The 57,671-nt window shown below is 47.0% G+C and carries 48 protein-coding genes and 2 rRNA genes (1 of these 50 running past the window's edge); 7 read left to right on the top strand and 43 right to left on the bottom strand.

All coding sequences use genetic code 11. The features are described from left to right. The 11 genes from FYJ84_RS02130 to FYJ84_RS02080 form a co-directional block, all read right to left on the bottom strand. On the bottom strand, positions 1 to 509 hold the beginning of the coding sequence (locus FYJ84_RS02130) for a glycosyltransferase family 2 protein (RefSeq protein WP_154405676.1). It extends 823 nt beyond the left edge of the window; only the first 509 of its 1,332 coding nucleotides appear in the window; the start codon lies at positions 507 to 509; its stop codon lies off the left edge, out of view. Between the two features lie 101 nt (positions 510 to 610). Further along, positions 611 to 1,834 (bottom strand): nucleotide sugar dehydrogenase, encoded by a 1,224-nt coding sequence (locus FYJ84_RS02125; RefSeq protein WP_154405674.1) that lies wholly within the window; start codon positions 1,832 to 1,834, stop codon positions 611 to 613. A gap of 20 nt (positions 1,835 to 1,854) precedes the next feature. Then, positions 1,855 to 2,955, bottom strand: coding sequence for an FRG domain-containing protein (locus FYJ84_RS02120; RefSeq protein ID WP_154405672.1), 1,101 nt, complete (start codon positions 2,953 to 2,955; stop codon positions 1,855 to 1,857). A 289-nt stretch (positions 2,956 to 3,244) separates the two neighbouring features. Then, a complete protein-coding gene (locus tag FYJ84_RS14995; protein ID WP_154405670.1) occupies positions 3,245 to 3,403 on the bottom strand; it encodes a class I SAM-dependent methyltransferase in 159 nt (52 codons plus the stop codon). A 264-nt stretch (positions 3,404 to 3,667) separates the two neighbouring features. Then, positions 3,668 to 3,901, bottom strand: a complete 234-nt coding sequence (locus FYJ84_RS02110) for a hypothetical protein (protein WP_154405668.1) — start codon at positions 3,899 to 3,901, stop codon at positions 3,668 to 3,670. Between the two features lie 140 nt (positions 3,902 to 4,041). Then, positions 4,042 to 5,088 (bottom strand): FkbM family methyltransferase, encoded by a 1,047-nt coding sequence (locus FYJ84_RS02105; RefSeq protein ID WP_154405666.1) that lies wholly within the window; start codon positions 5,086 to 5,088, stop codon positions 4,042 to 4,044. 175 nt (positions 5,089 to 5,263) lie between these two features. Further along, positions 5,264 to 6,061, bottom strand: coding sequence for a hypothetical protein (locus FYJ84_RS02100; RefSeq protein WP_154405664.1), 798 nt, complete (start codon positions 6,059 to 6,061; stop codon positions 5,264 to 5,266). 28 nt (positions 6,062 to 6,089) lie between these two features. Further along, positions 6,090 to 7,568: an AAA family ATPase gene (locus FYJ84_RS02095; protein ID WP_205764055.1), complete on the bottom strand. Its 1,479-nt coding sequence runs from the start codon at positions 7,566 to 7,568 to the stop codon at positions 6,090 to 6,092. Positions 7,569 to 7,724: 156 nt separating this feature from the next. Continuing rightward, entirely contained in the window at positions 7,725 to 8,831 is a 1,107-nt protein-coding gene (locus FYJ84_RS02090) for a radical SAM protein (protein ID WP_205764054.1), read from the bottom strand. Positions 8,832 to 8,842: 11 nt separating this feature from the next. After that, on the bottom strand, positions 8,843 to 10,948 hold the full coding sequence (locus FYJ84_RS02085; protein ID WP_154405658.1) for a B12-binding domain-containing radical SAM protein: 2,106 nt from the start codon (positions 10,946 to 10,948) through the stop codon (positions 8,843 to 8,845). Continuing rightward, complete coding sequence (locus tag FYJ84_RS02080) at positions 10,949 to 13,345, bottom strand: hypothetical protein (RefSeq protein WP_154405656.1); 2,397 nt, start codon at positions 13,343 to 13,345, stop codon at positions 10,949 to 10,951. Between the two features lie 177 nt (positions 13,346 to 13,522). Between FYJ84_RS02080 and FYJ84_RS14425 the strand changes: the two genes are divergently transcribed. Together FYJ84_RS14425 and FYJ84_RS02075 are read left to right on the top strand one after the other, a co-directional pair. Next, complete coding sequence (locus FYJ84_RS14425; RefSeq protein WP_205764053.1) at positions 13,523 to 13,681, top strand: hypothetical protein; 159 nt, start codon at positions 13,523 to 13,525, stop codon at positions 13,679 to 13,681. Continuing rightward, complete coding sequence (locus tag FYJ84_RS02075) at positions 13,653 to 14,240, top strand: Rpn family recombination-promoting nuclease/putative transposase (protein ID WP_205764052.1); 588 nt, start codon at positions 13,653 to 13,655, stop codon at positions 14,238 to 14,240. The genes FYJ84_RS14425 and FYJ84_RS02075 overlap by 29 nt, the downstream gene beginning before the upstream one ends. 56 nt (positions 14,241 to 14,296) lie before the next feature. Here the strand turns inward: FYJ84_RS02075 and FYJ84_RS02070 are convergent, their stop codons facing one another. The 3 genes from FYJ84_RS02070 to FYJ84_RS02060 all read right to left on the bottom strand — a co-directional run bounded on the left by FYJ84_RS02070 (position 14,297) and on the right by FYJ84_RS02060 (position 16,452). Further along, the gene (locus FYJ84_RS02070; protein WP_154405654.1) at positions 14,297 to 14,500 is read right to left on the bottom strand and encodes a hypothetical protein; all 204 of its coding nucleotides are present in this window, start codon (positions 14,498 to 14,500) and stop codon (positions 14,297 to 14,299) included. A 102-nt stretch (positions 14,501 to 14,602) separates the two neighbouring features. Further along, a complete protein-coding gene (locus tag FYJ84_RS02065; RefSeq protein ID WP_154405652.1) occupies positions 14,603 to 15,343 on the bottom strand; it encodes a DUF3226 domain-containing protein in 741 nt (246 codons plus the stop codon). Next, on the bottom strand, positions 15,340 to 16,452 hold the full coding sequence (locus tag FYJ84_RS02060; RefSeq protein ID WP_154405650.1) for an AAA family ATPase: 1,113 nt from the start codon (positions 16,450 to 16,452) through the stop codon (positions 15,340 to 15,342). Before FYJ84_RS02060 ends, FYJ84_RS02065 begins: the two co-directional genes overlap by 4 nt. 328 nt (positions 16,453 to 16,780) lie before the next feature. Between FYJ84_RS02060 and FYJ84_RS02055 the strand changes: the two genes are divergently transcribed. Continuing rightward, positions 16,781 to 17,008 (top strand): hypothetical protein, encoded by a 228-nt coding sequence (locus FYJ84_RS02055; RefSeq protein ID WP_154405648.1) that lies wholly within the window; start codon positions 16,781 to 16,783, stop codon positions 17,006 to 17,008. Between the two features lie 118 nt (positions 17,009 to 17,126). On the opposite strand, the gene FYJ84_RS02050 is transcribed toward FYJ84_RS02055, so the two are convergent. The 12 genes from FYJ84_RS02050 to kdpA all read right to left on the bottom strand — a co-directional run bounded on the left by FYJ84_RS02050 (position 17,127) and on the right by kdpA (position 34,061). Continuing rightward, positions 17,127 to 18,848 (bottom strand): AAA family ATPase, encoded by a 1,722-nt coding sequence (locus FYJ84_RS02050; protein ID WP_205764051.1) that lies wholly within the window; start codon positions 18,846 to 18,848, stop codon positions 17,127 to 17,129. 162 nt (positions 18,849 to 19,010) lie between these two features. After that, positions 19,011 to 20,012 (bottom strand): GGGtGRT protein, encoded by a 1,002-nt coding sequence (locus tag FYJ84_RS02045; protein ID WP_154405646.1) that lies wholly within the window; start codon positions 20,010 to 20,012, stop codon positions 19,011 to 19,013. A 31-nt stretch (positions 20,013 to 20,043) separates the two neighbouring features. Beyond that, positions 20,044 to 20,739 carry an iron-sulfur cluster assembly scaffold protein gene (locus tag FYJ84_RS02040; protein WP_154405644.1) on the bottom strand — a complete coding sequence of 232 codons (696 nt, stop codon included), beginning with the start codon at positions 20,737 to 20,739 and terminating at the stop codon, positions 20,044 to 20,046. 111 nt (positions 20,740 to 20,850) lie between these two features. After that, complete coding sequence (gene gpmI, locus FYJ84_RS02035) at positions 20,851 to 22,383, bottom strand: 2,3-bisphosphoglycerate-independent phosphoglycerate mutase (RefSeq protein WP_154405642.1); 1,533 nt, start codon at positions 22,381 to 22,383, stop codon at positions 20,851 to 20,853. Between the two features lie 104 nt (positions 22,384 to 22,487). Beyond that, on the bottom strand, positions 22,488 to 23,240 hold the full coding sequence (gene tpiA / locus FYJ84_RS02030; protein WP_154405640.1) for a triose-phosphate isomerase: 753 nt from the start codon (positions 23,238 to 23,240) through the stop codon (positions 22,488 to 22,490). Between the two features lie 39 nt (positions 23,241 to 23,279). After that, on the bottom strand, positions 23,280 to 24,473 hold the full coding sequence (locus FYJ84_RS02025) for a phosphoglycerate kinase (protein ID WP_154405865.1): 1,194 nt from the start codon (positions 24,471 to 24,473) through the stop codon (positions 23,280 to 23,282). Between the two features lie 151 nt (positions 24,474 to 24,624). Continuing rightward, positions 24,625 to 25,638 carry a type I glyceraldehyde-3-phosphate dehydrogenase gene (gene gap / locus FYJ84_RS02020; RefSeq protein ID WP_154405638.1) on the bottom strand — a complete coding sequence of 338 codons (1,014 nt, stop codon included), beginning with the start codon at positions 25,636 to 25,638 and terminating at the stop codon, positions 24,625 to 24,627. Positions 25,639 to 25,922: 284 nt separating this feature from the next. Then, positions 25,923 to 26,627, bottom strand: coding sequence for a response regulator (locus FYJ84_RS02015; protein WP_154405636.1), 705 nt, complete (start codon positions 26,625 to 26,627; stop codon positions 25,923 to 25,925). A 66-nt stretch (positions 26,628 to 26,693) separates the two neighbouring features. Continuing rightward, positions 26,694 to 29,381, bottom strand: coding sequence for a sensor histidine kinase (locus FYJ84_RS02010; RefSeq protein WP_154405634.1), 2,688 nt, complete (start codon positions 29,379 to 29,381; stop codon positions 26,694 to 26,696). Between the two features lie 99 nt (positions 29,382 to 29,480). Beyond that, positions 29,481 to 30,095, bottom strand: a complete 615-nt coding sequence (locus FYJ84_RS02005) for a potassium-transporting ATPase subunit C (protein WP_154405632.1) — start codon at positions 30,093 to 30,095, stop codon at positions 29,481 to 29,483. 87 nt (positions 30,096 to 30,182) lie between these two features. Further along, entirely contained in the window at positions 30,183 to 32,243 is a 2,061-nt protein-coding gene (gene kdpB / locus FYJ84_RS02000; RefSeq protein ID WP_154405630.1) for a potassium-transporting ATPase subunit KdpB, read from the bottom strand. An 84-nt stretch (positions 32,244 to 32,327) separates the two neighbouring features. After that, the gene (kdpA, locus tag FYJ84_RS01995) at positions 32,328 to 34,061 is read right to left on the bottom strand and encodes a potassium-transporting ATPase subunit KdpA (protein WP_154405628.1); all 1,734 of its coding nucleotides are present in this window, start codon (positions 34,059 to 34,061) and stop codon (positions 32,328 to 32,330) included. Between the two features lie 1,116 nt (positions 34,062 to 35,177). Between kdpA and FYJ84_RS01990 the strand changes: the two genes are divergently transcribed. Continuing rightward, on the top strand, positions 35,178 to 36,128 hold the full coding sequence (locus FYJ84_RS01990; RefSeq protein ID WP_154405626.1) for an Rpn family recombination-promoting nuclease/putative transposase: 951 nt from the start codon (positions 35,178 to 35,180) through the stop codon (positions 36,126 to 36,128). A 391-nt stretch (positions 36,129 to 36,519) separates the two neighbouring features. Here the strand turns inward: FYJ84_RS01990 and scfB are convergent, their stop codons facing one another. From scfB to FYJ84_RS01945, 9 genes are all read right to left on the bottom strand, one after another. Beyond that, entirely contained in the window at positions 36,520 to 37,875 is a 1,356-nt protein-coding gene (gene scfB / locus FYJ84_RS01985; protein WP_154405863.1) for a thioether cross-link-forming SCIFF peptide maturase, read from the bottom strand. Between the two features lie 131 nt (positions 37,876 to 38,006). Next, positions 38,007 to 38,150 (bottom strand): six-cysteine ranthipeptide SCIFF, encoded by a 144-nt coding sequence (gene scfA / locus FYJ84_RS01980; RefSeq protein WP_154405624.1) that lies wholly within the window; start codon positions 38,148 to 38,150, stop codon positions 38,007 to 38,009. Between the two features lie 42 nt (positions 38,151 to 38,192). Next, a complete protein-coding gene (locus FYJ84_RS01975; protein ID WP_154405622.1) occupies positions 38,193 to 39,575 on the bottom strand; it encodes a copper amine oxidase in 1,383 nt (460 codons plus the stop codon). 71 nt (positions 39,576 to 39,646) lie between these two features. Then, a complete protein-coding gene (locus FYJ84_RS01970; RefSeq protein ID WP_328596307.1) occupies positions 39,647 to 40,450 on the bottom strand; it encodes a polysaccharide deacetylase family protein in 804 nt (267 codons plus the stop codon). A gap of 57 nt (positions 40,451 to 40,507) precedes the next feature. Beyond that, entirely contained in the window at positions 40,508 to 41,422 is a 915-nt protein-coding gene (whiA, locus tag FYJ84_RS01965) for a DNA-binding protein WhiA (protein WP_154405620.1), read from the bottom strand. Positions 41,423 to 41,525: 103 nt separating this feature from the next. Then, the gene (locus FYJ84_RS01960) at positions 41,526 to 42,815 is read right to left on the bottom strand and encodes a gluconeogenesis factor YvcK family protein (protein ID WP_154405618.1); all 1,290 of its coding nucleotides are present in this window, start codon (positions 42,813 to 42,815) and stop codon (positions 41,526 to 41,528) included. Between the two features lie 13 nt (positions 42,816 to 42,828). After that, the gene (rapZ, locus tag FYJ84_RS01955) at positions 42,829 to 43,743 is read right to left on the bottom strand and encodes an RNase adapter RapZ (RefSeq protein WP_154405616.1); all 915 of its coding nucleotides are present in this window, start codon (positions 43,741 to 43,743) and stop codon (positions 42,829 to 42,831) included. A gap of 16 nt (positions 43,744 to 43,759) precedes the next feature. Further along, on the bottom strand, positions 43,760 to 44,554 hold the full coding sequence (locus FYJ84_RS01950; protein WP_154405614.1) for a Cof-type HAD-IIB family hydrolase: 795 nt from the start codon (positions 44,552 to 44,554) through the stop codon (positions 43,760 to 43,762). Between the two features lie 71 nt (positions 44,555 to 44,625). Continuing rightward, positions 44,626 to 46,599 carry a penicillin-binding protein gene (locus FYJ84_RS01945; protein WP_154405612.1) on the bottom strand — a complete coding sequence of 658 codons (1,974 nt, stop codon included), beginning with the start codon at positions 46,597 to 46,599 and terminating at the stop codon, positions 44,626 to 44,628. A 121-nt stretch (positions 46,600 to 46,720) separates the two neighbouring features. Here FYJ84_RS01945 and FYJ84_RS01940 point away from each other — a divergent pair, with 121 nt between their 5' ends. Next, complete coding sequence (locus FYJ84_RS01940) at positions 46,721 to 47,194, top strand: Lrp/AsnC family transcriptional regulator (protein ID WP_235901310.1); 474 nt, start codon at positions 46,721 to 46,723, stop codon at positions 47,192 to 47,194. 174 nt (positions 47,195 to 47,368) lie between these two features. On the opposite strand, the gene rlmH is transcribed toward FYJ84_RS01940, so the two are convergent. The 4 genes from rlmH to FYJ84_RS01920 all read right to left on the bottom strand — a co-directional run bounded on the left by rlmH (position 47,369) and on the right by FYJ84_RS01920 (position 50,801). Next, positions 47,369 to 47,848, bottom strand: coding sequence for a 23S rRNA (pseudouridine(1915)-N(3))-methyltransferase RlmH (rlmH, locus tag FYJ84_RS01935; RefSeq protein ID WP_154405610.1), 480 nt, complete (start codon positions 47,846 to 47,848; stop codon positions 47,369 to 47,371). Then, positions 47,845 to 48,939, bottom strand: a complete 1,095-nt coding sequence (locus FYJ84_RS01930; protein ID WP_154405608.1) for a S1C family serine protease — start codon at positions 48,937 to 48,939, stop codon at positions 47,845 to 47,847. Before FYJ84_RS01930 ends, rlmH begins: the two co-directional genes overlap by 4 nt. 72 nt (positions 48,940 to 49,011) lie before the next feature. After that, positions 49,012 to 49,773 (bottom strand): MBL fold metallo-hydrolase, encoded by a 762-nt coding sequence (locus FYJ84_RS01925; protein ID WP_154405606.1) that lies wholly within the window; start codon positions 49,771 to 49,773, stop codon positions 49,012 to 49,014. 584 nt (positions 49,774 to 50,357) lie between these two features. Then, positions 50,358 to 50,801 carry a Fur family transcriptional regulator gene (locus tag FYJ84_RS01920; RefSeq protein ID WP_154405604.1) on the bottom strand — a complete coding sequence of 148 codons (444 nt, stop codon included), beginning with the start codon at positions 50,799 to 50,801 and terminating at the stop codon, positions 50,358 to 50,360. 160 nt (positions 50,802 to 50,961) lie between these two features. Between FYJ84_RS01920 and FYJ84_RS01915 the strand changes: the two genes are divergently transcribed. Together FYJ84_RS01915 and FYJ84_RS01910 are read left to right on the top strand one after the other, a co-directional pair. Continuing rightward, complete coding sequence (locus FYJ84_RS01915) at positions 50,962 to 53,154, top strand: Tex family protein (protein ID WP_154405602.1); 2,193 nt, start codon at positions 50,962 to 50,964, stop codon at positions 53,152 to 53,154. Between the two features lie 105 nt (positions 53,155 to 53,259). After that, positions 53,260 to 55,455: a nicotinate-nucleotide--dimethylbenzimidazole phosphoribosyltransferase gene (locus tag FYJ84_RS01910; RefSeq protein ID WP_154405600.1), complete on the top strand. Its 2,196-nt coding sequence runs from the start codon at positions 53,260 to 53,262 to the stop codon at positions 55,453 to 55,455. A 145-nt stretch (positions 55,456 to 55,600) separates the two neighbouring features. Here FYJ84_RS01910 and FYJ84_RS01905 read toward each other — a convergent pair whose 3' ends face one another. The 4 genes from FYJ84_RS01905 to FYJ84_RS01890 form a co-directional block, all read right to left on the bottom strand. Further along, positions 55,601 to 56,473: a hypothetical protein gene (locus FYJ84_RS01905; protein WP_154405598.1), complete on the bottom strand. Its 873-nt coding sequence runs from the start codon at positions 56,471 to 56,473 to the stop codon at positions 55,601 to 55,603. Positions 56,474 to 56,733: 260 nt separating this feature from the next. Next, complete coding sequence (locus FYJ84_RS01900) at positions 56,734 to 56,889, bottom strand: hypothetical protein (protein WP_154405595.1); 156 nt, start codon at positions 56,887 to 56,889, stop codon at positions 56,734 to 56,736. Positions 56,890 to 57,290: 401 nt separating this feature from the next. Continuing rightward, a 5S ribosomal RNA gene (rrf, locus tag FYJ84_RS01895) occupies positions 57,291 to 57,407 on the bottom strand. A gap of 77 nt (positions 57,408 to 57,484) precedes the next feature. Then, positions 57,485 to 57,671: ribosomal RNA gene (locus FYJ84_RS01890) — 23S ribosomal RNA — on the bottom strand; the annotation flags it as partial.

Here is a 57,671-nt window from a genome sequence, read left to right as displayed (position 1 = left end):
CTATACATTTTTAAGTAAGGAGGAAATTGAAATAACTGAAAAATATATCGTGGTATTTCTTTCCAATTAAATGGCTTATTAATTATTGACTGAAATGTATGTGGTGGCGTAACTAAAATTTCCTTCCCTGCTAATTCATCACGCCGATAAAAATCACATATAGCAATATCTAAATCATTTTCTTTACATGCTGTCCATAGACACTCCAAATAATCAGGCTCAAAATAATCATCAGCATCAAGGATAACCACATACTCCCCCCTAGCCAGCTGGATACCAATATTCCGTGTCCTGGCTGCTCCTATATTGTATGGATTTTGCTGCGGCAACACCCTCGCATCCTGTGCAGCATATTCCTGTAAAACATCCCATGAATTATCAGTAGAACCATCATCTATCGCAATAATGCGAAAATCTTCCATCGTCTGTGCCAAAAGTGAATCCAAGCACGGACACAAATATTTGCCAGGATTATAGACTGGCATTATTATAGTAACCTGTTCACTCATATTTATCTCCACCAACTACCATCGCATCTAATTGTCTGTCCAAACACAGTAAAAATCTCTAATAAAATATCAACAAATTAGTACTATTTTCTTAAGAAATTTTAATCCCGTTTATACAAATCCCGCGTATAAACCTTATCAGATACATCCTCCAAGCACTCATCATATCTATTGGCAACAATGCAATCAGACAAACATTTAAACTCCGATAAATCATTTACCACTTTACTGCCGAAAAAGGTACTGCCATCCTGCAATAACGGCTCATAAATAATTACCTTGGCACCTTTTGCCTTTATACGCTTCATCACTCCCTGAATCGCACTCTGCCTGAAATTATCACTATTACTTTTCATTGTCAGGCGATAAATTCCTATCGTCACCTCATGCTCATCAAGACCATCATATACATTATGACTGCCATAGGCATAATATCCAGCTTTTTTCAAGACCTGATCCGCAATAAAATCTTTGCGTGTCCGATTGGAATTGACAATCGCCTCAATCAGATTTTCCGGCACATCCTCATAATTTGCCAAAAGCTGCTTGGTGTCCTTTGGCAAACAGTATCCACCATAACCAAAGGAAGGATTATTATAGAAATTGCCAATCCGCGGATCAAGGCCTACACCTTCAATAATTTTCCTGCTATCCAGGCCTTTAATCTCTGCGTAAGAATCCAGCTCATTAAAATATGCCACCCGCAAAGCAAGATAGGTATTGGAAAACAGCTTTACGGCCTCGGCTTCCGTAGGACTCATAAAAAGCACTGAAACCTCCTGCTTTTCCGCTGCCTGTCGCAATAACTCCCCCCAAAACCTTGCCTGTTCCATGTCGGCTTCAGCTGCACCTACAATAATGCGCGATGGATAAAGATTATCATGCAGTGCTCTAGACTCACGCAAAAACTCCGGGCTGAACATTATCCTCGCACCACAAAATCTGCTACGAAGTTTTTCTGTATAGCCCACCGGCACTGTAGATTTAATAACGATTACGGCTTGAGGATTGATCTCTAAAACGACACCTACAGCTCCATCCAAAATAGAAGTATCAAAATAATTTTTTTCGCTGTCATAATTAGTCGGCAGGGCAAAAATTACCATGTCGCAATCCTCACATACGCCAATATCCGTATCTGCCTGCACATTCTCAAGGCAATCCGGCATGATCCTCTCAATATCCTCATCTGCAATTGGAGATATCCCCTGCCGTATCTTATTTATTTTTTCTGCTTTAATGTCTATCAATCGTATCGGCCATATCCGTGCCAGCAGTACAGCCAATGACATACCGACATATCCTGCACCTATAACCCCTATCATAAGACTATTTTCCTTTACACTCACAACGACAATTCATTATTTACAACTTTTACAATACTTTCATATCCTGGAAAAATACTAGCTTCATCATAACCATCTGCTTTTAATCGGGATAAAAACTCATCCTTCAAATCTTTTTTTAAAACATATTTGTATAGTATCTTATATTGGCGAGCTCTTATCTTTTCCCTCCTATTTTTGCATTGATCAAAATAATCTAAAAGCAACTTATCTAATGGTTCTGTATCGCGAACTATATCAGCCTCTAAAAACGCGTCCATATGCTCACTAATACTATTTCGCAACTTTTCTATATCAGTAGGAATAGTATCAGAACGAGGTAATTCTGCTATATCATTTCTTTTATCTGAATTTCGGTATATTTCTTTACAAGCCAGATTATATTGCCACATAGACAAAACCCCTCGTTGGGCAGCAATATTATCATTCTTGTAGTACCGAGGCAGAAAAAATCGTATAGGCAGATTTGTATCTTTCAACGCACGAATCAATGCATATTTCTCTGCACGATCTCCATTACCCTTATATGACAAAACATTTGCCAAGGAAATATCTGTAATACTATCGTTATTCCAATCCCCTAAATACATTGCATCAATACACCATATTGCCATGTCCTCTTCATTTTTTATATTATCCGAGCAAGCAAAATATAAAGCCACCCTGATATTCTGAGTCCAATCCAGTAATCTAGTTTTCATGCCATAATGCTGAGCTAATGAAGTTAATTCAATTAAATCATCTGAAAGCCATTTCCACTCTGTATCTTTTAACATTAAAGATACATCAAAATGATTCGCGAGTCCATGCTGAAAAAAAGAGTCCACTTTGGGTACATATAATCCATGCTTATTGGCCTCGGTATAAAACAAAATCAAAGCTCTCAACTCATTGATATAAAACTCCCGTCTCTTTTTAGACGTGTCCTGGAGATTTCGTAATAAACCTGGCTGCAATTTATAACTATCTGATTTACTATGCCCACGATATATATAATGTGGCAGCTCTTTATTGTAAACTATGTTTTTATAAAATTCATCAACTGAATTAATATAAACAGTTTCAACTATTTCTTCATACTTTAAAGCACAATTCACCATAACATTTCCACACAACCTTATTTAGTACCATAAAAAATGCATCCTAATGTACATCTATCGTACAACTACTAAGAAAATACACCGCATCATTATAAAATATACATAATTACATCTATTTCATAACATCTCACAAATCATAATAACATCATCATAAATGAATCCATATCTATCTCCTGCTGACTGCACCTTTCCTGTGGTATATATATCTCCACCTGCCAACCATATTTTTCCATACGTTCTTTATAGTCACGACCATATAGGCGGACATGATCGTCCTGACCATAATACTTTAACCGAGCCTCTGCAATACTAATACTAGTTTCAAGACACGCTGAATTTCTTGCATCGCTGCCTCCTCATCCGAAATATGCTCCATAACATGATTCAAAATTACATAATCGAAAAATTCGCCCCTATAAGGAATATCCAAAATATTAGCAACATGCATAGCACGCCCGGCTTGTATATCTACACTGTAATAATATCACAATTCATATTTGACCTAATCCTCTCCGAAACATTTGGCTCCGGAGCAAAATGCAATACACGTGACTTTCCAAAGAAAATATCGGTATATTTGATCAAAACAAACATAAACCACCGATTTCTATCAACAGAACCACACTGAGGACAAATACTATTATCTCTATATCCGCCACCAATTATATGATGTTGAGAAAATAATTCCTGCTTTATACCGCCTGGCAAAAAATTATCCACATTGCTGCCACACAACAAACAATATCTCCCCCCCCATGTACATTAGATTATTGTTTATAAATTCGCCTGCCTCTATTACATACACTTTATCTAGAAGAATGCTTGTCACTCGAAGCTTTATCTGCTTGCTCACTTTTTTATTTTTTATTGCAATCATCACTAAATATTTTTCAACCAAAATATTTGGCAGATCGCATAACGATACAACCTTGATGCCATCTATCACGCGGTCACCAGAGTATTTTGTTTCACAAAAATAATCTACGTATATGTCACATGAATTCAAAAACGCTTTTACTATTTTCCATATTCGCCAGCACCATAAATAATAATCATGTCTATATTCTCCTTGAAAAAATTACAATCTTATTTCCCTTCTCCAGCATCATAACCATTAACTTTAACAGCTCTAACTACCCCCTGCAATTCATTAATACTTTCATAAAAACATGCATATGAATCATTTTTTAATATATCCAACACGATATCTTGTTTACCATCATGAGTTTCTGCGATAATAACAGAAAATTTTGACAATATCCTCATATCAGCTAATCGTGAAAATATTTTATACTCGCTTCCCTCGCAATCACATTTTAAAACATAGCAATTATCTAACCCCTCTTGTAGCATAATTTTATAAAATTCTTCATATACATCTGCCAATTGAACTTTTTCCAATCTCACATTTTTCATAGAAGAATTCACTATACCATCTGTACGTGAGGCTGTAATCCAGTCAGAACTAAAATTTTCTTCGCATACAATATTAGCATCACTTATTCCAATACACTTAGATATAATCTTGTCTGCACAATCATTAAGGAGAAAATTTTCCTTCGCACTATTATATGGTTCAGAAAATGGTTCATATGAATACACTTTATGCACATTCTTTATATGTGAAAAATACAACGATGCAAATCCAGTATTCATACCTATGTCAAAAACTATAATCTTACTATTCTCATTAGATATATAAAAATTATACTCACCTTTTATAAAAATCTCTTCCAAAAGCATAATATCGCTCTTGTATTTTATTTGAAACAACACCCCCCTTACCGAATAAACTATATTCCCATGCTTATTGACATAGCAAAACTTTTCTACTGAATTCCGGCCTGTCCAAACCTTAATTTTATTTACATCAACCCCCAGCTCAAATAGCTGACTAACAATTTCAAACGTACTATATCTATTGTGCGATACCACCAAAATCTCATCATATTTTAAGTATGGTATTTGTTCAGCACCAATAACGTGCACCACATCATTTTTTAATTTTATAGTTCCATGCTTTTTTATATCATTATCAATCACTGCAACAATATGAATTTGACTAGCTTTATTTTCATCGAAATATCGTTCCGCCCCCCCTAATCCAAACATAATTACGTTTTTATTATTCATATATTAATCCTCCCTAAATTACAGTTAATATCCAAACTCCTTATATACTTATCCCTTATCAAGTTTCAAAACTAAAAAATAATCTTTGCCACAATATGCACTGCAAAATACCATCCAAATGTCCATTAGAAAATACAAAATACATTTCAAAAAATTTCTTATAAAAAATATCCTCCTACAGTATAATCTTATGCGTATTAGGTGCCGGTTTTTTTACTAGCTCACCATCAAAAGAATATTGTCCCCTGTGCTTTGCCGAATGATCAAATAGCTCAAAGCCACCACTTTCATAATCTAAAGACAAATAAAATTGTTTGCTGTCATTTCTGGAAAAAATAACTCTTTTATGAGCATTGCTACTATTCTTTTTAGTTAAATTTATATCTTTAAAAAAATAATTCCGCGTAGCTGCTTCTACTCCAACTTCTGTAATAGCAACCATTCTCTCTCTTGTACTAACCCCGAAAATTGTTTCCTTAAAATATACCTGCAACTTGTCACAAAATTTTGCATTATAAAAAACATCTGACGGCTCCGAGGATAATATTTTATATATTTGATTGCTACAATCCACATATGGATCATATATCGTTTTTATTACATTTTGAGCAATGTCTATATAATCAGTGCATTTTTTAGAAAATACTATAAAATCTATATTGTTGTCTATCAGAAATAACATATATTTTACTGCTAGTGAATCATTTATCTTCATCTTACACAATGACTCGTATTTATCCCCACTATAACCATTAATCTCATAGCTATTATCAGTATTTATCATTTTCATGATATCCCAAATGCACTGTTTTCTGGCAATATCTCCATAATAATTTCTGTCTTCACAGGATTGTCCCTTATCAATATATTTATCAAGCTTAACATCAGCACTTTTTAAAAATTTCACAAGAGCAACAAATTTATCTGTTTCCATCTCAAATATATCTGGAAACAACACCACTTTACATATCATAAAAATCTACCTCGTAAAAAACAGCCTGCTATATATCCTGCCTCATATTTGCAAAGCCTTTTGTGATTATTGCGTCTACCTCCGATGCATATTGTGAAAAAAAATCTCTTGGAGCCTTTTTTATTCCATTCACCATATCTAACTCTATATCTTCAACAGTAGATTTGCCACTGGCAGAATCACGAGTTACATAGTATATGGAAACATTTTCTAATAATGCCTTACTTTCGTCCTCCATCACGCGCCTAATTATTCTATTAATTATATGATCACTATGTGTTTCCAATATTATTTGTTTCCTATCTCGCATCGTTGCTATAAAAAAATCAACCAATTGCATCTGCATTGAAGGATGTAGATGTATTTCCGGTTGCTCCACAACTAAGCACTCTTCCTGTTTTAGTAACAAACCAGATAACAAAATAGGAAAGACTTGACTTATACCATAACCAACATCAATAATATTGCTTTTATCTACCGATAAATTTACAATATCATCATCGTAACCTGCTTCAAAGTCCCCTCCCCCCAAATACTTAAGCCATCTTTTTATAGCACCATTTAGGTTTATTTTTTCCTTTCTTTTGGCTACACTATTACTATCATCTGGCAGATATAGAGATAATTTGTTATTCATTTTTTTGACAAACGAAATTGGTGTATAACTACCGCTAATATCTCCATCAAAAGAATCCATGTCTGCAGTATAATGTCGCAATGGCTGCAGTCTGCTAGGGCCTAAATATCTCACAGTACTATATAACCCTACTGCAACTTTACTTAGTGTATATATTTTGGGTAATAAATCTTGAAGCTTATCAGATGATAAATTATTATCTTTATCTTGTGCTACATAAATACTAGTAATTTGCATAGAATTATAATAAACACTACAATCCTTTAGATGCAAATTTTCTGCTTTCCCTAATACTGGAAAATTTCTAGTGCTTATTTCCCACTTTGAAAAATCTTTATCACCATAATCTCCTGCCACACAACGCGTAATAGAGATTTCATAATTTTTATTACCATCTGAAATCTCTATTTTATATTTTAATATCTGAGCACTGTTAGGTAATATATTACGTTTGCAACTGCCAAATTCTACCAAAAATTTTACATAATATCTATCAGCATTTATACCTTTAGTTGAGAAAATACTATTCAAATCTTTATATCTCGTCACATTAGCTGTCTTTCTGATTAACTTATTTTCATTTTGTCGTAATGGGCTCTCAATACAAAACTTACAACTAACAGCAAACATATCGCTTTTATTTCTAGATATAATATCACGGAAAAAACCACATTTTATATACTTCCCATTCAACAACATCTCACCATAATTGGAAGAATTCTCACAACCTTGTTTTAACAACATTAAACTTTTAAGTATAGAAGACTTTCCACTGCTATTTCTACCACATAATACTGTAATAGGTTTAAGTTCTATGCTATGTTCGTCATAAAAAGATTTATAATTTTTTAAGTCTACACTTGTGATCATACCTACCACCCCACAAACACCATAAACATTATTTAACATTAAAAAATATATCTTAACCTATACTTTAGCAAAACTTTTCATGTTCAGCTCAAGCCACTACATAATCTCGCTTAATATGTTATGATATATACAGAAGCAAATTTCATACTCCCTAAATTACAAAGTCCACTCTTTTATATCAAACATACTTCTCTGCCATGGTATCCGTCCAAATATAGCAACATCATTCCTATTACAAAACCTGCAAAATTCCATAGGCATGTACAATCTCTCTAATAAATCTTCATAATCTTTTACTGCATAGATATCAACACCATCTGTATCCTTTACTGGATTATCCATCTTGAAATACTTCACAAACGGAGCAATCTCTGCTGGTATTATGCATGAATATAACTTCCCATGCTTTAAATCAACACATTCATTTGCTCTATAGCAATTATAATAATTTTGCTTAAAATCTTGTTTTCCTTCCAAATCCAACGGCTGATGCCCCAAAGTTCGTACTGGCTCACGATTAAAATACTTTATATCTACCCCATATGACTTTGCATGTTCTTCAGCCTTATCATAATCAAAACTAATTGGATATTTTGTTATCCACAGTTCGGCTGAACACTCGTTAAAAGCTTTGAAAAATTTTTCAGTCTTCCCTAACAACAAAGTTCCATTTGACAAAACTTTTAATTTTCCTACTTTAAAATATTTCCTAGTAACATACAAAAACTCTTCACATAGAGGATGTAACAAAGGCTCTCCCCCTAACAGAAGAATTTCTTCCATTTTACCATCAAAAAGCTCTGACAAACGTCTAACATCTTTCTCATACTCTTCCAGTGACAAGAATTCTGCTTCTGCTAGTGAAGAAAAATGGTAACACCCTCTACATTTCAAATTACAATGCTCCACTAAATGAGTCTGAAATCTTAGTTTTTTATTTGTGATTTGATCTAATTGATTTAAGCATTTGTTAGTTAAAACGTTAATATTTCCGTACCCATGTTTAATAAGTGCATCCGTAATATTGTTTTTTGCCTCATCATTATATACAGGTACCACAAAATTATGTTCCTTATCCTCTATCACCTCATCAATCGTTTTAGTATTAGTTTGGGGATTCGTGTCTATTATATTCCGAATTTCGATATTATGTGCACGCAAGTATAGTTCTAAATACTTTCCCATTTTTCCATATCCATATATACTAAACGATTCTCCCTCCCTAGTAGATAATTCTTTCAGATTATTAGTAAGTTTTACCATAGCCAAACACCTCATTTGGAAAAATAAACATCGTATCTATTGCACGAAAAAAAGTACTTGCTTATTAACGGTACATATCGTCCTTGAAAACAATTTTTGATGCCATCTTGATCTATGATTTCACCATTATTATGTGAGACAAATCTTTCTTTACATGCATTATCTATAGATAAAATATTGTACTTGGAATAATTATTATACATATCTGTATTCTTTTCCAATCTAAAAATACCAGGAGCCACTGCATCCAAATATTTCATTTGATTCTTCACTTCATCTATATCATCGCATAATTCATCCAATGTCTCTGATGGTAAATTGCATAACATCCACGCATACACTTTTATTTTATTCTCATGAAACAGTTTTATGCAGTATTTCGATGCCTCACTGTTAATACCTTTTTTGATAAAATTCAATAATCTCTGATTAAACGTTTCTATTCCAAACATTACCATACGGCAACCATTTGCATATGCCTTTTTTAGCATATCTTTGTTATACTCCAAGCTTACACGAGAATAATAAATCCAATTTATATGCTTGAATTCAAGATTAGCAGCCATTTCATATACCATCTTCTCAAACTGATCTGGACGTATAGCTTCATCTACAAATTGAATATCAGTAACACCATATTTTTTTTTCAAAAGCACTAGATCTTCTACTATTTTTTTAGCTGTCTTAGGTCTGTAATTATGTCTATATTTTTCATCATGATTACAAAATGCACAATACCCATAATGACATCCCCTAGATGCCTGATATGGAAGAATTAATTTAGGTGACACATACATATCCAAATCTAAATCATCATAATCTGCTACAGACAACCCCTCAACATCTTCCAAAACACTAGTTGTATACTTAACAATGTTATTCGCATCTATAAACGCTAAATTAGGAATATCCATTATATCAAGCTCTATGCCTTTGCTCACATTATTAGAATAATCATATAAACTACATAAAGCCGATTCACCTTCACCCACAATTACATAATCAAAATACCTATGCAAATCAATTTTACAGCAACAATCACTCCTCAAGAAAACGTCTACACAACTTCCACCAATAACAACTTTTGCACCTTTATGAATTCTTTTGATCAACTTTGCTATTTTGCACGCAGGCAAAAACTGACCGACACTAGTTACAGAAATTCCATACAAACATCGTTTTTGCGTTAGCCTTTTCCATATCTTTTCCTGCAATATAGTTTCAAACAGATTTGAACACAGAAAGTTGTCTTCATCGTCAATAATACTTTTAACCGAATCAAAATCTATAAATGATGATTCCATATTTAATATCTCATCATAAAATGCAGTTAATACCCCCAACTGAATTTTATTAAAATCACAACTTCGCTGTTTGATTTCTCTAAATGGAAAGCTGTCTTGGCTAAAGAACCAAACGTCTTTTTTGTAATCTTCATATGTATTATATGGATTATAATGATATTGAGACACAACCATATCATAATATCTTTCACTTATAAAACGTTGTGCTATCTCTCCCCAAAACTCTCTAATAGCCACATGAAAACATTCTATTCCCAAATCAAGCTGTTCTACTTCCACAAATTTTTGCTTCATAGCAGCCACTAAAGACGGCACTGCACTGAAAGGAGCATACACATCCCAATATGGTGGCGTAATTAATAAGACACCGTTTTCTTTAGATGTATCAGTTATTCTTTCTACATTTTTTTGTAATCTATCATTCCAATATTTATATTTTTCTCGTCTTAGCTCTATAGCTATTTCCTTAAAAAAATTATTTTTTAAGCAATATATGCCCCCAAAGTCAAATTTCTGTATAGCATTCAGCATACTTTCATGGTTGTCTTCTGATGTTGCAATTATAACCGAATATTCTCCCCCCAAATACTCTTTAGGTATTGTTGCAAGACTATATACTTTTTTCGCAAATAACTCATAATCATTACTATGTTGTGTTTCTAAAAAACAAGTTAACTCATTATCTATATCATTTGTATGCATAAAACTAAATAAGAGCCTCCCCATCTTTCCTGCCCCATATATTATATATTTAGTCTTTTTAGAGATCTGTTTTTTTAATTCCACATAACTGTTAATATATACTACCATCATCTAAAACACTCCTTGCACACACTTACTATAAACATTCTTACCACATATACTTTTCAATGCCCTAAACACTTCGTGATTTTTTACATTAGCTATAAAGAGCTCGAACGAAATATACTCTTCTACGTAAACTATATTATCAGCATTAGGCATGTCCCATCTTTGTTTAATATCTTGATAATTTATAAAAAATTCTTTTGTTTCTATAGTCTCTTTTTCTAAATCAATAACATACATATATGGTAACGCATAAGGATAAATATAAAAATTATTGCCAACTAGCATTCCACCATACATAATAGAAGCAGACCGCATTGGCATGTTATCACTATCAGTTATCCTATATTGTCTTACCACATTTTTATTTTTATTTATAACTACAATGTTCTTATTGTATCTCGGCAATAATATCAAAAAATCTTTTGTATTATATAATCTTGAATATGGTTCTTTTGCTTCCCCACCAAAATTAATTTTGTTTTCATTATTAGTTAATAAATCTAAATCTACTAAACAATCTTCGTTACAAGTCGTATACCAAACATGACTCGCATCTAAGGATAACGCAAAAATCTCAGCACCTTTTACTTTGTATTTGAAAAAGCATCTTTTTTCCCGTAAATTATATAAAAAAATATTTACCTTATCGAAAGCAATAGCAACCATATCACCATAAGCATCACTTACTGTCAGGACTTTATATTCTATCAATTTATTTTCATGTAAAAACTCAATTTCTGAATATTGTTTTGTGCGTAAATCAAAACAATATGATTTTTTTGAAACTGACATATCAAATAAAAATATACAATCACCATACTTAACAGGATAATAATTATGTCTCATATGTCCATCACGTAAATAACATCTGTATTTCTTGTCATAAATATTATATTCGTAAACAGCTGGAACATTCTGAGCAACAAAATACACTCGCAAATCATGCTCAATGATTCTAATAATGCTCTCATCAAATGATAGCATAGCAAAAAACTCTTCCAGCCCATTATGAAAATTGTAACTACTTAAACACCTGTTATTATTATTATAAAAATATATTTTTTCATCATTCCAAAAAGCATCTAAAAAACTTATACTTTTGTTTGGCAATCTACTACAATGCTTATTTATAAGCCAATAGCACTCTATCATAATAGATTTCCCAGTAACTTTATACAAATCTACAACCGAACTTCTATCCCCATAATAGCAATCACTGTACGCAATCGCCCTATGTAGCTCAGACGTATCATCATATATCCCCCAGCCAGCCTGCTTATACTCCGCCACAATCTGCTCATACTCAGCATAATGTTCCGGGCGCATGGAACGGAATGTAGCCTCCATCAATGGATGCGGGCGCCACCACAGAGCAACATCCTGCCTGTTTTTGAAAACATCAAACACATAACGCAGCTTCTTGCACACCATATCACTGTTATCCAGCGCAGCACCCAGACTTGTATTGTACAGCACAACCTTTTTGCCTTTAACAATGCGCTGCCACGACTCAGGCAAGGTAAAATCTTCTTTTTTGCTTGCAAGCACCTTGTCAAATTTTGGTGAGCCCAGTGCTAAAAATTTCCCCTCTGGTGGCGTTCCATCAGGATAATGCTGCTCAAACTGTGCCTTGATATTCTCATCCTGCACAATCACATAATCCGCATTGACAATACCTGGTGCCTGGCATAAGTGTGAAGACGTCATCTCTCCACAGACATAGTACGGTATATATACCAGCTTATCTGTACACTGCTTCAAGTTATGCGAATAATACTGCGGCTCCACAGAAGTCACCCTGTTGCAGTCATCATAAGGATTGTGAATAAATATTACATCAGGCCGCATGGCATTCAGTTTTTCCAGCGTGTATTCCTGCCAGTCCAGCACTGGCACATAGTCAGGAAACATATCTGCTTCGCAGTGCCATTCCGCAACTGTCATATCCGGCTTGCGGTCAGCATAAGGTATTGGCACTACATAGGCATTGCAATGTTCCTTGTCAGCATAGGCAGCCTGCCAGACACTTTCCAGGCTGTCCCACATGGAAGCCTTATAAGGCAAAAATACTATTTCTTTTTTTATTTCTTTTTCATGCTGCAAGACATCTATGGCGCAGTTCAAGACCTCCAATCCCAGCCTTTTGGATTCTGCCTGCTCATCTGCAGATAAATTCTGCCACACCTGAGGCTCCAGGATATCCATCAGCACCTGAAATAATTCCCGATAAAAAACACAACGAGTAGCGGATAACCCCTCCTTGCAGGCATCATCCGCTACTCGTAAAATCTCTATTATTATGTTGTTTTGTACCGCATCAATGCCGGCAGCAGTCTCCCAAAGCTCCTCTACGCTTTGCAGGCTTGCTACCAGCTCATCACGCTGTTGTCTATTTAGCATGGGTGAATGCACCCTCTCTACCATTGCATTTTGTTGTAAACGTTGTCAGTTATTTTATCGAAACAACATGCGAAAAAATTAAGCATAAGAAACACGGCCTGATAATCCTGAATATTATCTTGTACTTTTCATACAAATGTTTTTATGATATAATATAGTTGAATTGGAGGTGGTGCAATGGGCTACAATGCAAAAATACGTGCTGACGCTATGAAGCTTAATCCAATAGACGATGCACTTTTCATCAAAATGGCAGAAAAACTGGATTTTTGTCAGGAAAAAGTGCCGCCTGGCATCTGGAAAGATTGTGCATATAGAAGTGCAAAAAGCAGATGATGACGACCATCAGAGAAGGGTGCGTTATAATTCATCGCTACTGACAGCCAATATTGTTGATCCAGGAGCAAAATTCCGCGACATCCCTGATGTGATTTCTGTCTTTATTTCCAAGTTTGATGTTTTCAAGCAAGGCAAAGCTATCTATCATGTAGAACGCATTATCAAAGAAACCGGACAAACAGTATATAATGGCACTCAGGAAATTTATATCAATGCAGAAGTCGATGATGCCTCCGATGTTGCCAGACTGATGAAGGTTTTAGTTGACAATAACTATTATGACGATGAATTTCCTGCTACATCGGAACGAAAACGGATATTCAAAACTACCGAAGAAGGGGTGAACGAAATGTGCGAGATAATTGAACGCAACAGGGCGGAAGCACGGGCTATGGGACATGCTGAAGGGCGTGCCGAAGGACGTGCCGAAGGACGTGCCGAGGGACGGCTATCAATACTGACAAAACTGGTAAAACTGAACAAGTTATCTATAAAAGAGGCTGCTGATGAGGCTGACATGACCGAAGCCGATTTTACGAAGCTGGCGTTGCAGTAATACGCTACATGTGACAAAACAGCCCACACTGACAAATAGATTGCCGGTGTGGGCTGTTATTTTTTGCTAATAAAACATGGAACGGAAAGTAGCCTCCATGTAAGCACCTTATCAAACTTCGGAGAGCCAATGGCCAGGAATTTCCCCTCCAGTGGCTTGCCATCAGGATCATGCTGTTCAAACTGTGCCTTGATATTCTCATCCTGCACAATCACATAATCCGCATTGACAATGCCAGGGGTCCGGCACATATTATGCATGTAGTCTCACCACATACATAATAAGGTATGTAAACCAGTTTATCTGTGCACTGCTTTAAATTGGGCAGCACAGCGTAAAGCCCGTAGCCCCTGTTACAACTTCTACAAATCACCCAACAACCTAAAATCCCGTTGTATTTTAGGATAGTCTTCCCAAGGTACATTTATTAATATTTTTTGTCGTTCACCAAATTGCTCTACCGGTGTCCTTATCGAGAAATACACATCAAACTTTGCTTTGGTAATTGTTCGCCTCGCATTTAAGTAACGCCGTTCCTCATCTATTTGCTCCACAAAGCTATTTGTTTGGTTAATAATTTGTTTGTCATATTCATCCTTATCTGCAATGGCTTCCAACAAAAAGGTTTCAATCGCACCTTCAGTTGTAAACGGTATTACCAATAGCAAAATTCTAAATACCACATTTGCACCAATATTACTGATCATATGACAGTCTACCCACCTGTTGCAACACAGATTTGTAAATTCCACCTCATATTTGTCCAGTGCCCTACCAACCGATGCTATGATCTCCGCTTCCGTGCAAGCTTCATCTCTATCAGTTAAAATTACAATATTGTGATACGCATCCTCCTGCCGAGGCGATGTATTAAAATTACGTTCAAGGACAATACCTACAGACGCCTCTATCCGGCTACAGCCTCCCATAGATGCTATAGTCAACTGCTTATTTTCTTTAACAAATAACCTTGACTTTTGACTGTCAAATTTTATTACATTATGCTGTGCTTTCGTATCCTCCCAACAATTTACCTTGCGCATATAATACTGCAACAAAGCAAAGTCTGTAGAACCTTCACACAATATGATACTATTAATCATCGCAAATCCAACCTCAATGTATCAGTGGCATGTATTGCCTCTTCGCCAGCCAATCGCCTGACATAATTAATACCTTCATGCTTATACAATGTATATACATTGATATATTCCTTATACCCGATACGCAATAGCTTATTGATAGCTTCCTCACTATGAGATGTCATGAAAATCTGTACATTCAACCTCAAAGCCGCCTCCGCCATCCAGGCAAAAACCTCATCCATTGCGGATGTATGAATAGCTGTCTCAAATTCATCAACTAACAAAATCCCATCTTTAGCTTGAAGTAAATACGCCGCCAGAATGATAGTCTTTTTCATACCATCACCAAAAGATGATATCGGGATTGCCTCGTTACAATTATCCAACACAAAACCATACTCTACAGGCCGCTCATTAATAATAGTTATATTCTTTATGTTCGCATCAAAAATTTTTAATAAATCCACTAATGACTGATGCATCTCAGCATCTCTTAATATATCTGACAAGGAAAACCTATGCGATACATGAGCTACAGTAGAAAGATACAGCGTTTTAAAAAATACAATCTTTTTTTCAACAATCCGCCTCAAAAGATCACCCTGAAAATCATATATGGTAACTGTATCATTCTGTTTCCCATCTATGCTAGATGTAAGATTCATACATTTTCCGTCTATTATATAGCCACTGTCAGACTCATCTGGAAATATGCCATATTTTTTGTTTATCTGATAAATTTGTTCAGACGAAAATTTTCTTTCTTCAATATCCGCATGCAATTCTATTGAGTGTTCATCTCCACTAGCTTCCATAAATGAATATAATATTTTATATTCCTGAGAGTCTATTGGAAATAGCAATCTAATCCCATCAAATACTTGTGAACTCCTATACCTTGCATTCCAAAATCTGACTCCTGCGTACCATCTATATATATTCTCAGGATCTTCCAATGTCTCTAGCAACTCTAAAATACTGGTTTTCCCGCTATTATTATTGCCTGTCAACACATTTATAACATTCAAATCTCTTAGCTCTATATTTTGTAACCCTTTATACGCTCCAATATTGCAATGCTTAATGTGAATATTTGCAACAGGATTTATTGCGCTTCCCATAGTCATAACAAAATCACCACACTATCCAATTCATTGACAAAGTTTTCTCTAATAATATCCAAACTCATCACTCACTAACACACATACACGAATATTTCCTGTCGCAATTATATCACAATATTCCCATACTTTCCACGGCTCCTCGCTATGCTGCCACCAAATCATCATCTGGATTTTCTCACGCATGGCATTAGCCACTAACGTTACAATTTAGTATAGCATTACACATCTTCTATATACATTTTTTAGCCAATCATGATAATCCTGAATATTATCTTGTACTTTTCATGCAAATGTTTTGTGATATAATATAGTTGAGTTGGAGGTGGTGCAGGTGAACGAAATGTGCGAGATAATTGAACGCAACAGGGCAGAAGCACGGGCTATGGGACATGCTGAAGGACGTGCTGAAGGACGTGCCGAAGGACGTGCTGAAGGACGTGCCGAGGGACGGCTATCAATACTGACAAAACTGGTAAAACTGAACAAGTTATCTATAAAAGAGGCTGCTGATGAGGCTGACATGACCGAGGCTGATTTTAAGAGGCTTGCATTACAATAACTTCACGTGCAGTAAAGCAGCACACACTGACTACTGTTTTGTCAATGTGTGCTGTTATTTTTTTGCAGACAAAATGAATATCTAAAATATACACTTAGCCCTGCTAACTGCAAAATGCTCAGCAGCTGCCAATCAAAACCTTTTTCCCCTCAAAGGCAAAGCCATACTTCCTGATGCGCTCACTGGCAATACCCTTGGCAACTAAAGCTGCGGCGTATTGCTTGTCCTCTATCTGCCGCAGGGCAGAGTGAACTGTTTCCTCCAGGGATTTTTCTCTGCGCGCATTAAACGCTTTAAATTCAATAATAACAGCATTATCTGATGCATTTTTCGGTTCCAGCATAACATCATACCTGCCATAGCCGCTTTCACGATTGGAGCTAATCACATATCTGTCCTTTAAATCTACCATCAGCCCCAGCACAAAACCATGATAAAATCTTTCCGGCTCTTGACGCCTGTTTTTTCCACCTGTATCAAAGCTACTGAAGGTATACAACGCAACACCATTTATATAATCTTCCATAGCATCAATATTATCCTCCAGCAGTGCCCTGATAAACCCATTATAGTCACCTTCGCTATGCCTAAACCACCTGCTCACCATTCTTTCAAACATAATTTTAGTTTCTTTGTTGGTAATCCGCAGCTGGCAGATAAAACGCCCTTCCTCCAGCATTTCAGCCGTGTCCCTGGTGAGATAGCCACTGGCTAAAAGCAGTGACCAGACAGCAATGATGCTGCCGTTTAAATCCCCAAAGACAATCTGGTCCTCCACCTCTGCCTCAAGGCTGCCACCCTGCAGCAGCACCTCAAACTGCGTCTTCAATTCCACCGAGCCGGACTGCAGCAGCTGGCTTACCAAACCATTGCCGCTGCTGTTTGCCCAATAACATTCCAGCCTGCCCTTCCTGTCCAGATAATTGATGATTGACCAGGGATTATATATATCATGGTGTCTGCCAATAGTAAACCCGTCATACCACTGCTTCACAATATCCTTATCCGCCAGCCCGTACTCATCCATGGCAACAAACACTTCCTGCTCCGTAAAGCCAAAGGCATCAGCATAGTCCTCGGACTGCACGGTAACAATCACCAGATGATTTAAATCGGAAAAAATTGATTCCTTTGCCACCCTGGTAATGCCTGTCATCAGGGCACGTTCCAGATTGCGATTTGTCTTGAAGGTAGCATTGAAAAAATGCCGCATAAAGCCTGACAGCTCAGACCAATAGCCCCCGGCAAAGGCCTCATGCATAGGAGTATCATACTCATCCAGCAGAATAATCGCTTTTTTGCCATAATGCTGCTGCAGGCATGTACACAGCAGATTAAGCACCCCTGCGGCAGTAACATTATCCATCCCTTCCTGGATGCGGCGCAAGGCCTGGCGATTATACTCCGAAACCTTTTCACTGGATAGCAAAAATTCAAACTTGGCCGCCGCCTCAGCAAAAATCCGCTTAATCCACTGCATAGTTTCCCCATAATTATCAGCTTTGACCACAGCAAAGCTGATGAAAATCACCGGGTATGTGCCCTGCAGCCTGCGCATATCCTCATCCTGCCAAACCTCAAGACCTCCAAACAATTCCTCACCCATGCCCTGATAGTCCAAGGAAAAAAATGCCTCCATCATGCTCATATTCAAGGTCTTGCCAAAACGCCGTGGCCGCATGATAGCCGTGGTATTGTCCGCACCTTTCCACCAATCGGCAATAAACCTTGTTTTGTCAATATAAAAATAATTGTTTTCCCGTATCTTTACAAAATCCTGCTCGCCAACTGCTATTGCCCTGGTCATGCTGCACCGCCCTTCCTGCAACTGTTTATACATGCCTGCATTGTATACGCTAAATCAACAACACTTCCATTCTAATACCGATTATACTACAAAACAGCCTGCATAGCTAATAATAAAAAACCGCCCCCCGGCAAAGCCGGGGAGCAGCCTTCATTCATATCAAGTCAAATGACCATAACTCAGCCAAGGGCTAAATTATTTTGCCATTGCCTCCTGTACAGCAACTGCAACAGCAACGGACATACCAACCATAGGGTTGTTGCCGGCACCGATGAGGCCCATCATGTCTACATGGGCAGGTACGGAGGAGGAACCAGCGAACTGGGCATCACCATGCATACGGCCGAGAGTATCGGTCATACCATAGGAAGCAGGGCCGGCAGCCATGTTATCCGGATGCAGGGTACGGCCGGTGCCGCCGCCGGAAGCTACGGAGAAGTACTTCTTGCCCTGCTCGATGCGCTCCTTCTTGTAGGTACCAGCTACTGGATGCTGGAAGCGGGTAGGGTTGGTGGAGTTACCGGTAATGGAAATACCAACATCCTCCTTGTGCATGATAGCAACACCCTCTGGCACGGAGTCAGCACCATAGCAGTTTACCTTGGCACGAGGGCCATCGGAGTAAGCTACGCGCTTAACCTCCTCCACCTCGCCGGTCTTGTAGTTGTACTGGGTCTGAACATAGGTAAAGCCGTTGATACGGGAGATAATCTGAGCAGCGTCCTTGCCCAGGCCGTTCAGGATTACGCGGAGAGGCTCCTTGCGAACCTTGTTTGCAGTCTGAGCGATACCGATAGCACCCTCAGCAGCAGCAAAGGACTCGTGGCCAGCCAGGAATGCGAAGCAGGTATTCTCCTCGGAGAGCAGCATTGCAGCCAGGTTGCCGTGACCAAGACCTACCTTGCGGTGGTCAGCAACGGAACCAGGTACGCAGAAAGCCTGCAGGCCTTCGCCGATAGCCTTGGCAGCCTCTACAGCAGTGGTGCAGCCCTTCTTGATAGCGATAGCAGCGCCCAGGGTATAAGCCCACTTTGCGTTCTCGAAGCAGATTGGCTGCAGATCAGTTACGATAGCAGCAGGGTCAAAGCCCTTCTCCTTGCAGATGTCTGCAGCTGCCTCAATAGATGGAATGTCGTATTTCTTACAAACTTCGTTGATACCGTCAATACGGCGCTCATAGCCTTCAAATAATGCCATTTTCTATTTCAGTCCTTCCTATTATCTCAAATTATTCCTTACGAGGATCGATGTAGCGAGCAGCCTCAGCGAAGCGGCCCTTGGTGGAGGTGTTAGCCTTGATTGCCTCATTGGCATCAGTGCCGGCCTTAATAGCCTCCATAGCCTTGCCCAGCTGAACAACTTCATAACCGATTACGCGGTCTTCGCTGTCAATAGCCATCCTAGTAACATAACCCTCTGCCAATTCGAGGTAACGAGGACCCTTGAGCTTGGTGGAATACAGAGTACCAACCTGGCTGCGGAGGCCCTTGCCCAGGTCATCCAGACCTGCGCCTACAGGCAGGCCGTCATCAGAGAATGCAGTCTGGGTACGGCCGTATACAATCTGCAGGAACAGCTCACGCATAGCAGTGTTGATGGCATCGCAAACCAGGTCAGTGTTCAGAGCCTCAAGAATGGTCTTGCCTGGCAGAATCTCAGCAGCCATAGCAGCGGAATGAGTCATGCCGGAGCAGCCGATGGTCTCAACCAGAGCTTCCTCGATGATGCCTTCCTTAACGTTCAGGGTGAGCTTGCAGCCGCCCTGCTGAGGAGCGCACCAGCCGATACCATGAGTCAGGCCGCTGATGTCCTTAATCTCCTTGGACTGAACCCACTTGCCCTCCTCAGGGATTGGGGCAGGACCATGGTTTACTTCTTTTGCAATGCAAGTCATGTCTTCAACATGCTTATCATAATAAATCATTTCGTATTCCTCTCTTCACTAATTTTATAATACACCAGCCCTCAGGACAGGCAGGGAAGAATCCCTGCCCGCCTTGCGGCTATCACCCTGCACAAAACGTAGCAGGGATAATCACTTAACCTTTACCAGGCTCTTGCCGGTCATCTCAGCAGGAATTTCCATGCCTGCCAGAGTCAGCAGAGTCGGTGCAATATCACACAATGCACCATCAGAAGCAATCCAGCCTACACGGTCGGATACCACGATGAATGGAACAGGATTGGTAGTATGAGCTGTAAACGGTGCCCCGGTTTCAGGGTCCACCATCTGGTCAGCGTTGCCGTGGTCAGCAGTGATGCAGACATCGCCGCCCATCTCGCGGATAGCCTCCACGAACCTGCCTACGCAGGTATCCACAGTCTCCACAGCCTTGACAGCTGCCTCGATAACACCGGTATGGCCTACCATGTCACCATTTGCATAGTTCAGGATAATGAAATCATACTTGCCGGACTTGATAGCCTCAACTACCTTGTCAGTTACCTCGATGGCGCTCATCTCAGGCTGCAGGTCATAGGTAGCAACCTTCGGGGATGGAACCAGGATGCGATCCTCGCCCTCATAAGGCTCCTCCACGCCACCGTTGAAGAAGAAGGTAACATGAGCGTACTTCTCGGTCTCTGCAATGCGCAGCTGGGTCATGCCGTTCTGGGCAATAACCTGGCCGAGGGTATTCTCAATAGTCTCCGGCGGATAAGCCACCTCTACATTCAGGCCTTCCTCATACTGGGTCATGGTAGCAAAGGAAAGCTTTGCCTCCTTGCGAGGGAAGCCTGCAAACTCAGTATCAGTAAAGGCATGGGTCAGCTCACGGGCACGGTCAGGACGGAAGTTGAAGAAAATCACGCCGTCACCCTCATTGATGCCCTTGTAATCGCCTACAACTACAGGCACTACGAACTCATCAGTTACCTCGTTGGCATAGGAAGCCTTCACAGCCTCCACAGCATCAGCTGCTGCAACGCCCTCGCCCTTGGCAATGGCGTCATAAGCCTTCTGCACACGCTCCCAGCGGTTGTCACGGTCCATTGCATAATAACGGCCGGACAGGGAAGCAATCGCACCGCAGCCGATCTCGTCAATCTTTGCCTGCAGCTCAGCTACATACTCTGCTGCAGAAGACGGGTCAACATCACGGCCATCCAAAAAGGCATGTACATATACCTTTTCAAAGCCCTGCTGCTTGGCAAACTGCAAAAGGCCGTAGAGATGCTCGCTGTGGCTGTGTACGCCGCCAGGGGAAACCAGGCCCATGAGATGCAGGGCACCGCCATTTGCCTTGGCAGCACCGGCTACGCTCAGGAGAGCCTTGTTCTCGAAGAAATCCCCGTCCTTGATAGCCTTGGTAATACGGGTGAGAGCCTGATAGATAATCCTGCCTGCACCGATATTGGTATGGCCTACCTCGGAGTTGCCCATCTGACCGTCCGGCAGGCCTACGAACTCGCCGGAAGCCTGAATATGGGTATTCGGAAACTGCTGCTTCAGACCATCAATAACAGGAGTCTTCGCAATCTGAATGGCATTATTCGGGTCAGCAGTGTTGCCGTTGCCGTAGCCATCCATGATAATCAATGCTACTGGAGCATTTTTTAACTTTGCCATTAAATATACCTCAATAAAAGAAAACGCAAATCAGCCAGGTGCCCGATGACGGGCACCTGCCGCCTAAATAACAAACCAAAAAGAAAACTCAAATCAGAAACTGATTAGAACTTTACGATTGCGCTGAAATCAGCAGCCTTCAGGGAAGCGCCGCCAACCAATGCACCATCAACATTTGGCTGAGCCATGAGGTCCTTGATGGTAGCTGGCTTTACAGAACCGCCATACTGGATGCGGATTGCATCAGCAGCTTCCTGGTTGAACTTGGCAGCTACAGCCTCGCGGATAGCCTTGCAAACTTCCTCTGCCTGCTCAAAGGTAGCGGTCTTGCCGGTGCCGATAGCCCAGATTGGCTCATAAGCGATAACCAGCTTGGCAACCTCGTCAGCGGAGAAGCCCTCAAGAGCAGCGTTGATCTGAGCAACAACATGGTCGATGTAGTTGCCAGCCTCGCGAATCTCCAGGGACTCACCGCAGCAGATGATAGGAGTGATGCCGGCAGCGAAAGCAGCCTTTGCACGCTTGTTTACGCCCTCATCAGTCTCACCAAAATAATCACGACGCTCGGAATGACCGAGTACGCAATACTCTACGCCAATTTCGTTCAGCATGCCGGTAGAAATCTCGCCGGTGAAAGCTCCCTTTGGCTCCCAATGAACATTCTGAGCACCTACATGGATTTTGGTGCCCTTTGCAGCCTCGGCAACAGCAGCCAGGGCAGTTGCAGTAGGGCAGGCAACAACGTCAACATCCTCAACGTCTGCAACCAATGGAGCAAGCTCCTTGATCAGGGCAACGCCCTCTGCGATAGTGTTGTTCATCTTCCAGTTACCAGCGATAATAGGTCTACGTGCCATAATTAATTTTTCCCCCTATATTTTTATTTATATGTCAAATTACTTATCAGCGATTGCTGCAATGCCTGGCAGAACCTTGCCCTCAAGGAACTCGAGGGTTGCACCGCCGCCAGTGGAAATGTGGGAAATCTGATCAGCAAGGCCGGTCTTCTTCAATGCTGCAATAGAGTCACCGCCACCTACGATAGAAGTAGCACCGTTCTTGGTAGCCTCGGCAACAGCCTTGGCAACAGCCAAAGTACCCTTTGCAAAAGCATCAAACTCGAATACTCCCATAGGACCGTTCCAGATAACAGTCTTGGCACCAGCCAGAGCCTCGCTGTAGAGAGCAGAGGTCTTAGGACCGCTGTCGAGAGCCTCCCAATCCTCTGGAACCTTGTCCACATCCACAATCTGAGTATTTGCATCAGCACCGAACTTGTCAGCAATAGTCAGGTCAACAGGCAGTACAACCTTTACGCCCTTCTCCTTTGCCTTGTCCAGCTGAGCCAATGCCTCCTCAAACTTGTCCTTCTCGCAGAGGGATTTGCCGATAGGCAGGCCCTGGGCTGCATCGAAGGTATGAGCCATACCGCCACCGATGATGATGGTATCAACCTTGTCAATCATGTTGGAAATAACGCCGATCTTGTCAGAAACCTTCGCGCCGCCAATGATAGCAACGAACGGACGCTGAGGAGCCTCCAGAGTCTTGCCGATGAAGTTGATCTCCTTCTCCATCAGGAAGCCTGCTACGGACTCCAGATACTGGGTAATGCCAACATTGGCTGCATGAGCGCGGTGAGAAACACCGAAAGCATCGTTTACAGCAATGTCAGCCAGAGCAGCCAGCTGCTTTGCAAACTCAGGGTCATTCTTCTTTTCTTCCTTGTGATAACGGAGATTCTCAAGAAGCAGGATCTCACCCGGCTTCAAATCAGCAGCAGCCTTCTCTGCCTCCGGACCTACACAATCAGGTGCCCACTTTACATCCTGCTTGAATACTTCGGAAAGCCTCTTGAGAATGTGCTTGGTGGAGAACTTGTCCTCGCGAGCCTCAGATGGACGGCCGATGTGGCAAGCGAGAATAACAGCAGCACCCTGCTCCAGCAGATAGGTCACGGTAGGAACAGTAGCCTGAATACGGGTATCGTTGGTGATGTTCATGTTCTCATCGAAAGGAACATTGTAGTCAACACGGCAGAATACCTTTTTACCCTTCAAATCAACGTCTTTAATGGTTTTCTTGTTCATATTCATGAAAAAATCTTACCTCCGCTCAAATAATGGGGAATACCTTTTCTTTTACAAGAAGAAGAGGCCCGGCCCAAACTGGCTCTCTCCAGAAAGCCAAAGGCCGGACCTCAATGGATCTTTAAGTTATTGAGTTACCGAACTCGGAAAATCAGCCCAACTCAGCGAAGTACTTAATGGTGCGAACCATCTGGCTGGTGTAGGAGTTCTCGTTGTCATACCAGGAAACAACCTGAACCTGAGTCTGGCCGTTGCCGATAGGGCTAACCATAGTCTGGGTAGCATCGAACAGGGAACCGTACTTCATGCCGATGATGTCGCTGGAAACGATCTCATCCTCGTTGTAGCCGAAGGACTCAGTAGCCTGTGCCTTCATAGCTGCATTAACCTCATCAACAGTTACTTCCTTATCTACTACAGCAAAGAGCAAAGTGGTGGAACCGGTAGGGGTAGGAACGCGCTGAGCAGCACCGATCAACTTGCCCTTCAGCTCTGGGATTACCAGGCCGATAGCCTTTGCAGCACCAGTGGAGTTAGGAACGATGTTTACAGCAGCTGCACGGGAACGACGGAGGTCACCCTTGCGCTGTGGGCCGTCCAGAGTCATCTGGTCACCAGTGTAAGCATGGATAGTAGCCATGATACCGGACTTGATAGGAGCCAGATCGTTCAGAGCCTTAGCCATTGGAGCCAGGCAGTTGGTGGTGCAGGAAGCAGCGGAGATAACCTTGTCTTCCTTAGTCAGGTTAGTGTGGTTTACGTTGTAAACGATAGTAGGGAGGTCGTTGCCTGCTGGAGCAGAGATAACAACCTTCTTTGCGCCTGCAGTCAGATGTGCAGAAGCCTTCTCCTTGGAGGTGTAGAAACCGGTGCACTCGAGAACTACGTCTACATCGTGCTTGCCCCAAGGAATCTCTGCAGCGTTTGCGCAAGCATAGATCTTGATCTCCTTGCCGTTTACAGTGATGGAATCCTCGCCTGCAGTTACAGCATCAGCGTACTTGTACTTGCCCTGGGAGGAGTCATACTTCAGCAGATGAGCCAACATCTTCGGGCTGGTGAGGTCGTTGATTGCAACAACTTCGTAACCCTCGGCATCGAACATCTGACGGAATGCCAAACGACCAATACGACCAAAACCATTAATAGCTACTTTAACTGCCATGTTAAAAATACCCCCTATAAACTTAAAAAAGAATTGTCAGGAGACCAGCGTGAGCACAGGAGTCCATCCGCTAATGAGGCATGCTACGGCACACCGACAGAGCTCCATGCTACCTGCCTCGCTCCTCCTTTGATTACTATAATAATACCGTAATTTCGGCCTCATTGTCAATGTAAATTCATAAATTCCAGTAATTATAGGATAATTAATTTGTAACTGTAAGTAATAGAGCAGAATACGATTGAAATAATATTTGCAAAATTCTTTCAGTGTTTTCACATAGGTCAAATCAGCCTGTACCCTATGCCCACATGAGTCTGCAAATACTGCCTGCCACTGCTTTTTGCCAGCTTTTTCCGCAGGGACACCATAAACACCCTCAATGATGCCATATCACTTTCCAGCGCACTGCCCCAGACCTGGCGCAAAAGGTATTTATAGGTCAGCACCTTGCCTGAATTCCGCGCCAGCACAGCCAGCAGCTTGTACTCCATATTGGTCAGGTGAATTTCCTCACCCTTCACCCTGACAAGCTTTGCTGCAAAATCAATCTCCAGCTCCCCATCTACATAACGTTCCCGTTCTGCCGGTTCCACCGGGGCTTTTGCAGCCTTCCGCAGGGCTTTCAGCCGTCTGGTCACTGCCCGTACTCTTGCCAAAAGCTCCTCCACGCTAAAGGGCTTGGTAATGTAGTCATCCGCACCGGCATCCAGCGCCTCCACCTTGTCCCTGTCATCACTTCTGGCACTGACAATAATAATGGGCATCTCAGACCAGCTGCGGATTTTCTTGATTACCTCAACACCATCCATATCCGGCAATCCCAAATCCAGCAGCACAATATCCGGTTGCTTGCTGGTAGATGCCAAGATTGCCTCCCTGGCATTTTCTGCCACATAAAACGGATACCCCTCAGCTTCCAATGTCACCGTTATCAGATTGCGGATGCTTTTGTCATCCTCCACGATTAATATCGCCGGTTTATTCATCACCATGTCCCCTTTCTATACCCATCACAAAAACCGCCATTCTATGCCAATTTCATCAGATACCTTCTAGCCCAGCTCCACCAGCGGCAGGGTAAAGCGGAAAACAGCCCCCTGAGGCGTATTGTCTAGCACTTCTATCCTGCCTCCGTGAGCCTCCACAATCGCCCGGCACAGGGACAGGCCTATGCCCAGCCCCCGGCGGGAATCCGCCCGGTATGCCTTACCTGTCACAAAACTGTCAAAAATAGTTGCCTTCAGCTTATCATCAACCCCGTGGCCTGAGTCGCTTACATCTATCTGCACCCAGTCTTCCTTTTCTACCGCAGAAATCCGTATAGCGCCACCTGCCGGTGTATATTTAACCGCATTGTCCAGGAGATTCATCAGCACCTGAATTATCAGCCTGCTATCCGCCTTTACCATCATGTACTCGTCTGCCAGCTCTACCTTCACTGGATGCGCGGCCAGCCTTTTGCCGCTGTGGCTTATCGCCGCCTGCACAATATCTGACAATACCTCCGGCTCCTGCCGTATCTGCATGGTGCCCCCCTGTATCCTGGTCACCGCCAGCAAGTTTTCCACCATGCTGATGAGCCAGCCTGCATCCTCGGCAATATCCCGGCATACTTCCTGTTTCTTTGCCTCATCCAGCCCGAAGCCATCCTGCTGCAGAAGCTCCGCGTTGCCCATAATGGTAGTCAGGGGCGTCCTGAGGTCGTGAGAAATCCCCCTGAGCAGGCTGCTCCTGAGTTCCTCCTGCCGTGCCTTGACTTCCACATTGCGCCTCTTAGTGCGCTGCCTCTCCTTTTCCAGTGCCATGGCGCAGCTGCTCAAAATAGAAATCAGCATGTTATTCTCAAAGCTTTCCAGCCGGGCATCGTAAAGGCCGACACCTACAACACCCATTACCCTGCTGCCGCTGCGGATTGCCAGATACAAGCACTTGGAGCCCGGCAGGGTACCTGTCCCTGCCCCGGCATGCTTGTTATTGCGCAGTACCCAGGCCGCTACCGCCTGCTCATCACGAGCGGTCAATTCCTCGTAAATGCGCTGCTTCTCCCAAGCCCCATTATCAGTGTCTATCCCCTCCACATATACAGGCTGGAAATTATCCTGAGGATAAATCAGCACCGGCTTGTCAAGAAGGCGGTTGAGCTGCTTTGCCGTAACGCGATAAATCCCTGCTACATCCTCCGCCTGCTGCAAAAGGCTGGCAGTTTCCAGCAAAATCTCCATGCTATATGCCTTGCGTGATGCCAGCTCCGCCTGCCGCTTTACCTTCCGCGTCAAAAAGCCCACCGTAAGCGACACAATAAAAAGCACCGCAAAAGTCACAGGGTAACCGGCATCGTACACTTCAAAAGTATAAAGTGGCTCGCTAAACATAAAATTAAACAAAAGGACACTGCCGACCGAGACAAACAGGCTGTACACCCAGCTGCTTGTCAGCAGGGCTGGTGCCAGCGACATCAGAATGTACAGGAGCAGCACAGATTCCACATTCATGTCCAGGCTGCGCAGCCCCATGCCCAGCCCGGTACACGCCAGCAGGGATGCTGCCACAACGGCCATATCCTTCACCCTTTGACCGAAAAACTCCTGCCTGCCCTTCAGGTGCCTGTCCGGCACATATTCGGTGCTGTTACTGTCAGGTATAACGTAAATATCCAGCCGGGGTACCAGTTCAATCAATCTTTCAGAAAAAGTCCTGCTCCTGGACCAAAAAGGCTTCTTCGTGGTGGAACGCCCCAGCACCACCTTTGACACCTTTGCCTGCTTCACATATTCAGCAATCTGCCATGCCACATCCTCACCGTAGGCAGTTGCCACCTTCGCCCCCAAGGACTGGGCCAGACGGGTATTCTCCGCCAGCCTCGCCTTGTCCTCCGGCAGCATATTGGCATACCCCGGCGGCTCCACAAAAAGTGCCGTAAACCTGCCGTTGAAGGCCGTTGCCAGCCGGGCTGCCGTGCGGATAACATTGGCATTGGTGGGTGACGATGACAAGCCTATCAGGATATGCTCATCTATGGGCACCTGACGGCTGCTTTCCCTGTGGCTTACCCTTTCCGCCATGCGCCTGAGGGCTATTTCCCTGAGGGCAGTCAGGTTTTCCTTGAAAAAAAATCCCTGCATTGCCTGCTCCGGGTTGCGGTAAATCTTGCCTGCCTGCAGCCGTTCCAAAAGCTCCTCCGCCTCAATGTCCACCAGCTCCACCTGGTCAGCCCGGTCAAAAATCTCATCGGGAATGCGCTCCCGGACAATTACCCCCGTAATAGCCGCCACCTTGTCATTGAGGCTCTCAATATGCTGCACGTTGACAGATGTATAGACATTGATACCAGCCCGCAGCAGTTCCTCTATATCCTGCATCCGCTTCTGATGACGGCAAAAGCCTGCATTGGTATGTGCCAGCTCATCCACCAGCACCAGCCGCGGCCTGCGTTCCAGCACCCCGTCCACATCCAGCTCGGAAAGCTCAATGCCGTGATAAATCCCCCTTTTCAGGGGCAGAACTTCCAAGCCATCCAGCAAGGCAGTAGTAGCAGGACGCTGATGAGGCTCAATGTAGCCGCATACCACATCAATCCCCGCCTTTTTCGCCTCATGAGCCGCCTCCAGCATGGCATAAGTCTTGCCAACCCCTGCCGCATAGCCAAAAAATATTTTCAGCCGTCCCCTGCCCGGCTGCCCATCTGCCTGCTCCGCCGCCTTTAGCTGCTGCAAAAAATCCTCCGGCCTTCCCCTGTCCATAGCATCATCTCCTTGCCTTTTCATAAACTCATTATACTACATACGATGCAAGGGCGCAGTATGAGAATAATCCCCATGTTGCACCCTGTCCAAAAAATATTATTTACTTAGCTGTTCATCCAGCATCAGATTTACCTTCAGCACATTGACCCGTGGCTCACCGAATATGCCCAGAAGCCTCCCCGAGGTGCATTTGCCGATAATCTCCCGGACTTCCGCCTGGCTGCGGCCGGTTTCCCGTGCCAGCCTCGGCACCTGATACTCAGCAGCTGCCAGAGAAATCTCCGGGTCCAGCCCGCTGCCGGAAGAAGTCACCAAATCCACAGGAATTGGCGCATCCTTCATCTCCGGGTGAGCCGCCCGGATTTTGGCAACATTTTCCGCCATCATTTTACCGAAATCCTCACCGGCAGGACTGAGATTTGACGGCCCTCCATACAATAATGGGCTGCCGTCCTTGTCCCTCAAGGCATCACCGCTTACATTCATCACCCTGCCCCACAGATGATTTTTTGCCTCAAAGGGCTGTGCCAGATATTCTGAGCCGCATATCCTGCTGCCATCCCCGGCATATATCAGGCTCCCATTAGCCTGCCTGGGAAACAGCATCTGAGTCAGCCCCGTCATAGCCAGGGTATACACGCCTCCCAGCAAAATCGTAAACGCCAGCAGCATGCCAACTGACTGCCGCAAAATTGTCTTTTTCCCTTCCATCGTAAATCCTTCTTTCCAAAATCAGACCCCTGAAAAATCTCACCAGCAGGTGGCCGATCAAACAAATAACCTGATAAAATACCCCGGTCAAATAAATAATCCGAAAAGCATATCCAATAGCTTGATGCACACAAATGGCACGATTATACCGCCTGCGCCATACACCAAAAGATTGTGCCGCAGCATTGATGCCGCCGAGGCTTCCCGATAGGCAACGCCTTTCAGGGCAAGTGGTATCAATGCCACAATGATGAAGGCATTATAAACCACCGCTGACAAAATGGCCGTCTCCGGGCTTTTCAGCCCCATGACATTCAGAGCATTAAGCTGTGGGTAAAGCCCTGCAAACAAAGCAGGTACGATGGCAAAATACTTTGCCAGGTCATTGGCAATGCTAAAAGTAGTCAGGCTGCCCCTGGTCATCAGGAGCTGCTTTCCTATGCGGACAATCTCTATCAGCTTGGTAGGGGACGAATCCAAATCTACCATGTTGCCTGCTTCCTTGGCGGCCTGAGTGCCTGTGTTCATGGCAACCGCCACATCTGCCTGTGCCAGTGCCGGGGCATCATTGGTACCGTCACCTGTCATGGCTACCATGTGCCCCTTTGCCTGATAATCCCTGATCATGGCCAGCTTGGCCTCCGGCGTTGCCTCCGCCAGAAAATCATCCACTCCCGCTTCGGCTGCAATTGCTGCTGCCGTCACCGGATTATCACCGGTAATCATAATCGTCTTGATACCCATTCTGCGCAGGTCAGCAAACTTGTCTTTTACACCGTCCTTGATGATATCCTTCAGGTAGATAACGCCCAAAATACGGGCATCCCTGGCCACTACCAGCGGCGTACCGCCGGCCTTTGCCACCCTGTCCACCGCCTGGCGGCACTCCTCGCTGAACACGCCGCCCTTTTCTTCTATATACCGTTGCAGGGCATCAGCCGCTCCCTTGCGAATCTGCATAGTGCCAATATCAGCACCGCTCATGCGGGTCTGAGCCGCAAAAGGCACAAAGGTCACCTCGTTTTCTGCCAGCTGCCGCTCACGGATGCCGAACTGCTCCTTGGCCAGCTGAACAATGCTGCGCCCCTCAGGGGTTTCATCTGCCAGGGAGGCCAGCTGGGCTGCATCTGCCAGCTCCTCTGCTGTGGCACCATCCACAGGGATAAACTCTGATGCCTGACGATTGCCCAGGGTAATCGTGCCTGTCTTGTCCAAAAGCAGCACATCCACATCACCTGCCGCCTCAATAGCACGGCCGCTCATGGCCAGCACATTGGCCTGATTGAGCCTGCTCATACCGGCAATACCGATAGCTGACAGCAGCGCACCAATGGTAGTAGGTGCCAGGCAGACCAAAAGTGCCGTCAGCTGGGTAACAGAAATCACCTCATGCACATTCAGCTCATTCTGAGCAAACCACTTGTAGCTATAAAGTGACATAGTTACAAGAATAAAGATTATGGACAGGGCCACCAGGAAAATCTGCAAAGCCAGCTCGTTAGGCGTCTTCTTTCTGGCTGCCCCCTCCACCATGGCAATCATCTTATCCAAAAAGCTCTTACCCGGCTCACTGGTTACCTGTATCACCAGCCAGTCGGACAATACCTGCGTACCGCCGGTAACGGCACTCCTGTCACCGCCGCTTTCCCTGATAACAGGGGCTGATTCGCCGGTTACAGCCGACTCATCCACAGAGGCCGCCCCCTGAACTACCTCGCCATCAGCCGGAATCTGCTCCCCTGCCCTGACCAGCACAAAATCCCCGGGGCGGAGGCTGGAAGCTGCCACTACCTCTCCCTCCGCCTGATAATCAGGGGAAATGAGCCTAAAGGCATCCACATCCTTCTTGGCTGAACGCAGGGCATCCGCCTGTGCCTTGCCCCTGCCCTCGGCAATTGCCTCCGCAAAATTGGCAAACAGCACCGTAAACCACAGCAAAACTGCTATGGCCAAGGAAAACCATACAGGTGCATCCTCATAGAACCCCGTTGCACCTGCCACGAAAAGCAAGGTTGTCAGCACCGAGGACATATATACCAAAAACATAACAGGATTTTCCAGCTGCTTGCCGGGAGACAGCTTCTTGAAGGCCTCTGCCACCGCACTGGAAAAAATCTCTTTACTCAAAGAATTATTTTTACGCATCATCAATCACATCACTTTCCCTGCCAAAACCAGCGTATCATACACCATATCTGCCAGCTTTATGCCACAGCTTAATTTATGCATCGCTTACTGCAAAAACTCTGCTATAGGCCCCAGTGACAATGCCGGGAAGAAGCTCAGGGCTCCTACCAGCAGCACAATTGCTATCAAAAGCCCTGCAAACATCACATTATCCGTAGGCAAGGTGCCTTCCGTCACCGCCAGCTTCTTTTTTCCGGCCAGACTGCCTGCAATCGCTACCACCGCTACTATAGGCAAAAATCTGGCAAGCAACATCACAATTCCCAAGGACACATTCAGGAAAACCGTATCAGCGCCGAAGCCTGCAAAGGCGGAGCCGTTGTTGCCGCCGCAGGAGGAATAGGCATACAGAAGCTCCGACAAGCCGTGTGCACCGTGATTATTCATGCTTTCTGCCACCTCCGGCAGCATGGAGGCAATACCGCTGCCGGCCAGAATAGCCACAGGGGTTGCCAGACAGGCCAGCACAGCCATCTTCATCTCATAGGGCTCGATTTTCTTGCCCATAAATTCCGGGGTACGGCCTACCATCAGGCCGGCAATAAACACTGTCAAGATGGCAAAGCACAGCATACCATAAAGGCCGCAGCCCACGCCGCCAAAGACCACCTCGCCCAGCTGCATGTTCAGCATGGTAATCAGGCCGCCTATAGGCGTGTAGCTATCGTGCATGGAGTTGACAGAGCCATTGGAAGCTGCCGTGGTGAACTCCGCCCATGCCGCAGAGGATGCAATGCCAAAGCGGGTTTCCTTGCCTTCCATATTGCCGCCAGGCTGCATGTCCCCGGCTTCCAGCAGCACCGCACCATTTTGCGCCAGCTGGGCAGTACCTGCCTGCTCGCTAAAGCCGATAATGCCCATGCCCAGCACCAGCAGGGCAAACATGGCAGCAAAAATCGTCACTCCCTGCCGCCTGCTGCCTACGGCATTGCCAAAGGAAAAGCACAGTGCCGCCGGTATCAGCAGAATGGAAAGCATTTCCACCAGATTGGAAAAAGGTGTCGGGTTTTCCAGAGGATGAGCCGAGTTAGTGCCAAAGAAGCCGCCGCCATTGGTACCAAGCTGCTTGATAGCAATCTGGCTGGCAGCAGGGCCACCCGGCACAACACCCTTGCTAATTGCCGTACCATACTCCGTCACCACAGTTTCACTAAGGTTATAGGTTGTATAATCCTCAAAATTCTGTACAACCCCCTGGGAGCCAATCAGCAGGGTAACTACCACTGCCAGCGGTACCAGCACATAGCCAACGCTTTTGGTTAAATCCGTCCAGAAATTGCCGATGGTATCATCGTAAGTCCGCACAAAGCCACGGATAAGTGCATACAGCACCGCCATGCCCGTACCGGCAGAAACAAAATTCTGCACCGTCAATCCAAACATCTGGCTGATGTAGCTAAGCTGCAACTCACCGCTGTACGCCTGCCAGTTGGTATTGGTCACAAAGCTGACTGCCGTATTAAATGCCAGGGGCCATTCCAGCCCTGACAATTCCATAGGATTTAGCGGCAATCTCCCCTGCAGCATCAGAAGGGCAAACAACAATGCAAAACCGCAGAAGTTAAACAGCAGCGCACAGCCAAGATACTTTTTCCAGGTCATTTCCTCCCGTTCATTAACACCTGTCAGCCTGTACAAAAACCTTTCCACAGGGCGGATAACCGGCGAAAGCCATACCCATCTCCCCCGCATCACATTATCAATATACTTTCCCAGAGGATAAGCCAGCACCAACAGTAAAATAAGATAACCGGCATATTGCAACATTGCCTGCATCATCCCTCATCTCCCTTCAGCAGAATACCTATCAGCCAGGCCAGCATAATTGCCCAAACTGCAAACCATACATATAGCATTTCCATCGCTCCTTTCGTATAAGCCAATATTAGCACGAAGCAGTTTAAGACGGTGTTAAGGTTCAGCTGTCCATATTAAGATTGTATAAAGATAAGCCGCATAAAACTGCCGCACACTATAATGTGCTCAACATCTAAATCCATACTACTCCTGAATTGTGAAAAATTTCAGTTTGTCGTAGTGCTGGTTTGTTACTTCGTGCATATACTGACGTAATTTGATACTTCGCGGACTCTGTTCAGACATTATTAAAAGGACAGGTAGCGGCAGTACCCATAGAAAACTCGCTCTCGCTCTTAGCACAGCCTCGCGCTTCTAAGCTCCTGCATCGCTTACGCTCGCACTTGCTAAGAAGCGAGGCTGCACTCAAGGTTTTCTTTGGGTACATGCCGCACCTGTCCTTCTTTTTGTCTGAACAGATATGCACATAGTTATCAACTATACTCTGCTGTACGCTACCAAGGTAATCAATCTAACTTTACGAGCAAGCCTGAAATAGGGGGCTAGAAGGCTGGCGAGACCTGATACTGCCAACAACTATGCAAGGCAACCTGCTATTATGAGCAGAGTTGTTTGCACTGTACGTTTATACAGCGGTTGGCAGTTGCAAGTTTCGTCAGCTACTTCGCCCCCCTATTTCAGGCTTATTCGTAAAGCTGTAGGGACACTATGGTAACAAATAATGTATGTGGTTCTGTCATTTTGTTTATATCTGTTCAGACAAAGAAAGGGATGAGTGAGGACAGTACCCATAGAAAACCTTTGTTGTACCTCGGTGCTTAACGATACGCGAGCCGTAGACGAAGCGTGAGTTTAGCATCCGCTAGGTACAACTAGGAGCGCGAGCGTGTTTTCTATGGGTAGCTGTCCCGCTCAGCCCATTTTTAATCTGAACAGAGTGCACAAACCCACAAAATTCATCCGTTAATGTTCCAGAAGTCTCGTACTTTCACGACGATAAACTGAAATTTACACAATACCAAACTTATGATATAATAACAACAGGGATTATTATAAAAATTCTAGGCGGTGAGTACAATGGGAGAAAAAGATATATCCCAGAAAAATTTTGCGTCCCATAATGATGTAGTAGCGGATATATTCAATGGCAGCCTATTTGATGGCGAAGAGTATATCAAGGCGGACAGCCTGGTAGATGCACAGCCATTCTCGCAGTACAAGGCAGATGATGGCGTGCTGCATGAGCAGGAGCGTGATGTTGCCAAGTATTGCGTGGATGCAAATTGTAGCTTACGTCTTGCCCTAATAGGTGTTGAAAATCAGATAGCCATTGACTTTGATATGCCATTACGCGTTATAGGCTATGACGGCATATCTTATCGTGATGAGATGAATCTTGATAAGATAGTGGTAGACGAGGCTACTGGCAAGAAACGCAGGATACGCCACAAGCGTTATCCTGTAATAACATTGGTTTTGTATTTTGGTGAAAAGCCGTGGAAGAAGCCGCTGTGCCTTTATGATGTGATTGATGTACCTGATAAGCTGAAGCCGTTCGTTAATGATTTCAAATTGAATATCATTGATGTGCCAAGACTGACGCCGGAACAGGTAAAAAAGTACAAGGGTGATTTTCAGATAATAGCTGATTATTTCGTTCAGCGCACCAGCGGAAAGGAATATATTCCGCCAGATAAGCCAATTCAGCATGTTGACAGCATGTTAAAGTTGATGTCTGTATTGACAAGAGATGAGCGTTATTCTGATTGGCTGGCTAATGATTCAGATACAAGGGAGGGAATCAAAATGTGTGATGTATTGGATAGAGTTGAAGCTCGTGGGGAAGCTCGTGGGGAAGCTCGTGGCGAGGCTCGTGGCAAAGCCATGGGTGAGGCTCATGGTAAAATCCTTGGAGCTCAAAGCACCTTGATAAATTTAGTAAAAAAGAATTTGTTATCTATTCGCGATGCAGCTAACGAAGCAGGTATGAGCGAAGAAGCCTTCCGGAAGCTGGCCGGAGTGGTGTGATTTTCAGTTGTGCAGCGGTTGGCAGTAGCAAGTTTCGTCAGCCTCCCGGCTCCCCCTTTTCAGGTTTGCTCGTAAAGTGAGATTGATTACCTTGGTAGCGTACAGCAGAATATAGTTGATAACTATGTGCATATCTGTTCAGACACAAAGAGGGACAGGTGCGGCATGTACCCAAAGAAAACCTTGAGTGCAGCCTCGCTTCTTAGCGAATGCGAGCGTAAGCGACGCAGGAGCTTAGAAGCGCGAGGCTGTGCTAAGAGCGAGAGCGAGTTTTCTATTGGTACTGCCGCTACCTGTCCCTTTATAATGTCTGAACAGAATCCACGAAATATCAAACTACATCATCAGTATATGCACAAAGTAACGAATAACCACTACGACAAACTGAAATTTACTTTTCAAGTGCCAAAATAGCCTGCACAGCCAATGCACATTCCAGCCTCTTTTTCTGAATAGCGCAGCCCATATCATACGGGATGCGGATATCCTCGTTAAAGAGGTCAGCATTTGCATGGCAACCGCCGCTGCAGAAGAATCTTGCCCAGCAGTCAACGCACTTCGGCTTGTTCAGCACATGGGACTGGCGGAAATACTGCGGCAGTTCCTGATTCTGCACGCCGCTGAACACATCCCCCAGCCTGTAGCGGTCACGGCCCACAAACTGATGGCAAGGATACAAATCACCATTGGCTGCCACCGCATAATACTCATGGCCTGCACCGCAGCCGGAAAGCCTCTTGGCCACGCACGGGCCATTGGACAAATCCATATTGAAGTGGAAGAAGAAGAACCCCTTGCCTTCCCTGTGCCGCTTGAGATAAAACTCCGTCAGCCTGTCATACTCGGCATAAATCTCCGGCAGCATATCCTCCGTCAGGGCATAAGGAGAATCCTTCAGCACCACCGGCTCCATGGAAAGGATGTCAAAGCCGGCATCTGCCATAGCCTCCACATCTTTGGTAAAATCAAGGTTGCAGGCTGTATAGGTGCCACGCATGTAATAATTCTCATCATTCCTTGAGTCAACGCACTTGCGGAAGTTGGCCATGACCTTATCATAAGTAGGGTTGCCACCGGCATCAGGCCGCATATTGTCATGGGTTTCCCGGCGGCCATCCGTGCTGAGCACCAGGCTGATGTTGTTGTCGTTCAGCCACTGGATATTGGCATCGTTCAATGCCAGCCCATTGGTAGTCAGGGTAAGCTTGAAGACCTTGCCGGTTTCCCTTTCCCGCTTTCTCACATACTCGGTCACATGCTTTACCAGGGGCATGTTGATGAGGGGCTCGCCCCCGAAGAAATCAATCTCGCAGTGCTTTCTAGGGCCGCTGTGGTCAATGATATAATCCACCGCCGCCTGGCCTACCTCCTTGCTCATCATCTGCCGCTCACCGCCGTACTCGCCGGTATCCCCGAAGCAGTATTTGCAGCGCATGTTGCAGTCATGAGCCGTCATCAGGCACAGGGACTTCACCAGCCCCTTGGCCTTGAAGGTAGGCGGCACATCAATGTCCGGGGCAAACAGCTGCTGAATCTCCATCAGGTGATGCAGCTCTCCCAGAGCCTCCTGCACATCACCTGCAGGGTACATGCCGTCCATGGCCTTCTGCACCTCGGCATCGTTCTCCCCGTCAAAATAGTCCATCATGTCATAAATCATCTTATCCACCACATGCACGGCACCGCTGTTCACATCCAGCAGGATATACATGCCGTTCTGCACGAACTTGTGGATTTTCTTCTGCATTTCCTTGTTCATCCATTCTCTCCTATAAACTGCAAATTATCATAAAACAATCAGCAAAAGCTATACACCAAGGCTGATTGTGCTAACGCGAAAAAAGGCTCCCTTTTGGCAGGGAGCCCAATCTCTAAATGTTATTTCTTGCTCTCGCAAACCTGGTTGCCTACAGTGCAGGAAGTCTTGCAAGCGGACTGGCAGGATGCCTGGCACTCGCCGCAGCCGCCGGAATTCTTGGTCAGCTGCAAAGAAGGCTGATTAACAGTCTGAATGTGTTTCATAAAAAGAAACCTCCTTCATCAAATAAAAAATCTAACTCTATTTTACCTTTTTTGCCATTTATATGCAAGCCCCTGTGCCTGGGTTGCCGGCATTAAAATAAAATTAACCGGCAGATTGGAAGCCCCCGGCGGTGAAAACTCAAAGCGCAGCTTCTGCTCCGCCCCATAGGAGCCAAGGCTTGCCAGCTCGCTGGAAAAATAAATATAATCCGTATCTTCCGTAGGCGGGAAGCGGTGACTGGTAAAATCATCAATCCTCACGTTGCCGAAATACAGCTGGTTCTGCGGCACAGACAGCATAAACCTATGCCTGTCAGCCATATCCTGCACGGACATGGCACCGGCATAGACGCCACCCAGCGGCTGCAGGATATACTGCACATCCCCGGTGCCCTTCACCGGCACTTGCAGCTCGTACATGATACCATAGTTGCCATAATTCTGGGTTTCGCTGCCATCAGTGGCATCAATGCCGTAGCGGTACACATCCCGGTCATTGTCCGCCAGGGGTATGAACACTGCGCCATCCTGCTGGGGATTGTACGCCTTCTCCGCCCGGATGATGCGGTTCATGCCCTTGTAAGTGCCCCGCAGGCGATGCTCGTCCTTGGGCAGCACCTTGGCCTTTTTCATGAAATCAATCGGATTTTCCCCTGCCGGATACATGATGACAGACAGCCTTACGGGCCCGTCAGCGGTAAAATCGTAGATGCCGTTGACCAGCTGCCCCGGCCTGACAACAGTTTCCGTCATCTTATTGCTCAAAATCGCCTTGCGGTTGGGAAACACAAATACATTCCTGTTGACCTTGCTCTCCATGTATGCCTGCTGGGTGGTCTTGCCTACCCACAAATAGTTGTCGCTAGGTGCGCTGAGAGCCTCACGGTTCACATTCAGGATTGCAGTGTACTTGCCCTCATTCTCCAGCACCACAGCAATCTTCTTGTTCTGCCGCGTGTTGTTCAGGTGATAATAAAAAATCCTGCCGGCACCTGTCACCACATCGGAGTAGAGGATGCCGTCCTGCTCCACATACTCCGGGCTGTCAGAAAACAGCAGGGTGCCGCCGCCATCCTCCACCGTCACCGGCCAGCGCTTCAGAATCTGGGGGCTGTCCTGATTCTTTACCTGCCAGTCCACTTCCTCCATGGGATGCCATGACTCTGGTACCCGGTTGCTGTACTTGGGATGCAGACCGTCCACGTTCATATTGACAGCCAGCTCCGTCACCTGTCCCTCGCCATGGACAGGCTTCATGCCAGCCTCTGCAACGGCATTATTGGCAATTTCTGCATTAGCCTCCGCAACCACCTGCTGATGCACTTCAGCACCGGCATCCACGCCGCCATGCTGACGCGCTTCCGCCATAGACACGCCTGCCAGCATTACCGCTGCCAGACCTGCCGACAAAATTTTTCTCTGCAAATTCATCTTCTCTCCCAACACTCCTGTAAAATAATCCATAAAACCTTAACAAAAAACAAAATTAAACAGCCTTAAATTTTATGCTGTGCTATGCCCAGCTGGGCAAAAATCCTGCCCTTTATAAGCCGCCACTTAAATTCCTCAATCCCAAAGGACGGATGAGGGATATTTATCCTTTGCAGCTGGTAGGTATCCGTGTCCAGGGTATTCAGCCCCGCGTCCCCGGTCACTGCCGCCAGATACTCCTCCTCCTTCAGCATATCCCTCAGCTCCGTAGTATACTTGCCGTTAGGATAGGACAGGGTATAAATAGTGTCAACACCGTTCCACTCCATCAGAAGCTTGGACAGCTTGACCTCATTTCTGGCAGTCTCCATGTCCATCTCCGTCAGGGGCAGATGGTTTGCCGTATGGCTGCCAATCTCGATGCCCCGGTGCTGCATGTCCTTCAGCTGCTCCCAGGAAAGATATTTGTCCCTGCCGATGCTGTTGGCCACCATGAAGACAGTAGCCTTCATGCCCCGTGCCTCCAGAATGGGCAAAAGCTCCGTATAGTTGCTCTCATAGCCGTCATCAAAGGTCAGGATGACAGGCTTATCCGGCAGCTCCTGCAAGCCCTTCTTCGCCCTGAGAAAATCCCGGATGGAAATAGTGGTATAACCCTGCTCCTGCAAATAATCCAGCTGCTGCTGGAAATCCTCCACCGGCACATTGTACTCGTAAGCATCCTTGGGCTCCTCCGCCTGCACCATGTGGTACTCAAGGATAGGAAAGCCCTCCGGCTCAGGCTGCGCCAGCAGGTACTGCAATCCGCCATAGCCAGCCAGCAGCACTGCTGCCAGGGTTCCCAGCCCCCATTTCAGATATTTTTTCACGCTATTACCTCTTTTGCCTAAAATCACATATCACATGCAGCTAAAAACATCTCTGCCTTACAAAAAATCCTGCAGCCTTTTCAGCCGGTTGTTCACTGCTGCCCGGCTGATGCCCAGCATCTCCCCCAGCTCCGCCAGAGAAGCGTCCATGTTGTCCATTCGCGCCCTGGCTGCCGCCAGAAGCTTCGGTGGAAGCTTTTCCAGCCTGCCGGACTCCTGCAGCTGCCGGATGCATTCCGCCTGTGCCACTGCCGCGCTTACTGTCTTTTGCAGGTTGGCAGTCTCGCAGTTCACCAGCCGGTTCACCTGATTGCGGACCTCTTTCAGGTTTCTGGCCACCGCCAGCTCATCTGCCGCCTTCACCGCTCCCAGCATGGCCAATAGATCCATGATTTCCTCCCCGTCCTTGAGATAAATCTGGTAGCTGCCCTTCCTGTCCGTAAAGCCTACAGGAAAATCCATATTCCTCAAAATCCTGACAATGGTATGGGCAAAGGCGTAGCTGTCAGCCACAAATTCCAGATGGGACTGAGCCTCCGGCCTGTTCACCGTGCCGCCTCCCAGGAATGCTCCCCGGAGATATGCCTTGCGGCAGCACTGCTTCCTGAGAAGCCCCTTGTCCCTGCCCACAGCCCCTTCCTCGGAGCCCAGCATTCCCAGGGATTCCATCAGGGGACGAACATGGGGAGAGGGCGCCACCCGCAAAAGATAGCTGTTATTCTTTTTCAGCCGCTTGGAACGGCTCACCGTAACCTCCGGCTGAACCTGGCCGGTGGCCTTCAACAGCTGCAGTACCCGGCGTGCCACCGCCGCATTCTCCGTGACAAAATTCAGTCCCAGAGCCATCCGTGCTCCTATAGTCATGGAAGCACCCATGCGCAAAAGAGCTGCCAGCTCCGCGCTCTGGCAGCATTTTCTCCTGACCGCCCCATGGGCAAGCTCGTTTTTTACCTCGGTAGCAAATGACGGCATCTTCTACTCACAACCTCGCAATCGCTTTATGCTCACAGGTTCCTATACGCTACGCCCCGGTTTTACGGGGCCGCCTCTCCCGTGCCCAGCATGTTTTATACCATCACATGGTTTCGTACACCACCTGCATGACGCTTTCCGCCAGCTTCTTGGGGTCATGGTGTATGGCATCATGAGCCGTAATCAGGTCTGCCTTGATGACGCCCACGCCCAGTGCCTTCAGCACATCCTCATCCACGATAACAGGGTAGGCCCCTGCCTCCGCATACTTTTTCTTCAAATCCTCCGGCACTGGGGTAGAGTTGACAATCACATAGTCCACCGCATTGCGCCCGGCATGGTCCAGTATGGCCTTGACATGCATGGAAGCAGTATAGCCGTCGGTCTCTCCCGGCTGGGTCATCACGTTGCAGATATAAATCTTCACCGCCTTGCTGCGGCACAGGGCATCACCGATGCCCTCCACCAGAAGGTTCGGCATGATGCTGGTGTAGAGGCTGCCCGGCCCCAGCACGATTGCCTCCGCATCACGCAGGGCATCCAGGGAGGACTGCACCGCCTCCACATGCTCAGGGAACAGCTTGACACGATGAATTTTCTTGTGCGCCTCCGGAATTTTGGACTCGCCGCAGACTATGGAGCCATCCTCCATGATAGCATCCAGCCGCACAAATTCCTTGCTGGCAGGCAGCACCCTGCCCTTCACCGCCAGTACCTTGGAGGACTCCTTCAGTGCCGTCTCCACATCCCCTGTCACCTGCGCCATAGCCGCAATGAACAGGTTGCCGAAGCTGTGGCCGGACAGCTGGCTGTCACCCTCGAAGCGGTGCTGGAAAAGCTTTTCCATCAGGGGCTCCGTATCCGCCAATGCCACCAGGCAGTTCCTGAGGTCACCTGGCGGAATCATGCCCAGCTCCTCCCGGAGCCTGCCGGATGAGCCGCCGTCATCAGCTACCGTAACTACTGCCGTAACGTTGGAGGTAGCCTGCTTGATGCCCCGGAGCAGCACGGACAGGCCGTGGCCGCCGCCCACCACCGTAATGGCAGGCCCCTTGCCCAGCTTCCGCTTCTCATAAATCAAATCCACCAGCTTTTCTGATGAATTGGCCGGCAGCAGCACAGTGATAACCGAGCGGATCACGAAGCGGGCCGCCACCAGCATCACGCCAAAGCCCAGCAGCACCATCAGCATGCCCACCAGGGCTGTAAAGGTATAATCATAGCTGCCAGACCACAGATAGACAGCCTTGAAAATAGCCTCCTCAATATTATCAATATACTTGTAGTTAAAAACCACCGCAATTCCCAGGCTGGCAAGCATTACGCCCCCTGCAAACAGAAGCAGCCAGCGCTTGAACCTCATGCCGGGATACAGCCATTTTAACAAGTGCATTTATGACACTCCCTTAAACTTCTTCCCTCACATGCTCCCAGACCTCGTTTTTCATCAGGTCACGGTGCTCCAGCTTCACCTGGCAGCCCTTGTCCTTCAAAAGCTGGTAGATGTGGTTGGCAATAAACACAGAGCGGTGCATGCCGCCGGTACAGCCTGCCGCAATCACCAGCTGTGCCTTGCCTTCCTTCTCATACTGAGGAATGAGGAAATTCACCAGATTATCGAGATGCTGCTTGAATTCCCTGGTCACCGGCCACTGGTCGATATAGGCAGCCACATCCGGCACGGAGCCGCTCTTGTGGCGCATGGACTCCACATAGAAAGGATTTGGCAAAAAGCGCACATCAAAGACCAGGTCGGCATCCAACGGCATCCCAAACTTGAAACCGAAGGAAATCACATTGATATTCATCTTTTCTCCTACCCGCGGGGCAAAGAGCTTCAGAATCTTTTCCTTCAGGTCAATCTTCTTCAGTTCAGAGGTATCCACGATGTAGGTGGCCTTGTTGCGCACCTGCACCAGCCGCTCACGCTCCTTGGCCACGCCCTCGCTGATGCGGGAGCTAGGTGCCATAGGATGGCGGCGGCGGGTTTCCTTGTACCGGCGGATAATGGCAGCATCCGAGGCATCCATAAAGAGCAGCACATACTGCTGATTGTCCCTGTCCATGTCCTCCAGCACATGAATAAAGGTATCAAAGAACTCCCGGCTCCTGGTGTCCACCACCAGCACCACCTTGCTGACGCTGCCGCCGGACTGCTGGCACAGCTCCGCAAACTTTGGAATAAACACCGGGGGCAGGTTGTCCACCACAAAATAGCCTATGTCCTCAAGATAGCGGCAGGCCTGTGTCTTGCCGCTGCCGGACATGCCAGTAACGATGATAAACTCACAGCAGTTTTCCTTGCTTTTTTCTTTTTCCATACAAACCTCCGGAAAATCACATGCAGAAGCGCTCCAATGCCTCTGCTACGCCATCGTGCTCATTGTCCGTTACCATGTAACGGGCTGCCGCCCTTGCCTCATCGTTGGCATTGCCCATGGCAACGCTGATGGCAACAGATGTCAGCATGCTTACATCGTTGCTGGAGTCGCCGATAGCCAGCACCTGCTCAGACGGGATTTCCAGAATCTCCGCCAGCTTGGCAATGGCTGTTGCCTTGTTTACCCCGGGCTTGATCAGCTCCACATAGGTCGGAGAAGACTTCATGGCATCAATACGGCCGCCGAACTTCCGGCGCACCAGCTCCACTGCTGCATCAGCTTCCTCCGGGGTGCTGCCCATAATCAGCATCTTCGGCACATGATAGGTGTACTTGTAGATATCCTCCCCTACGGCATTGCCCGGCACGCCGCACATCTTCTGATAATACTGGGCATGCTCGTCATTTTCCTTGAAGTACAGCTTATCCTCGCTGTAGAGATGGATGTAGAGCTCCTGCTCCCTGGCAAAGTCCAGCAGGTCCTTCACCAGGTCCTCCTCCAGATAGGAAGCGTACAGCTCCTTGCCGGAAGCTGTCTTAATGAGGGCGCCGTTATAGGTAATAATCGGCACATCCAGCTCCAGCTCCTGGGCATAAGGCAGGGTGGAAGCATACATGCGGCCGGTAGCAATGGTAAATACCACCCCGGCCTCCACAGCCCTCTTGATAGCGTGCTTATTTCCCCTGGAAATCTTGTGCTCGCTGTTCAGGAGGGTGCCATCCATATCTGTAACAAATAATTTTGCTTTCATGAGTAAGTCTCCTTTTTATCTTAAAAAATGTATTAGTACGCTAATGCATACAATCAATTATCGGCTATCAATTACGGGCTGAAGGTGACAGTCACGCTCTGGCCGGACTTGATTTCGGCACCTGCCGGAATGCTCTGGCTCCTGGCCAGTCCGTTGCCCTGCACATCGATGCCCAGCCCCAGCTCTGCCAGCTTCTGGGAAACATCCCTGATGCTCATGCCAGTCAGGTCAGGCATCCTGACCTTGCCATCACTGGCAGCAGGTGCAGGCTTGGCAGCAGCTGCTTCCCTATCCTTGTTCATATCCGCAAAGGTATCACTGGAAGGGCTGATGTGCATGAACCGCAGCAGCTGGGAGAAAATATCCCTTGCCACAGGCGCTGCAATCTGTCCGCCATAGAATGCCCCTGCCGATGGGTCATCGATTACCACCAGCACTACTATCTCCGGGTTCTCCACCGGGGCAAAGCCGCAGAAGGAAGCAATGTACCGCCCCTCCATGTAGCCGCTGGTATGCTCGTTGATTTTCTGTGCCGTACCGGTCTTGCCGGCAATGCGGTATCCCTTCACTGCCGCCTTGGAACCGCCGCCGGTGGCAACCACCTGCTCCAGCAGCCCCATCAGCGTCTTGTCCGTGGCTGAGTCAATCACCCGGCGCACTTCCTCCCTGCCGTACTCCTTGTATACGGAGCCGTCCGCATTGGTAATCTGCTTGATGATGTGAGGCTTCAGCAGCACACCATCATTGGCCACTGCTGACATGGCTGTTACCAGCTGCAGAGGCGTCACGGCAATACTCTGGCCGATGGCCATGGTAGCCACATCAGAGTTTACCATATCCTTGGGATTGGCAAACAGGATGCCTGACTCCTCCCCGGGCAGCTCAATACCTGTGGCCTTGCCAAAACCGAATTTCTCAGCATACTCGTTCAGCTTTTCGCCTCCCAGCCACAGACCGATCTGGGCAAAGCAGGTATTGATGGAATTTTTTACAATATCCGTAAAGGTGACATTGCCAAAGCTCTCACCGTTCCAGTTCTGGATGCGCTTCTCCGAAACATCGATATGCCCCGGGTCATAAAAGGTCATGTTAGGAGCTACTACCCCTTCCTGCAAAGCCGTGCCTGCCACCATTGCCTTGAAGGTGGAGCCAGGCTCATAAACAGAGGAAATTGCCCTGTTGCGCCACGCCTCGGCATTTGCCTGCCAGAACTTGTTAGGATTATAGCTTGGACGGGAAGCCATGGCAAGCACATCACCTGTCTTCGGGTCCATCACCACTGCCGTTACCGCCTTTGGCTTATTGTCAGCCATGGCCTTGTCCAGTGCCTGTTCTACAATAAACTGCATGGTGCTGTCAATAGTCAGGGTGATGCTCTTGGAATTGTCCCCCTTGTAGCGCTGCTGCGCCGCCGAAAAGATAGAATCAAAAATCGGCCTGCCCCGCATGTCGATAATCAGGTCCGCTTCCTGAGCCTCCCCCTTCAAGAGCTCATCCGCATACTGCTCCATGCCGGCAAGGCCCTTGTCATCGGTGCCGATAAAGCCCAGCACATTGGCTGCCAGCATATCGTTGGGATAGTATCTCTTTACCTCGTCATGGAGCTCAAGGCATTCATACTCGTTATCCTCCTTCAGCTCCTTGATGGCATTTTCCTCATCCACCTCCAGGCGCCTCTTGACATACACAAAGACGCCCCCGGTATCTATATCCTCACTGATTTCCTCAGGCTTCAGCTTCAGAATCTCCGACAGCTGTGCCACAAGGTTGTCCCTGTCCTCCGGCTTCACCTTGCTGGGATTGATGACCAGGGACTTTGCCATACGGCTGATAGCAAGCTCCCTGCCATTCCTGTCCAGGATTTTGCCCCGGGGCGACTGCCGCGCCCTGTTTTCCTCCGCAATGGTCATTGCCCGCTCCGCCAGCTCGTCACCATCCACCAGCTGCAGCCAGGCAAACCGCACTAGCAAAAGGCCGAAGCAGCCCCAGATAATCAGCAGCAGCCAGCTGATTCTGAGCTGCACATTGTGCCGTTGCTTCTTCATCTATTATATCACTCCAAATAATAACTTATATCCTGCCCTTCCATTTTACACTATATCTTGTTAAAAGCAAAAATTTTTTATAGCAAAACGATTTACAAATTATTTACCTAGCTGATATAATATGATTAAGAATGGCGGTGATGATTTTATGGACGCTACAGACAAGCGAATTTTAAAGAGATTGCAGGAAAATGCCCGCGTTACTGTTTCCGTGCTGAGCCAGGAGATTTCCCTGTCCATGCCGGCCATCAGCGAAAGGCTGAAGAAGCTGGAAAATACCGGCGTGGTGCAGCAGTATACGGCAATCCTCAATCCTGCCCTGGTGGACAAGCACCTGATGGCATTTATTTATATCAGCTTTGACAATCCAAGCAATGGTGACAAATTCCGCGAGTTTATCGCCAGCGAGATGGATGTAAAGGAGTGCTTCTACATCACGGGGGATTATGATTATGCCCTGAAGATTATTACCAAGAGCACCAAGACCCTTGAGAAGCTTCTTACCCGCATCAAGAATCAGGATGGCATCGTCAAGACGGAGACCATCGTAGTCCTGTCCACCATTACGGACAGGCCGTCCATCGAGCTGGAATAAGGCTGCCCGGAGTGGCAGGCTGCACAGCCTGAAAGCTATGGCTGCAAGCCTAAAAAACGGCATAAAGCTATGGGGCCGCTGCCTCGGACCTTCCCCGTGGGGAGATTTGAGACAGCAGCCCCATTTTTATTGCCATTCATTGTACCGGAATGGATAAATTCCGAGGCAAATCCGCTACCAATGGTATTTTTCTCCCCGGTTAATCTTGAAAGCACGGTAAACCTGCTCCACTAAAAGGAGCCTCACCATCTGGTGAGTAAAGGTCATGGGGGAAAAGCTCAGCCGGAAATCCGCCGCCTGGCGCACTTCCTCAGAGAGCCCGAAGGCTCCGCCTATCAAAAAGGCAATGCTGCTCCTGCCGGAGAGCCCCAGCTGCCGGATTTTGTCCGCCAGCTCCTCGGAAGATGCCTGCTTGCCGTACACATCCAGCACAAAGAGATAGCTGCCCTCCGGCACCTGGCGCAAAAGGCGCTGGCCTTCCTGCTGCAGCACCTGCTTCTTTTCCGCCTCCGAAGGGTTGTCCTTCATCTTTTCCTCATTGATTTCCACTATTTTTACCGTGGCAAAGGGCGTCAGCCGCTTCAGGAACTCATTGATGCCGGCGGTCAGGTACTTTTCCTTGATTTTCCCTGCCGCCACAATGGTTATTTTCATGAAGCTGCCTCCATGACCACATCAACAGTTACCGTGCTGCCATCTCTGTCCAGCTTTACCTTGACGGTATCACCAACCTTGGCAGCCAGCACAGCATTGCGCACATCGCCTACCCGGTTGGTCTCCTTGTCACCTACGGACAGGATCACATCACCCCGGCGGATGCCGGCCTTGTAGGCAGGGCCGTTTACGGTAACATTCTCCACATACACGCCCTTATCCACATTCAGGATGTAGCCGTACCGCCCGGCAGTCTCCTTGTCAAAGATGCCAACCCCCAGATACGGACGTGTTACCTTGCCGTCATCCATCAGGTCATCCACAATTTCGCGCACTGTATTGATAGGGATGGCAAAGCCCATGCCCTCAACGCCGCTGCGGGCAATCTTGGCTGAGTTGATGCCGATGACCTTGCCGTCAGCATTTACCAGGGCACCGCCGGAGTTGCCCGGATTGATGGCGGCATCAGTCTGAATCACCTTGATTACCCTGTCATCCAGCTCCAGGGAACGGTTCAAGGCACTGATGACGCCGCTGGTAACGCTGCCCTGAAACTCCAGCCCCATAGGATTGCCGATGGCAATGGCAGGCTCCCCTACCATGATATCATCAGAATTGCCGAACTCCGCCGCCGGCAAATCATTGGCATCCACCTTGACCACGGCCAGGTCGGTCAGCTCATCAGCCCCCACCAGCTTGCCGGACAGGGAACGCCCGTCAGACAGGGAAACAATGATTTCCTTGGCACCGCTGATAACGTGGTTGTTGGTGACAATATAGCCATCCTTGCGGAAGATGACGCCGGAACCGGCACCCTCCACCTGCACAGGATTGTTGAACCAGTCCCTGGCCACCGCCTTGTTGGTAATGCCCACCACGGCAGGCCCCACCGCCTTGGCAGCCCGCACCACCGGCGTATTTCTTGCATCAGATACCTCGCTGCTGGCAACGGCAGCCGGTATGCCATTGCCGCTCTCCTGCTGCTGGCCAGCCTGGCTGTTGCTGCAGCCGCCCAAAAGCACCGTTGCAGCCACCAGCACTCCTGCCACGCCGGAAAGGCATTTTTGCGTAAAATTCCTGCGATAATTCATAATCCTTCTCCTCCTGCAAAATACGAAAATACAAAATTCTGTCTTATAGCAAGTCATGCACAAAATCATGCATTAAAGCTGTACGCATGTACACTGATTCTGGTCGGTCAGATACAGCTCCACATCATTGATGCCCTGCTGGCTGAAAACCGCCTGCACCGTCTCCCTGGCCAGCTCCGGCCGGTTGTTGGACTCGCTGAGATGTGCCAGCAGTAGCTTTCTTGGCCGCTGCCTGAGCCCTGCCACTGCCAGTGCCGCATCCCTGTTGGACAGGTGCCCCCTGGCACCCAGGATGCGCTTTTTCAGGCTGTAGGGGTAGCTGCCGTTTTTCAGCATTTCCACATCGTGATTGGTTTCCAGCACCATCACCCTGGCACCCTCCAGCATCTCCTGCAGGCTGCTGTCCACAAAGCCCATATCCGTGGCTACAACGCAGCGGCTGCTGCCCTGCACCACATAGCCTACGGGATTGGCCGCATCGTGTGGAATATCAAAGGCCCTGACCGTCACCCTGTCCAGGCGCACCCGGTCAATGATGGGGTTGATGCATTCAATGGGCAGTTCCCGGTAGCAGCTCATGGCGCGAAAGGTCTCAGGGCGGCTGTACACCTGCACCCCGTACTTTTTCGTCAGCGTCACCAGGCCACTGATATGGTCTCCGTGCTCATGGGTGATGAATACCCCGTCCAGCTCCTCCACCCTCTGGCCGATGCCCTCCAGCTCCTGCCGGATGCGCCTGGCACTGATGCCGGCATCTATCAAAAGCTTCTTGCCATCCAGTTCAATAAACGTGGCATTTCCCTTGCTGCCACTGGCCAACACAGCCACCTGCATATAATATCCTCACTCCTATAAATCACACTTCAGTATAGAAAATAATACTGGAAAATATATGTAAAGTCAAAGTATCCCTCAAGTTTTCTTTGCTTTATTTCCGTTGCTTCATATCCTCCTGATAGAGATTGTGAAATTTTGTTCAGAAAGACATTTGACAACTTGCATTTTTCGATTTTTTTATTTGATTGCAATTAATACGAAATCATACCCATATCACCATACCATTTCCGTAATCAGTAGACTTTTTAATTCAAATATCGTGAAATTAATTTGAAATAATATACAATTTCCACTTGACTTGTATAACCATTTGTGCTATCCTTATACCAAGATAAGTTTACAGCTTGAATATTTAGTATGTAGCTTACCACCTGCAGCGGCTGTTTTTTTCCAACGCCATTTCTCAGCCGCAGCAGTTAAGGTGATGTATTCCCTATAGTACATCCCTATAGTCAATCCCTTTCAGCCCTCAGGCATCTTGGCTGAGGGTATTTTTTTGCTCAAAAATCGGCATGCCGCAGCCACACAGCTACAGCATGCCGATTTTTATTTCTCCAATGGCTTTAAGTTACGAAAGCTCTTTAATGCCTGTCCTTGCGCCCCAGCTTCTTGCGGCACTCAGGGCATCTGCCGAAAAAGTACAGCTGCCGCCCGGTGAGCTCGTAGCCGCTCTTGGCAGAAACAGTGTCCAGCAGAAATTCATCACCTATATCAAATACATCGTCCACCCTGTTGCATGACACACATCTGATATGTGGATGGCTCACCGTCTCAGCATCATAGCGGTAGCTGTCCTCCCCCACATTCAGCACCTGCACCAGCCCCAGCTCGGAAAAAATATCCATAGCCTTGTAGACAGTTGCCAGGCTCATGGTCGGATAGTCCGGCTGCAGCATGCTGTAAAGCATCTCAGCGTTGGGATGATTATACGCCTTTGACAAGGCCTCGTACACTGCCAGACGCTGGGGTGTCACTTTGAAGCCATTTTCCCGAAGTATACGGGTTACGCTCTGCATTTCTAACATAATAACTCCTCCACACCACACCTGCGGATAACAACATTGATAATTATTATCCATTTAGAAAAATTACTATATAAAATAATTTTACATTATGCTGGCAATTATGTCAATCTGCTTTGAATTATGTTATAATGACAAAAATCATAATTTTAGGAGAATGAATATGCTGATTGAAAATATTAATTCCGTAATTGCCGGGGAACTGAAGGTGCGCAGGGCACAGGTTGATGCCGCCGTACAGCTTCTGGATGATGGCAATACCGTGCCTTTTATCGCCCGGTACAGAAAGGAAGCCACCGGCGAGCTGGAAGACGAGCAGCTGCGCACTATTGAGGAACGGCTTACCTACCTGCGAAACTTCGTCAAGAGACAGGAGGAAATCATTGCCAAAATCCACGAGCAGGGCAAGCTGACCGATGAGCTGAAGGCCGCCATCGAAAAAACCTCCAAGCTGCAGGAGCTGGAAGACATTTACCTCCCATACAAGCAGAAAAAGCGCACCCGGGCCCAGAAGGCGAAGGAAAAGGGCCTGGAGCCCCTGGCCAGCCGCATCCTCTTGCAGCAGGATACCAAGGGCACGCCGGAGGCAATCGCCGCAGAATTTATCAACCCTGAGCTGGAAGTAAATTCTGCCGGGGACGCCCTGGCAGGAGCCATGGATATTATTGCCGAGATGATATCGGAAAATCCACAGCTGCGCCAGAAGCTTCGGGACACCATGCAAAGTTCTTCCCTGTTGTCTGCCAGCCTGCCGGAGGACAAGGAAAACACCGAGGAGGGCAGGGTATTTCTCATGTACAAGGAATACCAGGAGCCTGTCCGCACCCTGCCCCCTCACCGCATTCTCGCCATCAACCGGGGGGAGCGGCTGGACTGCCTGAAGGTAAAAATCGAAACAGACGAGGAAAAAATCCTGCGGCTGATTGAAAAGGAATACCTGCGTGGCAATTCCATTTTTAAAGAGCTCATCAAAGAAACCTGTGCCGACAGCTGGAAACGGCTGATCGAGCCATCCCTGGAGCGTGAGCTGCGCTCCGGGCTGACAGAGGCTGCGGAAAAACAGGCCATCAGCATCTTCGGCACCAACCTGAAGCAGCTACTGCTGCAGGCCCCGCTGGCAGGCTATACCGTCATGGGGCTGGACCCTGGCTACCGCACCGGCTGCAAGATGGCCGTCATTGATGCTACAGGCCAGGTAATAGACCACGGCGTACTCTATATAACCCACGGTGAGAAAGGCGCAGCAGAAGCTGCCAGAAAAGCCCTGGCCCTCATCCAAAAGCACAATGTCACCCTGATTTCCATCGGCAACGGTACCGCCTCCCTGGAAACAGAGGAATTTGCGGCAAAACTCATCAAGGACAACGGCCTGAATGTAAATTACATCATCACCAACGAAGCCGGCGCCTCCGTTTATTCGGCTTCCGCCCTTGCCAAGGAAGAACTGCCGGAATATGATGTAACTATCCGCGGCGCAGTCTCCATTGCCCGACGGGTGCAGGACCCTCTGGCTGAACTGGTAAAGATTGACCCGAAGGCCATCGGCGTTGGGCAGTACCAGCACGATGTAAACCAAAAGCAGCTGGCAGATACCCTGGACCAGACTATCGAAACAGCCGTCAATCATGTGGGCGTTGAGCTGAACACGGCTTCCCAGGCACTCCTGAAGCATGTGGCAGGCATCAACGCCACCGTAGCCAAAAATATCGTTGCCTACCGCAATGCCAACGGTGCTTTCAAAAGCCGCAGGGAACTTCTGAAGGTGGCCAGGCTTGGCAATGCCGCCTTTACCCAGTGCGCAGGCTTCCTGCGCATCAGCGGTGCCCTGTCGCCCCTGGATAACACCCCGGTACATCCGGAATCCTATCCCCTGGCGGAAAAAATTTTGGCACGTTTTGATATGCAGCCAAAGGATTTGAACGACAAGGCAAAGCTGGCCCTGCTGCAGGCCAAGCTGAAGCTGGTGCAGCCTGACAAGCTTGCAGCCGAGCTTTCTGCCGGTGTGCCGACTGTAAAAGATATCCTTGAGGCCCTTGCCAAGCCGGGCAGGGATCCCCGGGAGGATTTGCCTGCACCGCTGACGAGAAAAGCCATTGTGAAGCTTTCCGATATCCAGCCGGGCACCATTATGCGGGGCACTGTCCGCAACATTACCGACTTCGGCGTGTTTGTGGATATCGGCATCAAGCAGGCGGGGCTTATCCATATCTCCGAACTGAGCCACAGGCATGTAAAACATCCCCTGGATGTGGTCTCCGTGGGGGACATCCTTACGGTCATGGTCATCAGCGTGGACGAGGCAAGGGGCCGTATCGGGCTGAGCCTGAAACAGGTTCCCGCAGAGGCTGCTGTATAAAAGGCAAAACCGCTGCACTAAGCAAGATTGGCAGGGCAGCTGAATAATAGATAGCACTGCCGTGAAATGCGGCACAGGACATTGCATTGAAAGGGGTAGATTATATTGTCAAAAAAGAGCAAGCTGCGCAAGGCATCCAAAGGGTACATAAAAGTAACTGATTCCAACAACAAGACATTTACCATTTCCCAGGAAGAAATCATGGCAAAAATGCGCGAAATGGGCTATGAAAGACTCATCAAGGAAGTAGTCTGCAAGACCGTCAAGCCTGTCAAGCAGAAGGATGCCGATGAGTACGCCCAGATCATAGACAGATGGATGCCGCCGGAGCACGGCATCGGTGCGCTACGGGAGCTTGCCAAGCGTTATGTGGCAGTAGTGGGCATGCCCCTGAAAACCATGCGGACGCCTTTGACTGCCATTTTCTGTGCCGACCATGGCGTGGCGGAGGAAAATGTCAGTGCTTATCCGCCGGAAACCACTCTGCACATGGCAACCAATTACGTTATTTCCAAGGGTGGGGCTGCCAATGCCTTTGCCAATTTTACCCAGGCATCCCTGGGTGTATTTGATGTAGGCATCAATGGGGATACCAGCCAGCTGCCTATTGACAGCACCATGAAGCTGGGCTACGGCACCCAGAATGCCGCCAAGGGCCCGGCTATGACCAGGGAGCAGGCGGCAGCCTCCGTCATGGCAGGCATCGCTGTGGCCAGCCAGGCAGCAAAGCATGATTTCACCGTCCTGCTGCCTGGGGAAATGGGCATTTCCAACACCACTGCCAGCGCCGCCATCACTGCCGTTATGTGCGGCATCAGCCCTGAGCTGGCTACCGGCAGGGGCACCAATATCTCCGACCAGCGGCTGCAGACGAAAATCGCCACGGTCAAAAAGATGCTGGAAGTAAATCAGCCTGATGCCTCTGATCCTTTTGACGTGCTTGCCAAGGTAGGCGGCTTCGAGCTGGGTGCTATTGCCGGACTGATTATCGGCGGTGCCAGCAGCGGCATGCTGACCATCCTGGACGGCTTCAACACCGGTGCAGCCGCCCTGATTGCTGCCGCCATCTGCCCGGCTGTGAAGGACTACATGGCAGCCTCCCACATCGGCGGCGAGCCGGGGCACAAATATGTGCTGGACAAGCTGGGGCTGACACCTATTATGAAGCTGGATTTGAAGCTGGGCGAGGCCATAGGCTCCTCCCTGGTGGCAGACCTGCTGGTCAAGACCATGATTTCCACCGCCAACCTGACAAAGTCTGACGAGATAAAGATGACCTTCATGGACAAGATGAACTGGCACAGCATCCCGGATGACTCCGTAACCCTGACGGACAAGACCTTTGATTACTATACCAAGACCATGCCGGAGCTGGACAAGGAAGCCATGGAGGCATGCCAGTCACGGCTGGACAACCTGGCAAAGCCAATCTACAGCCTGGGTGCCCTGGAAAAAATCGCAGCCCAGCTAAGCGGCATTATGGGCGAGGAACTGCCAGATACCGATACAGCCCGTGCACTGCTGCTGTTCGGCCTGGACAAGCTCAGCCATCAGGAGGTCAGGGCCGGGGCGGAAAAACGCCTGCCGGAATCCATCAAGCAGTGGATCAAGGCTGGCGGCGAACTGACGCCTCACATGCTTTATAACTGCCCTGACTACATGGCAAACCCGGCTGACTGGGAAGGATACGATGATAAAAATCAGGCTTATACCTTTGAGCAGGCATCCCTGATTCAGGGCTTTGCCCAGGCAACGGGAGTAACCCTCCAGTCCTCCCACCTGTTCCTGGGACACACCCAGATGGATGCCTTTGAGTACGGACGGCTGCAGGGCGAAAAGCTTGCCCTGAAGAACGGCATACTGGGTGTAAGCATGATTGATGGCAGGCCTGAGAATATTGAGGCTATTGCCCATGCCCTTTTGAATGAGGATGGCAGCCTGCGCTATGATACTACAAGCTTTTTATCCCATCTGACGGAAAATCAGCAGCTACTGGTTTCTGCCACCATGGGTGCCATGCTGGCAGCAGCCCACAATCACACCCTGGTAGTGCTGGACAACGAGGCTACTGTGGCTGTGGCACGCTATGTGGTTACCATGCTGCCTGAGCTGGAGCAGTTCCTGCTGCCGGTGCAGCCTAACCTTTACCAGATGGGTATCAAGGCATCCGGCGTTACTGCCATTGCCGGTATCAGCCTGGTGCTGGCTTCCCTGCACATGCTGAACGACATGAAGACCTTCAGCGAGGCGCAGGTAGCTGTGGCAAATGACGGACCTGGCAAGGGAAAGCAGGTAAATTAAGCCCTGCTAAATTTTTTAGAAATCTATAGTTGTAAAAAAAGTGCAGGAGCCCGCCAGACGGCGGCTCCTGCACTTTTTTGCATCGCATTAATACATCCACAAATTCATACATTCATACATTAATGCGTCATTCTGCTATATTCTGCTATATTCTACTGTAGTTTTTTACTGCCATGATGCCCTTTGGCTGCGGTACAGCTGCATAGATGCTCCTGATATCCCGATAAAGCTGCTCCTTGCGCTCCGCCGGGGTTTCAGGTCTGCGCCATTCCTCGTACATGGCGTGGGTTGCCCGGTTGGCGGCCAGAGTCTGCTGGGAATGAATCTGCATTTCAAAATGCACGCCCTGAGCATTGACAATATCAAGATGGATTGCCTTGTAGCGCCCATTGGGATTGAGATACTTGTTGTCTACCTTTTCCAATACATACCCCTTTGCCTTAAGCAGAGCAATGGTTTTACTGGTCATGGCTGCCATCCGGTCATGAGGCACAATCTGGGTATAGCGTATCAGATCGCCTGTCTCCTGCACATACTCCACATCGCTTTTCGGCAGTTTTCCCTGCCTGATGGCGGTATCGGTCTTGCGCTCTATCTTGCTCTTGATACTGCTGGCAGTCTTTACTGAGTATTCCAGCCCCTCCATGGAAGTTCCCAGCTCATCGGCTATTTCCAGCATATCCATAGTAATGGCAGGCTCGCTGGCCCTGGCAATGTCGTATGCTATCTGAGCCTGAGTCCCGCAGCCTGTAAGCAGATAGTCGCGATCTGACATGCTGCCGGAAATTACCACCTGCCCGGCACTGTTCCTATATGGAATGCCGCCAAGGCGCATCTTGTCCAAAGTGGAGGTAAAGGCACTTTCCCCACGTGCCATTGCATTGGCAACAGCTGCAGCCGTGCAATTGTCAATGCTGCAGCTCAAAGTTGACCAGGTAACAGCCGCCGCTATCAATAGCATGCGCCCCTTGCTCAGCTTGTTCAGCCGTGTTACCCTGGCAATCTTGTGTAAGTCCATCTATATCCCCCCTTACTTATAATATTATAGCAAGAACAGGTGAAAAGATTCTGTAAATTCAGTCGCAGCACCTTGTGGACTTGCATGTATTCATGTATTCCAATGGGGGGAGATAATATTTCAATAAGTGAGAAAGCATTTCTCCAATGGGGGGAGAGGCGATGCCAATGCAGGCACGCTCGCGCTACTATCCACGCCTAGCGGATGCTAAGCTCTCGCTTCGCCTTCGGCTCGCGAATTGCTAAGCACCGAGGCGCGGCTCAGTGCCCTGCATTGGCACCGCCATCTCCCCCCATCACTTCCCTGCCAACATTTACTATCCTGCAATAGCAACCTGCCTCCCCCTTCATAGCCCCCAACCATACGAAAAAATTGAAAAGGAGAGCCGGAAAGCTGACGAAACCTGCAACTGCCATCAATTATGCAAGCCTCCACGCTCTTACTAGTAGAAATCCTTGCATAAATGCTGGCAGTCCCAATTTTCGTCAGCTATCAGCTCCTATTGACGGGTAGATGCAAGCCCCATGTTATGTAATATGTAGCGTATATTTTGCAGCGTTGATTATTCTGCTGTATCTGTTCAGACAAGAAGAGGACAGGTGTGGCATGTACCCATAGAAAACCTTGAGTGCAGCCTCGCTTCTTAGCGAGTGCGAGCGTAAGCGATGCAGGAGCTTAGAAGCGCGAGGCTGTGCTAAGAGCGAGAGCGAGTTTTATATGGGTACTGCCGCTACCTGTCCATTTATAATGTCTGAACAGAGTCCACGAAGTAACAAAACAAAAAAAGAGGCTACCTTGCAGTAACCTCTCTTGCTCTAACCGGCAACTTCCTATCCTCCCAGCTCGTCTCCAAGCAAGTACTTTCGGCGTTTATGTGCTTAACTACTGTGTTCGGAATGGGAACAGGTGGAGCCACATAGCCATCATCACCGGATTATTCAATTGACTGTACCATGTACAATCAAAACTAAACAGAAACAAGTCCTGAACTGACGAATCATCTTAGGGTTTGTAATTAAGCCCTCGACTTATTAGTATTGGTCCGCTTCACATGTTGCCACGCTTCCACTCCCAACCTATCTACCTTGTCGTCTTCAAGGAGTCTTACCAGATTGCTCTGTGAGAGATCTCATCTCAAGGCAGGCTTCACGCTTAGATGCTTTCAGCGTTTATCCCTTCCGGACGCAGCTACCCAGCT

The organism is Anaerovibrio slackiae (assembly GCF_009695585.1).
Classification (GTDB): domain Bacteria; phylum Bacillota; class Negativicutes; order Selenomonadales; family Selenomonadaceae; genus Anaerovibrio; species Anaerovibrio slackiae.
This window is presented reverse-complemented; position numbering and strand designations above follow the sequence as displayed.

Coding starts and splice junctions, on each gene's coding strand:
- FYJ84_RS14995 (WP_154405670.1), bottom strand. CDS start 3,403: ATGCATGTTGCTAATATTTTGGATATTCCTTATAGGGGCGAATTTTTC.
- FYJ84_RS01960 (WP_154405618.1), bottom strand. CDS start 42,815: ATGCACTTGTTAAAATGGCTGTATCCCGGCATGAGGTTCAAGCGCTGG.
- gpmI (WP_154405642.1), bottom strand. CDS start 22,383: ATGGCAAAGTTAAAAAATGCTCCAGTAGCATTGATTATCATGGATGGC.
- FYJ84_RS02060 (WP_154405650.1), bottom strand. CDS start 16,452: ATGACTATGGGAAGCGCAATAAATCCTGTTGCAAATATTCACATTAAG.
- FYJ84_RS01900 (WP_154405595.1), bottom strand. CDS start 56,889: ATGGCAGTTGCAGGTTTCGTCAGCTTTCCGGCTCTCCTTTTCAATTTT.
- scfA (WP_154405624.1), bottom strand. CDS start 38,150: ATGAAACACATTCAGACTGTTAATCAGCCTTCTTTGCAGCTGACCAAG.
- FYJ84_RS01915 (WP_154405602.1), top strand. CDS start 50,962: ATGCTGATTGAAAATATTAATTCCGTAATTGCCGGGGAACTGAAGGTG.
- FYJ84_RS02015 (WP_154405636.1), bottom strand. CDS start 26,627: ATGAATAAACCGGCGATATTAATCGTGGAGGATGACAAAAGCATCCGC.
- FYJ84_RS02045 (WP_154405646.1), bottom strand. CDS start 20,012: ATGGCATTATTTGAAGGCTATGAGCGCCGTATTGACGGTATCAACGAA.
- whiA (WP_154405620.1), bottom strand. CDS start 41,422: ATGCCGTCATTTGCTACCGAGGTAAAAAACGAGCTTGCCCATGGGGCG.
- FYJ84_RS01925 (WP_154405606.1), bottom strand. CDS start 49,773: ATGCAGGTGGCTGTGTTGGCCAGTGGCAGCAAGGGAAATGCCACGTTT.
- FYJ84_RS02070 (WP_154405654.1), bottom strand. CDS start 14,500: ATGCATAATATGTGCCGGACCCCTGGCATTGTCAATGCGGATTATGTG.
- FYJ84_RS02025 (WP_154405865.1), bottom strand. CDS start 24,473: ATGAACAAGAAAACCATTAAAGACGTTGATTTGAAGGGTAAAAAGGTA.
- scfB (WP_154405863.1), bottom strand. CDS start 37,875: ATGCAGAAGAAAATCCACAAGTTCGTGCAGAACGGCATGTATATCCTG.
- rapZ (WP_154405616.1), bottom strand. CDS start 43,743: ATGGAAAAAGAAAAAAGCAAGGAAAACTGCTGTGAGTTTATCATCGTT.
- FYJ84_RS02125 (WP_154405674.1), bottom strand. CDS start 1,834: ATGATAGGGGTTATAGGTGCAGGATATGTCGGTATGTCATTGGCTGTA.
- FYJ84_RS01930 (WP_154405608.1), bottom strand. CDS start 48,939: ATGAATTATCGCAGGAATTTTACGCAAAAATGCCTTTCCGGCGTGGCA.
- FYJ84_RS02100 (WP_154405664.1), bottom strand. CDS start 6,061: ATGATATGTAAAGTGGTGTTGTTTCCAGATATATTTGAGATGGAAACA.
- FYJ84_RS02085 (WP_154405658.1), bottom strand. CDS start 10,948: ATGATGGTAGTATATATTAACAGTTATGTGGAATTAAAAAAACAGATC.
- FYJ84_RS02095 (WP_205764055.1), bottom strand. CDS start 7,568: ATGATCACAAGTGTAGACTTAAAAAATTATAAATCTTTTTATGACGAA.
- FYJ84_RS01950 (WP_154405614.1), bottom strand. CDS start 44,554: ATGAAAGCAAAATTATTTGTTACAGATATGGATGGCACCCTCCTGAAC.
- FYJ84_RS01990 (WP_154405626.1), top strand. CDS start 35,178: ATGGGAGAAAAAGATATATCCCAGAAAAATTTTGCGTCCCATAATGAT.
- tpiA (WP_154405640.1), bottom strand. CDS start 23,240: ATGGCACGTAGACCTATTATCGCTGGTAACTGGAAGATGAACAACACT.
- FYJ84_RS02080 (WP_154405656.1), bottom strand. CDS start 13,345: ATGCTAAATAGACAACAGCGTGATGAGCTGGTAGCAAGCCTGCAAAGC.
- rlmH (WP_154405610.1), bottom strand. CDS start 47,848: ATGAAAATAACCATTGTGGCGGCAGGGAAAATCAAGGAAAAGTACCTG.
- kdpB (WP_154405630.1), bottom strand. CDS start 32,243: ATGATGCGTAAAAATAATTCTTTGAGTAAAGAGATTTTTTCCAGTGCG.
- FYJ84_RS02010 (WP_154405634.1), bottom strand. CDS start 29,381: ATGGACAGGGGAAGGCCGGAGGATTTTTTGCAGCAGCTAAAGGCGGCG.
- FYJ84_RS02005 (WP_154405632.1), bottom strand. CDS start 30,095: ATGGAAGGGAAAAAGACAATTTTGCGGCAGTCAGTTGGCATGCTGCTG.
- FYJ84_RS02090 (WP_205764054.1), bottom strand. CDS start 8,831: ATGGTAAAACTTACTAATAATCTGAAAGAATTATCTACTAGGGAGGGA.
- kdpA (WP_154405628.1), bottom strand. CDS start 34,061: ATGATGCAGGCAATGTTGCAATATGCCGGTTATCTTATTTTACTGTTG.
- FYJ84_RS02120 (WP_154405672.1), bottom strand. CDS start 2,955: ATGGTGAATTGTGCTTTAAAGTATGAAGAAATAGTTGAAACTGTTTAT.
- FYJ84_RS02065 (WP_154405652.1), bottom strand. CDS start 15,343: ATGATTAATAGTATCATATTGTGTGAAGGTTCTACAGACTTTGCTTTG.
- FYJ84_RS01905 (WP_154405598.1), bottom strand. CDS start 56,473: ATGGACTTACACAAGATTGCCAGGGTAACACGGCTGAACAAGCTGAGC.
- FYJ84_RS01945 (WP_154405612.1), bottom strand. CDS start 46,599: ATGAAGAAGCAACGGCACAATGTGCAGCTCAGAATCAGCTGGCTGCTG.
- FYJ84_RS01940 (WP_235901310.1), top strand. CDS start 46,721: ATGATTAAGAATGGCGGTGATGATTTTATGGACGCTACAGACAAGCGA.
- FYJ84_RS14425 (WP_205764053.1), top strand. CDS start 13,523: ATGGGCTACAATGCAAAAATACGTGCTGACGCTATGAAGCTTAATCCA.
- FYJ84_RS02050 (WP_205764051.1), bottom strand. CDS start 18,848: ATGTATAAACAGTTGCAGGAAGGGCGGTGCAGCATGACCAGGGCAATA.
- FYJ84_RS01920 (WP_154405604.1), bottom strand. CDS start 50,801: ATGTTAGAAATGCAGAGCGTAACCCGTATACTTCGGGAAAATGGCTTC.
- FYJ84_RS02105 (WP_154405666.1), bottom strand. CDS start 5,088: ATGAATAATAAAAACGTAATTATGTTTGGATTAGGGGGGGCGGAACGA.
- gap (WP_154405638.1), bottom strand. CDS start 25,638: ATGGCAGTTAAAGTAGCTATTAATGGTTTTGGTCGTATTGGTCGTTTG.
- FYJ84_RS02040 (WP_154405644.1), bottom strand. CDS start 20,739: ATGATTTATTATGATAAGCATGTTGAAGACATGACTTGCATTGCAAAA.